This is a genomic window from Amycolatopsis sp. NPDC058340 (assembly GCF_042723975.1).
GTDB lineage: Bacteria > Actinomycetota > Actinomycetes > Mycobacteriales > Pseudonocardiaceae > Amycolatopsis.
This window is the reverse complement of sequence record NZ_JBHXIB010000001.1, coordinates 640,058-683,030: the sequence shown is the minus strand read 5'-3', so window position 1 is coordinate 683,030 and position 42,973 is coordinate 640,058. Positions and strand designations below refer to the sequence as shown.

46 protein-coding genes and 4 tRNA genes (1 of these 50 only partly in view) are annotated in these 42,973 nt (G+C 67.7%); 21 read left to right on the top strand and 29 right to left on the bottom strand.

Going from position 1 to position 42,973, the window contains the following annotated elements:
• The first annotated feature begins 179 nt into the window (after positions 1-179).
• Positions 180-620, top strand: coding sequence for an SRPBCC family protein (locus tag ACFWIW_RS03345; RefSeq protein WP_378366874.1), 441 nt, complete (start codon positions 180-182; stop codon positions 618-620).
• A gap of 404 nt (positions 621-1,024) precedes the next feature.
• Here the strand turns inward: ACFWIW_RS03345 and ACFWIW_RS03340 are convergent, their stop codons facing one another.
• From ACFWIW_RS03340 to ACFWIW_RS03315, 6 genes are all read right to left on the bottom strand, one after another.
• Positions 1,025-3,628 carry a CHAT domain-containing protein gene (locus tag ACFWIW_RS03340; protein ID WP_378366873.1) on the bottom strand — a complete coding sequence of 868 codons (2,604 nt, stop codon included), beginning with the start codon at positions 3,626-3,628 and terminating at the stop codon, positions 1,025-1,027.
• A gap of 42 nt (positions 3,629-3,670) precedes the next feature.
• Positions 3,671-4,150, bottom strand: a complete 480-nt coding sequence (locus tag ACFWIW_RS03335) for a hypothetical protein (RefSeq protein WP_007030725.1) — start codon at positions 4,148-4,150, stop codon at positions 3,671-3,673.
• Positions 4,147-4,752 (bottom strand): RNA polymerase sigma factor, encoded by a 606-nt coding sequence (locus tag ACFWIW_RS03330; RefSeq protein WP_101611873.1) that lies wholly within the window; start codon positions 4,750-4,752, stop codon positions 4,147-4,149. Before ACFWIW_RS03330 ends, ACFWIW_RS03335 begins: the two co-directional genes overlap by 4 nt.
• A 332-nt stretch (positions 4,753-5,084) precedes the next feature.
• A complete protein-coding gene (locus tag ACFWIW_RS03325; RefSeq protein WP_378366872.1) occupies positions 5,085-5,249 on the bottom strand; it encodes a hypothetical protein in 165 nt (54 codons plus the stop codon).
• Between the two features lie 125 nt (positions 5,250-5,374).
• On the bottom strand, positions 5,375-6,091 hold the full coding sequence (locus ACFWIW_RS03320) for an SGNH/GDSL hydrolase family protein (protein ID WP_378366871.1): 717 nt from the start codon (positions 6,089-6,091) through the stop codon (positions 5,375-5,377).
• An 85-nt stretch (positions 6,092-6,176) separates the two neighbouring features.
• Positions 6,177-6,809, bottom strand: a complete 633-nt coding sequence (locus tag ACFWIW_RS03315; RefSeq protein WP_378366870.1) for an NAD(P)-dependent oxidoreductase — start codon at positions 6,807-6,809, stop codon at positions 6,177-6,179.
• A 96-nt stretch (positions 6,810-6,905) separates the two neighbouring features.
• Here ACFWIW_RS03315 and ACFWIW_RS03310 point away from each other — a divergent pair, with 96 nt between their 5' ends.
• A complete protein-coding gene (locus ACFWIW_RS03310; protein WP_378366869.1) occupies positions 6,906-7,496 on the top strand; it encodes a TetR/AcrR family transcriptional regulator in 591 nt (196 codons plus the stop codon).
• A gap of 49 nt (positions 7,497-7,545) precedes the next feature.
• Here the strand turns inward: ACFWIW_RS03310 and ACFWIW_RS03305 are convergent, their stop codons facing one another.
• Positions 7,546-8,049: a GbsR/MarR family transcriptional regulator gene (locus ACFWIW_RS03305; RefSeq protein ID WP_378366868.1), complete on the bottom strand. Its 504-nt coding sequence runs from the start codon at positions 8,047-8,049 to the stop codon at positions 7,546-7,548.
• A gap of 94 nt (positions 8,050-8,143) precedes the next feature.
• Between ACFWIW_RS03305 and ACFWIW_RS03300 the strand changes: the two genes are divergently transcribed.
• Together ACFWIW_RS03300 and ACFWIW_RS03295 are read left to right on the top strand one after the other, a co-directional pair.
• A complete protein-coding gene (locus ACFWIW_RS03300) occupies positions 8,144-9,040 on the top strand; it encodes an ATP-binding cassette domain-containing protein (RefSeq protein ID WP_378366867.1) in 897 nt (298 codons plus the stop codon).
• Complete coding sequence (locus ACFWIW_RS03295; RefSeq protein ID WP_378366866.1) at positions 9,037-10,671, top strand: ABC transporter permease; 1,635 nt, start codon at positions 9,037-9,039, stop codon at positions 10,669-10,671. The genes ACFWIW_RS03300 and ACFWIW_RS03295 overlap by 4 nt, the downstream gene beginning before the upstream one ends.
• A 45-nt stretch (positions 10,672-10,716) precedes the next feature.
• Here the strand turns inward: ACFWIW_RS03295 and ACFWIW_RS03290 are convergent, their stop codons facing one another.
• The 6 genes from ACFWIW_RS03290 to ACFWIW_RS03265 all read right to left on the bottom strand — a co-directional run bounded on the left by ACFWIW_RS03290 (position 10,717) and on the right by ACFWIW_RS03265 (position 13,835).
• Complete coding sequence (locus ACFWIW_RS03290; RefSeq protein ID WP_378366865.1) at positions 10,717-11,097, bottom strand: hypothetical protein; 381 nt, start codon at positions 11,095-11,097, stop codon at positions 10,717-10,719.
• A 35-nt stretch (positions 11,098-11,132) separates the two neighbouring features.
• Positions 11,133-11,444, bottom strand: a complete 312-nt coding sequence (locus ACFWIW_RS03285; RefSeq protein WP_378366864.1) for a hypothetical protein — start codon at positions 11,442-11,444, stop codon at positions 11,133-11,135.
• A 53-nt stretch (positions 11,445-11,497) separates the two neighbouring features.
• Complete coding sequence (locus tag ACFWIW_RS03280; protein ID WP_378366863.1) at positions 11,498-12,055, bottom strand: TetR/AcrR family transcriptional regulator; 558 nt, start codon at positions 12,053-12,055, stop codon at positions 11,498-11,500.
• Positions 12,056-12,118: 63 nt separating this feature from the next.
• Positions 12,119-12,904: a metal-dependent hydrolase gene (locus ACFWIW_RS03275; RefSeq protein ID WP_240596117.1), complete on the bottom strand. Its 786-nt coding sequence runs from the start codon at positions 12,902-12,904 to the stop codon at positions 12,119-12,121.
• A 54-nt stretch (positions 12,905-12,958) separates the two neighbouring features.
• The gene (locus ACFWIW_RS03270) at positions 12,959-13,312 is read right to left on the bottom strand and encodes an STAS domain-containing protein (protein ID WP_016330770.1); all 354 of its coding nucleotides are present in this window, start codon (positions 13,310-13,312) and stop codon (positions 12,959-12,961) included.
• A 214-nt stretch (positions 13,313-13,526) separates the two neighbouring features.
• Positions 13,527-13,835 carry a WhiB family transcriptional regulator gene (locus ACFWIW_RS03265; protein ID WP_016330769.1) on the bottom strand — a complete coding sequence of 103 codons (309 nt, stop codon included), beginning with the start codon at positions 13,833-13,835 and terminating at the stop codon, positions 13,527-13,529.
• 136 nt (positions 13,836-13,971) lie between these two features.
• On the opposite strand from ACFWIW_RS03265, the gene ACFWIW_RS03260 reads away from it, so the two are divergent.
• The 3 genes from ACFWIW_RS03260 (at position 13,972) to ACFWIW_RS03250 (ending at position 15,661) form a co-directional block, all read left to right on the top strand.
• Positions 13,972-14,388, top strand: coding sequence for an anti-sigma factor (locus ACFWIW_RS03260; protein ID WP_016330768.1), 417 nt, complete (start codon positions 13,972-13,974; stop codon positions 14,386-14,388).
• A 50-nt stretch (positions 14,389-14,438) separates the two neighbouring features.
• Positions 14,439-15,158, top strand: coding sequence for a SigB/SigF/SigG family RNA polymerase sigma factor (locus tag ACFWIW_RS03255; RefSeq protein ID WP_240601542.1), 720 nt, complete (start codon positions 14,439-14,441; stop codon positions 15,156-15,158).
• A 77-nt stretch (positions 15,159-15,235) separates the two neighbouring features.
• Positions 15,236-15,661 (top strand): ATP-binding protein, encoded by a 426-nt coding sequence (locus tag ACFWIW_RS03250; RefSeq protein WP_378366862.1) that lies wholly within the window; start codon positions 15,236-15,238, stop codon positions 15,659-15,661.
• On the opposite strand, the gene ACFWIW_RS03245 is transcribed toward ACFWIW_RS03250, so the two are convergent.
• Positions 15,630-16,106 (bottom strand): MarR family transcriptional regulator, encoded by a 477-nt coding sequence (locus ACFWIW_RS03245; protein ID WP_378366861.1) that lies wholly within the window; start codon positions 16,104-16,106, stop codon positions 15,630-15,632. The genes ACFWIW_RS03250 and ACFWIW_RS03245 overlap by 32 nt on opposite strands.
• A 55-nt stretch (positions 16,107-16,161) precedes the next feature.
• Between ACFWIW_RS03245 and ACFWIW_RS03240 the strand changes: the two genes are divergently transcribed.
• Positions 16,162-16,797, top strand: coding sequence for a nitroreductase family protein (locus ACFWIW_RS03240; protein ID WP_378366860.1), 636 nt, complete (start codon positions 16,162-16,164; stop codon positions 16,795-16,797).
• Here the strand turns inward: ACFWIW_RS03240 and ACFWIW_RS03235 are convergent.
• Both ACFWIW_RS03235 and ACFWIW_RS03230 read right to left on the bottom strand, forming a co-directional pair.
• Positions 16,775-17,431, bottom strand: a complete 657-nt coding sequence (locus tag ACFWIW_RS03235; protein ID WP_378366859.1) for an alpha/beta hydrolase — start codon at positions 17,429-17,431, stop codon at positions 16,775-16,777. The two genes, ACFWIW_RS03240 and ACFWIW_RS03235, sit on opposite strands and share 23 nt — an antisense overlap.
• A gap of 28 nt (positions 17,432-17,459) precedes the next feature.
• A complete protein-coding gene (locus tag ACFWIW_RS03230) occupies positions 17,460-18,107 on the bottom strand; it encodes an HNH endonuclease family protein (RefSeq protein ID WP_369797390.1) in 648 nt (215 codons plus the stop codon).
• Between the two features lie 178 nt (positions 18,108-18,285).
• On the opposite strand from ACFWIW_RS03230, the gene ACFWIW_RS03225 reads away from it, so the two are divergent.
• Positions 18,286-19,278, top strand: coding sequence for a tetratricopeptide repeat protein (locus ACFWIW_RS03225; protein WP_378366858.1), 993 nt, complete (start codon positions 18,286-18,288; stop codon positions 19,276-19,278).
• Between the two features lie 160 nt (positions 19,279-19,438).
• Here the strand turns inward: ACFWIW_RS03225 and ACFWIW_RS03220 are convergent, their stop codons facing one another.
• Positions 19,439-20,332: an SWIM zinc finger domain-containing protein gene (locus tag ACFWIW_RS03220; protein ID WP_378366857.1), complete on the bottom strand. Its 894-nt coding sequence runs from the start codon at positions 20,330-20,332 to the stop codon at positions 19,439-19,441.
• A 4-nt stretch (positions 20,333-20,336) separates the two neighbouring features.
• Positions 20,337-21,005 (bottom strand): SDR family oxidoreductase, encoded by a 669-nt coding sequence (locus ACFWIW_RS03215; protein ID WP_378366856.1) that lies wholly within the window; start codon positions 21,003-21,005, stop codon positions 20,337-20,339.
• 46 nt (positions 21,006-21,051) lie between these two features.
• On the opposite strand from ACFWIW_RS03215, the gene ACFWIW_RS03210 reads away from it, so the two are divergent.
• The 9 genes from ACFWIW_RS03210 (at position 21,052) to ACFWIW_RS03170 (ending at position 30,905) form a co-directional block, all read left to right on the top strand.
• The gene (locus ACFWIW_RS03210; protein ID WP_378366855.1) at positions 21,052-21,615 is read left to right on the top strand and encodes a TetR family transcriptional regulator; all 564 of its coding nucleotides are present in this window, start codon (positions 21,052-21,054) and stop codon (positions 21,613-21,615) included.
• A 188-nt stretch (positions 21,616-21,803) separates the two neighbouring features.
• Positions 21,804-23,309: an ATP-binding protein gene (locus ACFWIW_RS03205; protein ID WP_378366854.1), complete on the top strand. Its 1,506-nt coding sequence runs from the start codon at positions 21,804-21,806 to the stop codon at positions 23,307-23,309.
• A complete protein-coding gene (locus ACFWIW_RS03200; protein WP_378366853.1) occupies positions 23,306-24,298 on the top strand; it encodes a PD-(D/E)XK motif protein in 993 nt (330 codons plus the stop codon). Before ACFWIW_RS03205 ends, ACFWIW_RS03200 begins: the two co-directional genes overlap by 4 nt.
• A 2-nt stretch (positions 24,299-24,300) precedes the next feature.
• Positions 24,301-27,186, top strand: a complete 2,886-nt coding sequence (locus ACFWIW_RS03195; RefSeq protein WP_378366852.1) for a Z1 domain-containing protein — start codon at positions 24,301-24,303, stop codon at positions 27,184-27,186.
• A gap of 68 nt (positions 27,187-27,254) precedes the next feature.
• Positions 27,255-28,556 (top strand): DNA cytosine methyltransferase, encoded by a 1,302-nt coding sequence (locus ACFWIW_RS03190; protein WP_378366851.1) that lies wholly within the window; start codon positions 27,255-27,257, stop codon positions 28,554-28,556.
• Positions 28,553-29,290, top strand: a complete 738-nt coding sequence (locus tag ACFWIW_RS03185) for a very short patch repair endonuclease (protein ID WP_378366850.1) — start codon at positions 28,553-28,555, stop codon at positions 29,288-29,290. The genes ACFWIW_RS03190 and ACFWIW_RS03185 overlap by 4 nt, the downstream gene beginning before the upstream one ends.
• Before the next feature lie 12 nt (positions 29,291-29,302).
• Positions 29,303-29,908: a hypothetical protein gene (locus ACFWIW_RS03180; RefSeq protein WP_378366849.1), complete on the top strand. Its 606-nt coding sequence runs from the start codon at positions 29,303-29,305 to the stop codon at positions 29,906-29,908.
• 710 nt (positions 29,909-30,618) lie between these two features.
• Positions 30,619-30,692: transfer RNA gene (locus tag ACFWIW_RS03175), tRNA-Arg, on the top strand.
• A gap of 124 nt (positions 30,693-30,816) precedes the next feature.
• Positions 30,817-30,905: transfer RNA gene (locus ACFWIW_RS03170), tRNA-Ser, on the top strand.
• Positions 30,906-31,595: 690 nt separating this feature from the next.
• Here ACFWIW_RS03170 and ACFWIW_RS03165 read toward each other — a convergent pair.
• The 8 genes from ACFWIW_RS03165 to ACFWIW_RS03130 form a co-directional block, all read right to left on the bottom strand.
• Positions 31,596-31,669 (bottom strand) — tRNA-Arg (locus ACFWIW_RS03165).
• Between the two features lie 42 nt (positions 31,670-31,711).
• Positions 31,712-31,801 (bottom strand) — tRNA-Ser (locus ACFWIW_RS03160).
• Between the two features lie 65 nt (positions 31,802-31,866).
• Positions 31,867-33,513 (bottom strand): phosphatidylglycerol lysyltransferase domain-containing protein, encoded by a 1,647-nt coding sequence (locus ACFWIW_RS03155; RefSeq protein WP_378366848.1) that lies wholly within the window; start codon positions 33,511-33,513, stop codon positions 31,867-31,869.
• A 30-nt stretch (positions 33,514-33,543) separates the two neighbouring features.
• Entirely contained in the window at positions 33,544-35,520 is a 1,977-nt protein-coding gene (locus ACFWIW_RS03150; protein WP_378366847.1) for an acetoacetate--CoA ligase, read from the bottom strand.
• Between the two features lie 19 nt (positions 35,521-35,539).
• Positions 35,540-36,301: an ESX secretion-associated protein EspG gene (locus tag ACFWIW_RS03145; protein WP_378366846.1), complete on the bottom strand. Its 762-nt coding sequence runs from the start codon at positions 36,299-36,301 to the stop codon at positions 35,540-35,542.
• Complete coding sequence (locus ACFWIW_RS03140) at positions 36,301-37,437, bottom strand: PPE domain-containing protein (protein ID WP_378366845.1); 1,137 nt, start codon at positions 37,435-37,437, stop codon at positions 36,301-36,303. The genes ACFWIW_RS03145 and ACFWIW_RS03140 overlap by 1 nt, the downstream gene beginning before the upstream one ends.
• The gene (locus tag ACFWIW_RS03135) at positions 37,437-37,916 is read right to left on the bottom strand and encodes a hypothetical protein (protein WP_378366844.1); all 480 of its coding nucleotides are present in this window, start codon (positions 37,914-37,916) and stop codon (positions 37,437-37,439) included. The genes ACFWIW_RS03140 and ACFWIW_RS03135 overlap by 1 nt, the downstream gene beginning before the upstream one ends.
• Positions 37,917-37,963: 47 nt before the next feature.
• Positions 37,964-38,596, bottom strand: a complete 633-nt coding sequence (locus ACFWIW_RS03130; protein WP_378366843.1) for a dienelactone hydrolase family protein — start codon at positions 38,594-38,596, stop codon at positions 37,964-37,966.
• A 97-nt stretch (positions 38,597-38,693) separates the two neighbouring features.
• On the opposite strand from ACFWIW_RS03130, the gene hisC reads away from it, so the two are divergent.
• A complete protein-coding gene (gene hisC / locus ACFWIW_RS03125) occupies positions 38,694-39,749 on the top strand; it encodes a histidinol-phosphate transaminase (RefSeq protein WP_378366842.1) in 1,056 nt (351 codons plus the stop codon).
• A gap of 49 nt (positions 39,750-39,798) precedes the next feature.
• Here hisC and ACFWIW_RS03120 read toward each other — a convergent pair whose 3' ends face one another.
• From ACFWIW_RS03120 to ACFWIW_RS03110, 3 genes are all read right to left on the bottom strand, one after another.
• Complete coding sequence (locus ACFWIW_RS03120) at positions 39,799-40,560, bottom strand: sulfite exporter TauE/SafE family protein (RefSeq protein WP_378366841.1); 762 nt, start codon at positions 40,558-40,560, stop codon at positions 39,799-39,801.
• Positions 40,561-40,641: 81 nt separating this feature from the next.
• Positions 40,642-40,992, bottom strand: a complete 351-nt coding sequence (locus ACFWIW_RS03115; protein WP_378366840.1) for a VOC family protein — start codon at positions 40,990-40,992, stop codon at positions 40,642-40,644.
• A gap of 1 nt (position 40,993) precedes the next feature.
• Complete coding sequence (locus ACFWIW_RS03110; protein ID WP_378366918.1) at positions 40,994-41,620, bottom strand: GNAT family N-acetyltransferase; 627 nt, start codon at positions 41,618-41,620, stop codon at positions 40,994-40,996.
• Positions 41,621-41,694: 74 nt separating this feature from the next.
• Between ACFWIW_RS03110 and ACFWIW_RS03105 the strand changes: the two genes are divergently transcribed.
• A complete protein-coding gene (locus ACFWIW_RS03105) occupies positions 41,695-42,387 on the top strand; it encodes a FadR/GntR family transcriptional regulator (RefSeq protein WP_378366839.1) in 693 nt (230 codons plus the stop codon).
• 77 nt (positions 42,388-42,464) lie between these two features.
• On the top strand, positions 42,465-42,973 hold the 5' portion of the coding sequence (locus ACFWIW_RS03100; protein ID WP_378366838.1) for a class I SAM-dependent methyltransferase. The gene runs 307 nt beyond the window's last position; only the first 509 of its 816 coding nucleotides appear in the window; it begins with the start codon at positions 42,465-42,467; its stop codon lies off the right edge, out of view.

The following is a 42,973-nucleotide window of genomic DNA, read 5'->3' as shown; positions in this document are numbered from 1 at the left end:
GGGGGGGCGTCCCCCCCCATCATTTTTACACCTGGGTCGGGGCGGGGGGGGGGGGCGGGGTTCCTACCCCATTTTCCCATTTTTTTTTGGTTGCGAAAGTGGCTTTCGCAACGTCGACGGGCGCGGCCCTGGCACTCTTGGCACTTATCCGTGGCGTTCGGAGCGGTTATCGTCGCCGCATGGGCAAGACGTACTCCTTCGAGGTCAACCGGACGAGCAGCGCCTCGCCCGCTTCGCTGTTCGCGCTGGAGGCCGACGGTTCCCGGTGGTCGGAATGGGCGAAGCCGGTGGTGTTCCACTCGCGCTGGGCGCGGGAACCGGACGCGGACGGCGTGGGCGCGGTACGGGCCGTCGGCCTGTGGCCGGTGTATCTCCACGAGGAGACACTGGAGTACGAACAGGACCGAAAGCACGTCTACGGCTTCGCAGGTCTCGCGCCGCTGAAGGACTATCGCGCCGAAGTCTCGTTCACGCCGAACGCTTCCGGCGGCACGGATCTGCGGTGGACCGGCCGGTTCACCGAGCCGCTGCCCGGCACCGGGGCCGCCGTCCGCACGGCACTGCGCGCCGTGATCTCGATCCTGGCCACCCGCCTGGTGAAACACGCCGAACGCGCCTGACCCCCCTCCCTCCGCTGGTCGGGCACCCCCGAAGTCCGTGAAGGCCTCCTTGAGGGACTCTGGGTCCCTCAAGGAGGCCTTCACGGACCGAACAGACTCGGCAACGCAGGCATCAAACGGACAATTCCACCCCGCGAGTGTCCTTTGTGGACGACCGGGAACTTCGGCTGCCGCCCCTCAGTCCCCCACCCGTCCCAGGGGGGCGACCCCGAGTCCAGTCTACCGGCGCTGGGCGACGGGAACGGGCGCTCGGCGGAGTTGTCCACAGAGGGCGTTGGTTGTGGACAACTCCTGTGGGTAGCCGAAGGACGCCACAGCCACATAGGGCGCGGTGAGGGACGCCTTCGCTGCGCGCGACGCGGCGAAGGACGCCACAGCCACATTGGACGCGGTGAAAGTCCCCTTCAGCCCGCGCCGAGGCAAAGGAAGGGGCGCCGCAGCGGATCGGCGGCGGTCGCTTCCGCGAGCGCCAGCGCGGGCGCGGTCCCCAGCGCCAGCCGCCGGTGCAGGTCTGCCATCGCCGCGGCGGCCGCCTTGTCGCCGACCCGCGCGATCGCGCCGATGACCGTCCGCGAGCCGCTGGCGAGCAGCGTCCCGGCGAAACCGAGCGCCTCCTCGCCTGGCCGGATATGACTCATCGCGAGTTCGCACGCGGCCAGCACCACCCGTTCCGGCGGCTTCGCGAGCCGGGCGGTTTCGTGCGCGTACAACGGACCGTCGACCAGCTCCAGCCTCGAGAACAACGCGTTCGCCGGTTCGTGCGCGCCGTGCGCGACCAGATGCGCCATTCCGGAACCGTCCAAAGCGGACAGGACGGCCTCGCTGGTCGCGTCCTTCCCGTCGACCAGCCTGGCCTGCGGGTACACGGCCCGCAGGTTCCGCACCTCACCCACCGAACCCGGCACCCCGGGCCCGCCGGCGAGCAGCACCGGGCCGGAGTTCCGCCGCCCGGACGCGGTCACCCATGCGGTCGCAGACGGCGCGATCGACACCGGATGTCCGTGTAGTGAAGGCAAAGCACCCCACGGCAACGCGTACAGCGAACCGATCGGCACGATGATCAGCTCACGGTTCTCCAGCGTCTTCGCCAGCGACGCGGAGATCAGCCGGTCCAGTTTGTCCGCCCGGCGCCGCGCGGAACCGGTGACGACCTCGACCAGCGGCGCGGGCAGGTTGTCCGGGGCCAGCGCGTCGAGATCCGCGTGCAATTGCCGCGCGGTCTCGACGATCTCCCCGAGCGGCCCCAGCTTCAGCAGCCGGAACCGGCCGCGGTCGACGACCACCGCGTACAAGGTGTCGCGATACCCCATCAGGCTGACCAGCACGCGGTCGCCGAGCCGCTCGACCACCTCTTCGGGTGCCGAGACCGGCCGCGGGCGCCCCCACTGGCTGGTGTACCACCCGAGCCGCGTCGCCTCCCGCTGCAAGCGGTCGTAGCGCTCCTCCAGCTTCCCGACCGGTTCACCGGACAGCCGCCGCGCCTGGATCGTCCCCTGCACGTGCCGCATTTCGTTGATGTGCCGGGCGAGCGCGGGATCTTCGATCACTGGGAGCGGTTCGTAGCGGTACACCTGCGCGCGCGTGCGTTCCAGCCACGCGAACAGGCTCTTCGCCCCGGCGCCGCTGCGCCTCGCCTTCTTGAGCACCAGGGTCAGTGCGAGTTTGCCCAGTTCTTCGCCGTGCGCCGCCGTCCCGCAGACGAGGTCGAGTCCGCCCATGCGGTCGCGGATCTGCCCGAGCTCCGCCAGCCCGGCCCGCGCCTGCGCGAGCGCCGAACGCGGCCGGTGGGACGCCACGGCGAGTTCGGCCCGGCACAACCGCAGCTGCATCCGATGGTCGATCGGCGTGGTCTGCCGCGGTTTCGGCACCTGAGCCAGTAGCGCTTGGGCGGCGGCCGTCTCCCCGCGACGGATCAGCAGCCGCACCGCGAACATCCGGGCCGCGCCCGCTTCGTCCCGCAGACCCAGCCCGGCCAGCCGGATGGCGAGATCGGCCAGCCGCTCCGGCAGTTTCGCGGACGGCTTCTTCTCCCGGTCCGCCAAGACCTTCACCGCGTCCGCGCGGAGCCGGGTCAACGCGGCGATCTCCGCCCAGCGGCCCTTGCCGCGCCGCAGGAAGCTCCGCCGCGCCGACGCCGCGAGCTTCTTCGCCAGCGGGTAGTCGCGTTCCAGGATCGCGGCACCGGCCCTGGCGACCTCCGCTTCCGCGACGAGGTGCACCGCGCCGTTGCGCCGGAATTCCGGGATGGCGTCGTCGAGATGCCGCGCCGCCTCTTCGGCGAGCCCGGCGGTGAGCAGCGCCTTCGCCTGATCGAGGCGGACGAGCGGCAGCGAACCGGAACCGTCGGTCACGAAGATCGCGGCGGCCTGCTCGTAGTGCCGGAGTGCTTCCGGGATGTCGCCGAGCAGCTGCGCGTGATCACCGAGGTTGTGCCGGATCTTCCCTTCCAGCCGCCGGTATCCGTGCTCGACGGCCAGCTCCAGCGCGCGGACGAGGTCCTGGTACGCGGCGTCCGGGTTGCTCATCTCCAGGTGCAGCCACGCGCGATTCACCAGTGACCGCGTCAGCACCATGCTGTGCTTGGCCCCTTCGGCGGCCAGCCCGGGCAGGAAGGCGTTGTTGAGCGCGAGCGCCTCCTCCAGCCTGCCGGCGCGCATCAGCACGACGGCTCGCTGGAGTCCGACGACGAAGCGCAGCTCGTGCCGCACGTCGCCACCGGGCAGCAACAGCCGGATGCGTTCCGCCTCGTCCAGCCGGGCGAGACCGTCCTCTTGGGACGCGATCTCCGCTTCGGCCGCCGCCAGGCTGATCAGGATCCGGACGCGGACCTCCAACCGGGCGACCAGATCCGCGTCCACCGGGCCGAGCAGTGTGAGCGCGCGCCGCAGCAGACGGATCGGCCTGCTGAGCCCGTGATCCGAGGCGGCGGCCCTCGCCTGGGCGAGGAGTTCGGCCGCCTCTTCGGCTACGGGATCGACGACAGGAGGAGACGGCGCGGGCACACGCACTATGGGAGCACACCCACGCCGCATAACGGAACAGCCGTCCGGTTACAGCACCACTGTCGGGGTCACGACCGTCCGGCGACAGGTCACGTCGCCGAGGTGGATCACGATCTGGGTGGTGCCCTGGGGGACGTTGTCCAGCACGAACCGGCCTCCCTCGTCGGCGGTGGTGGAACTCGTGCCGTGCTCGGCGACGCGAACCTCCACTCCGTACTCGCCGGCGGGCACGAGCCAGCCGTCGATCCGGTGTTTCTTGCCGATCTTGGTGAGGTTGATCATCACGGTCAGATCGCTGACGGTGAAGGTGATCGTGCCGGTGTCGCTGCCGCGAACACCCGCCGTGGCGTCCATCCGCTCCCAGCGGGCGACCTCCACGTCGAGGTTTTCGAGCGCGAGCGCGAACTGAACCCGCTGCACCAGGTCTCCCGGTGGCGGGTCCAGTTCGTCCATGAAGCGCCCGATATCGGCGAGCAAGGCCTCATCGCCCGGGGAGGTCATCTCCCCCGGCGTCCCGAGGTCGTTCATCGGCTTCCCCCTTCGTGGGCCAGCAGGTCGCGCATCGATTCGAGGCAACGGCCCCTGGTCGGGCCGACACTTCCGCGCGGCATACGGAGTGCTTCGGCGACCAGTTGGTATTCGGCCCGCCCGGCGAGCACGGTCAGCCGAAGGAGCTGCTGACAGCGGTGCGGCAGGCGGAGGAAGGCGCGCCAGACCCGGCGATCCCGGTCGGCGCGGACGGCTTCCTCTTCGGGGGCCGGATGGGTGCTCTCCATGCTTTCGGCCAGCTCGTCGGTCAGCGGGACGGGCTGAGCGCGGCGGCCGAAGGGATGCTGGGCCTCGCGCCTGGTGGTGGTGATCAACCACGCGGCGAGCGCCTTGGGATCACGGAGTTTGTCGAGCTGGCTGAACAGGGCGAGCCACACCGTTTGGACCACGTCCTCGGCGGTCAGGCGATCGAGCCCGTTCGCGCGCGCGACATGCCACACGAGCGGGGTCAGCTCGTGCACAAGTCTGTCCATCGCCTGGCGGTCACCGGCCCGCGCCGCGCGCATGCAGGCGGCATGCAGGTCGGCACCGGTCAGTCCTTCCCATGGCGGGTCTACCTCGGTCGTTTGCACGTCGGTCACCGTATCTGCCCCACTTCGGACGTGTCTTCGTGTCGGCGCTGGCAGTATCGCGGGCCCTTCGGGGAGAAGGAGCGTGCAAGAGGCTCTGGGATACATCAAGTCACTAACTTTTTTGTCGAGTTTTCGGTCGTCCCCCATCGGTGTGGGCGGAGGACAAAGGCACCGGCCGGCGCGAGTAGGTGTGGACTGCGCACCGGCCGGCCCTTTTTTCCCTCCCCCCGGGCCCGCTCCCCAACGGGCCCGCGTCCGGGCGTCCCCCTCCCCCGAAGGAGCACCCGGAGGTGATGCCCGGCGGCCCCCTCGGCCTCCGGACATCACCTGTCTGTGTTGGTTCAGTTCACCGGCGGGTCGGTGCTGTGCGGGTCCCAGTTGCCGTCGGGGCTGGTGCCGGGACGGGGCGGGACCGGCGCCGTGATCGGCTTCGGTGTCGTCTCTTCGAGGTCTTCGGTGGCCGTGGCCTCGTCGTCGACGGGCGCGGTGTTGGTCTCGGTCGTCATCGGGTGTCCCTCATTTCCTCGACTGCTCCATAGGACGCAACGAGGCTGCCACCAGATACACGCAGAGCCAGCTTTTTCATGGAAATTTCTTAATCTGTGGCAAGCGAGTGACCTGATCAGCGCTTTTAGCCGGAAAAGGTGTCGCTTAGTAGCCGGCGGCTCACGTCCGCGAGTTGTCCCGCCCAGCGCCGATAGCCCTCGGGGCCGGGGTGGAAACGGTCCTCGGCGAAGGTCGCGGGGTCCAGCATCGCGGCGGGCATCGGGACGTGGACGACGCCGGGCAGCAGCGCCAGCCGGGCGGCCGCGGCGTCGAGGACGGCCGACCGCGCGCCGAGGACGTCCCGCAGCGGACGCGGCAACGAGGGGAACCGGCCCATCGGCGGCACGCCGGCCAGCACCACCGGGACCCGCCCCACCCGACGACGCAGCGCGACGATCAGGTCGAGCAGGTCACGCCGGTAGCGCGTGGCCGAATGCAGTTCGATCGTGTCGTTGACGCCGAGCGCGATCACGACCAGGTCGGCGGGTTCGAGCAGCGGCAGCAGATCCTCGCGGACCACGCGGGCGTTGGCGCCGGTCCGGCCGAGTGCCTGCCAGGCGACCGCGCGGCCGTCCCGCGCGAGTTCCTCCGCGAGCCGTCCGGTCAGCGCCTCGGCGTGCGTCGCCGCGCCGACCCCGTCCACAGTGGACTCGCCGAGTACCGCGAGCCGCACCGGGTCGCCGTCGCCGGCCACCAGGCCGGTGACCGGTCCCGCGGCGCCGGGCAACCTTGGCGTCGTACGGCGCACCCGGACGGCTTGCGTGAGAAGGATGGGGGCGAGCACCACCGCACGGCTGATCACCTCGCGACCCTACTGCCGCGTTTCGTCCTCTGAACGCGATCGTTGCGCACGCAACAACCGCATCTAGAGGACGAAATGCGGGGAGTCAGCCGTGGGCGATCGAGACCGTCTGGCGGACGAGCGAGTCGTCCGCGGCCGCGCGGAGCAGGTAATCGGCGACGTCGGCGCGGTTGATGCTGTAGCTCCCGCGGACGTTGCCGTCGGTGCGGGCGGCGATCTCGCCGGTGTGCGGCCCGTTCAGCAGACGCGGCGGGCGCACGATCGTCCAGTCGAGATCGCTCGCGCGCACGATCCGCTCGGCGGCGATCATGTCCGTGAACGCGTGCCGGAGGATCCTGCCCAGGATCGGCTTGACGACGTTCCTGGTGAAGAAGGCGTCGCCGTCGACGAACGGGCCGCTGGCGCTCACCAGCAGCAGCCGCCGGACGCCCGCCGAGCCGAGCGCGGCGACGGCGGCATGTGCCCCGTCGGTGACGATGGTCGTCGGGTTGCGGTCGCGGGAGCCGAGGGCGGAGATCACCGCGTCGCGCCCGGACACCGCCTCGGTCAGCGCGCCGTGCTCGGACAGCTGCGCGACGACGACCTCCAGCAGTTCGCCCTCGACGGCCAGCCGGGACGGGTCGCGGACGACCGCCGTGACGTGGTGGCCCGCGGCCAGCGCCTGCTTGACGACTTCGGAGCCGACGCCGCCCGTGGCACCGAGAACAGTGAGCTTCATGGTCACGCCTTCCTGGGTTAGTGAACACTCACCCACTATGGTGAGTGTTCACTTACCACTTGTCGAGCGAACGCTGAGAAGCCCTCAGGAGCGAACATGGGAAGCCGCGAGGAGATCGTCGCCGCGGCGGCGAAGGTGATGCGCGAGCAGGGCTACGCGCATGCCACGACGAAGGCCATAGCGCGGGCGGCGGGCTACTCCGAGGCGTTGCTGTACAAGCACTTCAAGGACAAGACCGAGATATTCACGAGCGTGCTCACCGAGCGGCTGCCCGCGCTCGGGACGACCTTGGACGAGCTGATGAAGACGGCGGCGGACACCCCGCTCGCGGCGAACCTCGCCCGGCTGGCGCGGATCACGCTGTCGTTCTATCTGGAGAGCTTCCCGATCGCGGTGTCGCTGTTCTCTTCGCGGGAGCTGCTCGCGACCCACCGGGAACGGGTCATGAGCAGGGACCGCGGGCCGGACGTCCCGCTCGTACGCGTCGCCGAGTACCTGAGGGAGGAGGCCCGGCTCGGCAGGATCCGCGAGGACGCGGATCTCGACGCGTCGGCGTCGCTACTGCTCGGGGCGTGTTTCCAGTACGCGTTCCTGGCGTCCTTCGAGGACCGCGAACCCGGCCAGGACGAACTGGACCAGTGGGCGACGAGGCTGGCGGACACGCTGGTGGTCGCGCTGGCCTCGTGAGTGGCAAGGACGGTTCTAACCGTCCTGAACACTCACGAGGCCCGATGGGCTACTTGCCCTTTTCGTCCCGCATCTCGTGCCACTTCGCGTACATGTCGTTGAGCTCCTTGATCATGAAGCTCAGGAAGTCGCGCATCTCGGCGACGCGTTCGCCCGCCGGGGTGTCCGGCCCCAGCGCCGAAACGCCCTCGTCGGCCGCGTCGCGCCACATGGTGATCATGCGGTCGCGTTTCATGAAGGTGGCGTACCAGAGGTCGTCGAAGAGCCGGTAGTGGTCGCGGCGTGAGCCGGGCTCGCGTTCCTTGGCGACCAGTCCGATCTGTTCCAGGTACCGCACGGCCCCCGAGATCGCGGCGGGGCTCACCGAGAGCTGGTCGGCCAGCTCGGCCGCGGTGAGACGGCCGGCGTCGGTGGTCATCAACGCGGCGAACACCCTGGCGGGCATCCGCTGCATCCCGATCTGGGAAAGCGTGAGGCCCAGGTGCTCCACGTAACGGCGGACGGCGTCCTCGTCTCTCTGGGTGCTCGAAGCACTCTCAGGCGTCGTCGTCATGAGCACATCCTCTCTTACCTCCCCCAGAGTGATCACACCATCCATACGTTTTCTTAACTTCACAACTTCGTGAAATCACTGTACCTTCAGCTTCATGGAAAACGCCATCTCCATCTCCGGTCTCCACAAATCCTTCGGCCGGACCAAGGCTTTGGACGGCCTTGACCTGCGGGTACCCGTTGGGGAGGTGCACGGCTTCCTCGGCCCGAACGGCGCGGGGAAGTCGACCACCGTCCGGGTCCTGCTCGGTCTGCTCCACGCGGACTCGGGCGACGTCCGCCTGCTCGGCGGCGACCCCTGGAAGGACGCGGCGAGCCTGCACCGGCGCCTCGCCTACGTCCCCGGCGACGTGAACCTCTGGCCCAACCTCTCCGGCGGCGAGGTGATCGATCTGCTGGGGCGGCTGCGGGGCGGGCTCGACCAGCGCCGCCGCAAGGACCTCGTCGAACGGTTCGACCTCGACCCCAAGAAGAAGGGGCGCACCTACTCCAAGGGCAACCGGCAGAAGGTCGCGATCGTGGCCGCGCTGGCCTCGCGCGTGGACCTGCTGATCCTCGACGAGCCGACCTCCGGCCTCGACCCGCTGATGGAGGCCACCTTCCAGTACGCGATCCAGGAGGAGCGCGAGCAGGGCCGCACGGTGCTGCTGTCGAGCCACATCCTGGCCGAGGTCGAGGCGCTCTGCGACAAGGTCAGCATCATCCGCAACGGGCACACCGTCGAGACCGGCACGCTCGCCGAGCTCCGGCACCTCACCAGGACGTCGATCTCGGCCGAGCTCGCCGGCCCGCCGAACGGGCTGACGAAGCTGGAGAACATCCACGACCTCAAGGTCGAGGGCAACCGGGTCCGCTTCGACGTCGAAACCCGCTCCCTCGACGACGCCCTGCGTCAGCTCACCCAGGTCGGCGTCCGCAGCCTGACCAGCCAGCCGCCGACGCTGGAGGAGCTGTTCCTCCGTCACTACACCACCGAAGCGAGCGCGAAATGACCGCGACGCTCGACCGTCCCCTCGTCGCCGGACCGGCGCACGGGCTGGTCGGCACCTGGCACCTGACCAGGCTGGCGCTGCGGCGGGACCGGATCGTCCTGCCGATCTGGATCGTCCTGCTCGGGATCATGCCCTCGACGTCGTCGGGCACGTTCGAAACGTTGTACCCGACGGCCGCCGAACGGGCCGGGCTCACCGCGGGCATGGGCGCGAACCCGTCGCTTTCGCTGATCTACGGCCCGGCCTTCGACCTCTCGACCGCGGGCGGGTTCACCGCGTGGCGGCTCGGCGGTTTCCTCGCACTGGTCATCGCGCTGATGGCGGTCTTCACCGTCACCCGGCACACCAGGGCCGAGGAGGACTCCGGCCGCGCGGAGCTGCTGGCCTCCGCGGTGGTCGGCCGGTACGCCCTGCTGACCTCGGGTGTGCTGGTGTCCGCCGGGGCGAGTGTCCTCATCGGAGGAGTCGAGACCGGGCTGATGATCGGCGCGAAGCTGCCCGCCGCGGGCTCGCTCGCGTTCGGCGCCGCCACCGCGGTGACCGGGCTGGTCTTCACGGCGGTCGCGGCGGTCGCCGTCCAGGTGGCCGAGTATTCGAGGACGGCCAACGGGATCGGCGCCACCGCCGTCGGGGTCGCGTTCCTGTTGCGCGCGGTCGGCGACTCGACCTCGGACGCGACCTGGGTCTCGTGGCTGTCTCCGCTCGGTTGGGCGCAGCAGGTGCGGCCGTTCGCCGACGAGCGGTGGCGGGTCTTCCTGCTGCCGCTGGCCGCGACGGTGGCCGTCGGCGCGATCGGCTACGCCCTCCTTCCGCGCCGCGACGTCGGCACCGGCATCGTCCCGCCGCGTCCCGGGCCCGCCGAAGCGGCGGCGTCCCTGCGCAGCCCGTTCGCGCTGGCGTGGCGGCTGCACCGGGGGCCGTTGATCGGCTGGCTGATCGGCACGGCGGTCTGTGCCGCGGTGTTCGGCTCGGTGGCGAGCGGGATCGGCGACGTCGTGGGGGAAAGCCGGCAGGCGAAGGAGATCTTCACCCGGCTGGGTGGCACGGACGCGCTGATCGACGCCTTCATGGCGGCGATGGCCGGCTTGTTCGCCATGATCATCGCGCTCTACGGGGTGCAGGCCGCGCTGCGGCTGCGCGCCGAGGAGACGGCGGTGCGGGTCGAGCCGCTGCTCGCGACGAGTGTGGGCAGGCTGCGGCTGCTGGGGAGCCATCTGGTGTTCGCGTTCGGCGGCACGGCGCTGATGATGGTCGTCAGCGGTGTCCTTTTGGGACTGTCGAACGGGATGCGCGCCGGCGGTGTCGGCGACGCGATCGGGGACATGGTGCTCGCTTCGCTGGCACAGCTTCCGGCGGTATGGGTGATCACCGGTCTCGCCGTGACACTTTTCGGCCTGGCGCCGAAGTTCACGACTGCGGCGTGGGCGATCGCGGGGCTGGCGTTGCTGCTCAGCCTGTTCGGCCCGGTGCTGAACCTGCCGCAGGTGATCGTGGACGCCTCACCGTTCTCGCACGTTCCGAAACTGCCCGCCGCGGAGTTCACCGCGACACCGCTGGTCTGGCTGACCGGGGTCGCCGTGGTCGCGCTCGTGGCCGGGCTCATGGGCTGGCGGCGTCGCGACGTCGGCTAGCCACAGGGGAAAACCGTGAAGGCCGCCCGACGGGGAGGGCGGCCTTCACGGTACTTGCCGTACTTCGCCGCCGGACGTCACGACCAGTTTCGCGACCGGCACGCCGCCTCCGCACGCCTCGCCCGCCGGATAGGCGATCACCGGGGTCACGTCGAGGACGTGGGGTTTTCCGTCGTCGAGGGTCACCGTGGTCCGGACCGGCGTGGTCGGGAGGCCCCGGGTCGGGACGAAGACGTGCTCGCCGCCGGGCGCGGATTCGGTCACGCAGGCACCGGCCCAGCACAACTCCAGCGACACACGGGTGACTTCGGGCGGGACGTCGAGGGAGATCCCCTCCGACAGGGCGATGGCGGGGCAGGCCTTCTCACCGGGACCGCACGCGGCCAAAGCGGTGAGCAGGAGCAGGAAAACGGGTAGTCGCCGCATACCGGGCAGACGAGGCGTAGGCCGCCCTGGTTGCATCAGTCGCTTCGGAATCCCGTGGTCGTCGACGGCGGCAGCACCGTCGACGTGGGTGAAGGCGTCACGGTCCTGGTCACCGTGCGCGGCGCCGGCGTGCGGGTGCGCGTGACGACGAGCGGCTCCGGGGCGCTCCCCGGCACGGTCACCGTGACCGGCCCGACCGAACGGGAGGTCGAGGCCGGGGACGGGGTCGTGCCGACTTCGTAGACGCGATGCTGCGGCTCGCGGCTTGCCACCAAGAGGGCGGCGACGAGCAACCCGGTCGCGAGGCCCGCGATGGCCGCGACCGCGACGGAACCCTGGCTCGACATCCGGCACCCCCTCGCCATGCGAAGCGCAGGTACGGGGACTACTCGCGTTGATCTTACGTTTTGTTACGCAACGTGCGCAAACCGTCGACAATGATCCGCACGAGATGCCGTTCTTCGAGTGAATACCGTTCGGCGGCGAGACAACCGGCGATCAGGGCGCGCAGGTCGTCGCCGTCGATGTCCTCGCGAACGGCGCCCGCGGTCTGCGCCCGCGTCAGCAGCGCCTGCGTCGCCGAGCGGAACTCGTCGCCCGCGCTCGCCTTGAAACCCAGTCCGGTCGTTTCGGCGAGCGCGTCGCAGAGGGCCCGGTTGCGGGAAGCCTGCTGGACGACGCGTTTGAAGAAGTCGAAGAACGCTTCACCGGGGTCTTCGGCGGTCAGGAGCTCGCGGGCTTCGCGCGCGAACTGTTCGAGACGTTCCACGACGACGGCCTGGAACAGCGCTTCCTTGCTGGGGAAATGCCGGTAGACGGTGCCCGCGCCGACCCCGGCGATACGGGCGATCTCGTCGAGGGGGACGGCGAGGCCGTCGACGGCGAAGGCCTCCTCGGCGGCCGCGAGCACCTTCGCGCGGTTGCGGCGCGCGTCGGCGCGCAGCACGGGCTTGTCCACTGTTCCCCCTCCTCAACCGGGTCCGGCGTTCCGATTCAACGCCGACGGCGACGAGGGCATTCCTCAGTGCACCGCGGTCTGCGTCCCGTCCGGCGTGAGCAGCCCCTGGACCGTGGTGAACAGGTACTCCCAGACACCCGGGATCAGCACCACCGCGGCGATCGCGAACACCGGGAAGATCAGCCGGTTCTCCACCTTCTTGCCGGTGCGGAACCGCAGCGGTTTCGGCGGCCGGATCTCGTACCAGGTCTCGCCCGCGATCGGGATCGGGAACAGGAACGGGCAGCCGGATTCGGTCAGCGCGTCCCCGAGACAGTGCACGAAACACCCGGCCGCGACGGCGATGCCGAGCCAGCCGGAGATCTCCGCGAGCTGCGCCGCCTTGTCCGGCGGCGCGGTCCACACCCACCAGCCGACGGCGGCACCGCTGACCGGCAGGAGCCAGTCGCCGAGCGCGCCTTCCGCGAGCAGCAGGCCGAGGACGACCACGCCGAACACGGCCCAAGGCCCGCCCTCGGCGGTACCCCAGGAGGTCAGGAAACCGAGTCCGACGGCGAACAGGACGGTGTGCGAGAGATGGCGGTGCTTACCGGTGACCTTCTCGTCCCGGGGCCCCTTGGTCAGCGCGTAGAGAGCCGCCGAAACCCGGCGAAGCAGCCATGAGATCGCGCCGGTGAACCAGCCGAGCAACTTCGACGCGCGAGCGCCCGGATGGTCGAGGTCGGGAAGGAGGGCGAAACCCGCCGTGGTGGCGGCGAACACGACCGCTTGGTGCACCGTGCCCGCTCCGACGGCGGGCGCGAGCGCGAGGCCCGCGCACCACCCCGTCAGGGCATGCGTCCGCCCCATCATCTTGCTGCCCCCAGGTGTCGCGGATCACGAGCCCACGACCGTAGCGGGGGATCAGGCGGGGGGCTCCTCCGACACGCTGAGGTGCTCGGCGACGCCGGTGAGCTCGATCACGCGGCTCACCTGCGGGCTGGGCACCAGTTCGAGCTCGACCGCCTTCTCGGCGGCCTGGCGCTGCGCCTGGAGCACCACGTTCAGCGCCGAGGAGTCGAAGAAGGTCACGCCGGTCAGGTCGGCGACCACCCGGCCCGACGGTTTGTCCGTGATCAGGGCCCCGAGGGTCTCCTGAAGCTGCGGGCTCGTCAGCAGGTCTAGCTCACCGGTGACCACCACACGCGGTTCAGACGCGTCGGCGTCCAGCGTGATGCTGAAACCGGGCGGCGTGGTGTTCTGGTCCGCTGCGGGCATGCACATTCTCCTCATCAGGTGAGAACCGACGCTCAGCGCCGGAACGCGCCTGTGGTCTCAAGCGACGGCCGCGCCCAGTCCGGACACGGACGCACGCTCTTCTTCGGCGGGTAGGCGTGGCTGTCCCCGCAACGACAGTCCCAACCCTAACCCAGTACGGACGGGGCGCCACGATCGCCGTCGTGCGCGTCGCCGACCGGTGCCCGAGGCGCGCTCAATGCGCCGTCAGGGCCTTGCGCCCGGCGCGGCGTTCACGGAGGAACAGCTCGCGGCGCTCGATCTCGCCAAGACCACCCCAGATGCCGTACGGCTCCTGCACCGCGAGCGCGTGCTTACGGCACTGCGCCAGCACGGGGCAGGTGTGGCAGATCGCCTTGGCCCGCGATTCGCGCCGCTCACGGGCGGAACCGCGTTCGTTGTCCGTGTGGAAGAACAAGCTGCTGTCCGCGCCTCGGCACGACCCACGGAGCTGCCAGTCCCACTCTTCCGCCACCACGTTCGGCAGCCGGCTCACGTCAGCCATGTCGGTCCCCGCCTTCCAAGGAGATCGTTTGTCGCCGGTTACATGCCCGCCCCCTGCACGGCTCAAACGTGGGTTTGGTTTGCTCACACCCAGGGCATCTGACGGATCGGCAGCGCAGCTCGAGAGAGGAACACACGTGGTGGACAACACCCCGCCCGGCGGGGAGGGCGCTCAACTCATCGAGGTACGCACGGCCGCGGTACCGCACGTGGTACCGACCCTCCGGACGATCGTCGCGGATATCGCGATGCGCCAGGACTTCGATCTGGACGCCGTCGAAGATCTCCGGATGGCGGTCGACGAGGCCTGCTCGATGCTGCTCCCCTCGGCCGCCGACGGCCATCTGACCTGCGTTTTCTCGTGGAAGGACGGGCGGATCGAGGTGACCGTCTCGGTGCTTTCGGACTCCCCGGAACCCGACGACGAGACCGGTCTGTCCTGGCAGTTGCTCACCGCGCTCGCGACGTCCGCGCGGCGGAGTGTCACCCCGGCCGACGGCGGCTACCTGTCCAGGGTGGAACTCATCCGGGAGAGCGAGGCGGCCCGGCCGTGACCGAACCCGTCGAGCAAGACGGCGCGAACGTCCCGGTCCTGTTCGAGCGCATGTGCGCGCTGCCCCCGAACGCCCCCGAGCGCGAGGCGCTGCGGGACGAGCTGGTGCGCGCGCATCTCGAACTCGCGCGCAATCTGGCGCGCAAGTTCCGCAACCGGGACGAGTCGATGGAGGATCTGGTCCAGATCGCGACGATCGGGCTGATCCACGCCGTCGACCGATTCGACCCCGGCCAGGGCAGCGACTTCCTGGCCTTCGCGGTCCCCACCATCTCCGGCGAGCTGCGGCACCACTTCCGCGACAACAGCTGGTCGGTCCGGGTGCCGCGGCGGCTCAAGGAGCTGAACGCGAACATCTCGGCCGCGCGCGAGGAGCTGACCGTCCGGCTCTCCCGCGCGCCGAAGCCCAGTGAGATCGCCACGCATCTCGGCGTCCCGATCGACGAGGTCTACGAAGGCCTCCGTGCCGGCCAGGGCCGGTACGGGGCCTCGCTGGACAACCTGCTGGAGAACTCGGCGCACACCCGCTTCGGCGAGGCGGACGCCAATCTGAGCCAGGCGGAGCTGCGTGAGGCGCTGCGGCCGATGCTGGAACGGCTGCCCGATCGCGAGCGCAAGATCGTCGCGCTGCGGTTCGGGTCCGGGATGAGCCAGTCGGATATCGCGCGCCGTGTCGGCGTTTCCCAGATGCAGGTGTCAAGACTGCTGGCCGCCACGCTCAAGAAACTGCGTGAAGGATTGACCGAGACGGAACTCACGGACGGAGCCTGATTCGACCTCGGCCCTTGTGGGTATCAGGGAGTCGAACAGCGGATCTGGGAGTCTCTCGTGAGGGGAGGTGCGGAACCATGACGATGTCCAAGACGCGATCGGAGGGCTCGTTGCCGGTGGTCTCCCTGCCCCTGCCGGTCGATGTGACGGCCCCGGCCGTCGCGCGACAGGCCGTGCGGGCGACTCTCGGGAGCCTCGGCCTCGACGGACCGGCGGTCGACGACGTCCTCCTGGCCACCTCCGAGCTGGTCACGAACGCCTTCGAGCACGGCGAGAGGCCCGACAGGCTCGAGGTCGAGTACTCCGGCGGAAGGCTCACCCTGCGGGTCTTCGACTCCGGGACGAACCGGCCGAAGCTGAAGGAGCCGTCGCCGATGGCGGCGCGCAGCCGCGGTCTTCAGCTGGTGCACGCGTTGTCCGACGACTGGGGACACGAGCTCTGCTCGGGCGGGAAGTACGTCTGGGCCGTGTTCAGTCTTGCCCGAGCCGACGCTTCAGCTTGACCGCGGCGTCCGTTTCGGCGATGCGCTCCCGGAGCGGTTTCCGCTCCAAGGCTTCGACCGCGGCGACGAGCACCTCCCTGAGCGGGTACGGCAGTTCGGCTTCCAGCTGCGCGGCCGCGGCGCTGGTCGCCGCCCATTCCGCTTCGAGCGTCGGCATCAGGCGGAGCGTCTTCTCGGTCAGCGAGACGATCCTCTGCCGGGCGTCGGTCCCCGGCCGGAGCGAGACGAGGTCCTGACGCGCCATCTGCGCGATGGTCTGGCTGGCCGCGGAATGGGTGACGCCGACCTCGGCGGCGAGGTCGCGGATGGGCAGCGGCCCGTGCTCGACGATCGCGCGGACGAACGGCGTGAACCGCGGGCGGTAGTCCCCCAGCCCGATGTCCTCGAAGAACGCGGACACGTCCGCCTCGGTCACGTCGAGGACGTGCCTGAGCAATGTGCCCATTCCTCGTTCGCGCGGCGGCCTCCCCACCAGCGGATCATAACGACATAATCCTCGGATGACGCCCGAAGAGCTGCTGACGACCACCCGGACCGTCCGCAAACGACTGGACCTGACCCGGCCGGTGCCTCTCGAACTGGTCAAACACGCCCTGCAGGTCGCGCTGCAGGCGCCGAGCGGGTCGAACACACAGCGCTGGCACTGGCTCGTGATCACCGATCCCGGGCAGCGGGCCGAGCTCGGGAAGCTCTACCAGCGGGCGTGCCGCGAATACCTGGATTCCCCTCGGGCGGCGGGGAAGCTGTTCGCGGACGACCCGGAGCGGTCGAAGGTGCAGAAGCGCGTCGGCTCCAGCGTCGAGTACCTTGCCGACAAGATGGGCGAAGTGCCCGTGCACGTCATCCCGTGCCTGGAGACGAACAGCGCGGAACTGCCGGCCGGGAACCAGGCCGGACTGTGGGGGAACCTGCTGCCGGCGGTGTGGAGCTACATGCTCGCGGCGCGGGCGGTCACGCTCGGCACGGCGTGGACGACGCTGCACCTCGCGTACGAGAAGGAGGCCGCGGAGATCCTCGGCCTGCCGGAGAACGTGCACCAGGCGGCGCTCATCCCGACGGCGTTCTACACCGGTGACACCTTCAAGCCCGCCGCGCGTCAGCCGCTCGAAGAGGTCATGCGGCTGGATCGCTGGTGAGATAGGACTCCAGCCGGTCCGCCAGTTCCTTGGGGTGGCTCAAGGGCACTGAGTGGGAGCCGTCGATCTCGTCGGGCGCGAAACCGAGCCTGTCCTGGACGACCCGGCGTTGGAACTCAGGCGTGAAGAAGCGGTCTTCGCGCGCGATGAGCACCTTCGTCGGGACGTCCGGCCACTTGTCCAGCGGCCAAGGCTGCCCCCATTCGGCGCTGACCTGGTTCCGGGCGTGCGAACCCGCCTCCGCGACGATGTCCGCGGGGACGCCGTTGTAGAACTGCTCCTCCTCGCTGAGGCTTTCGTCGGACTTGAAACCCGTGTTGCCCCACCAATCCCCCGGCGACTCGCCCGGCTTCGGGATCATCGGCGTCAGCATCACGAGCAGCCGCGGCGAAAGCTTCTCGGCCACCAGCGGCGCGGTGAAGCCGCCGTAGGAATGGCCGAGCACGACCAGGTCCCCGCGGTCGCCGATCGCGTTCACGACGGCGTCGACGTGCTCGCCGAAGCCCGCCTTCTCGTCGTCGATCGGCAGGTTCACCGCGACGACGTCGTGCCCGCGGCCGGCCAGCTCCGCCTCGAGGAGGTGGAAGTCCCAGGCGCTGCCGCCACCGCCGTGGATCAATACGAAGGTCGCCATGGCCCCAGCCAACCCGAAGCCGGGGAGATCAGCAACGACCGAGCATGTCGCTGAGCGCGCTCTTCTCCGCGGTGGTGATCGTGAGACCGTAGTAATGCTTCACGGTGATCCAGTCGGTGGCGTAGGTGCACCAGAACGAGACGAGCGGCGGCTTCCACTGGTCCGGCGCCTTGTCGCTCTTCTCCTGGTTGACGTTGTCGGTGACGGCGAACAGCTGCGGCCGGGTCAGGTCGTTCGCGAACTGGCGCCGCTTCTCGTCCGTCCACGACTTCGCGCCGCTGACCCAGCTTTGGGCGAGCGGCACCATGTGGTCGATGTCGACGTCGGTCGGCTTCGTCCAGGTCTCGCCGTCGTAGATACTCGTCCAGCTGCCGGAGGTCGGGGCGCAGTCGGAACCGGTCTTGACGTCCTTGCCGTCGCGTTTGAGCACGAACTCGCGGGTGTTGCAGTTGTTCCCCTGGTTGTCCCAGTGCGGGTACTTCTTGCGGTCGTAGCCGTCCATCGAACCGCGCGGTGCGACGGTGAGCTCGTCCAGCTGCTTGCGCGCGTCGGCCGCGCTCGCGGGGTTCGCGGGCTTCGGCTGCAGCGCGTCGCCCTTGCCGCTCACGAACCAGAACACCGCGAGCACGACGGCGGCGAGGGTGATCAGCAGGAGCAACCGCTGAGCCGTGGTCATCTGGCTGGTACGCGTGGCCACCGCGCGGTTTCCTCTCGACGGGGGATGGGGAGCGCCAAGTATCGCCGCGCGACGCGGGGAAACCGGGCGCGACACGACGATGACACCCGGTAGTTGTTGTCACATCGGGGCCCTGAGCAGCGACTACCCCAGGGACGCTGCCGGAAGGAGCGGGCTCGTGGGCGCCGAAAAACGTAAGTGGAACACCCGGATCGACGACTATCTGAATCGGAAGGCCGCGGAACGCGGACACGTGATCGCCATGGCACGTATGGGATCCACCGCGTTGGAGCGCGGTGATCTCGACGAGGCCGAGACGTGGTTCCGCAAGGCCGCCGAGGGCGGGGACAGGGTCGCGATGGGCAACCTGGCGCATCTCCTGAACGAGCGCGGCGTACCGGAACAGGCCGAACGCTGGTATCGCGAAGCCGCGACCGCCGGTGATTCGCATGCCATGTCCCATCTGGGAAATCTCTGTGCGCGCCGAGGGGATTCCAGCGCCGCGGAGGACTGGTGGCGCCGGGCCGCCGCGGAGGGCCGCGTCGAAGCGATGGCGGAACTCGCGCGGTCGAGGCACCGCGGCGGCGATCTCGAAGAGGCCGAGTACTGGGCGGCCGAGGCCGCCGAAGCGGGCAACGTCGAAGGCATGATCACGCTCGGCGCCGTGCTGTGCGACACCGGCCGGACGTCCGAAGCGGATCCCTGGTGGCGCAAGGCGAGCGAAGAGGCCGACGCGGCGTCGCTGATCAAACTCGGCCACCAGGCCCAGCAACGAGGCGACCTCGCGCGCGCCGAAAGCTGCTTTCACGCGGCCGCGGCCGCCGGTGCCCCCGACGCCGCCGTCCGGCTGGGACTGGTGCTGCACCGCCGCGGCGAACTCGACGCCGCCGAACGCTGGTATCTCAAGGCCGCCAAACGGGGCGACGCCGCCGCGATGACGAATCTGGGCGTGCTGGCCAACGACCGGAACGATCCCGGCGAGGCCACCGCCTGGTACCGGAAGGCCGCGGAGCTCGGCAGTGTTCCCGCGTACACCAACCTCGGCAGGCTGGCCGCCGACCACGGCAACTTCCAGGAGGCCGAACACTGGTTCCGCGCGGCCGCCGACACCGGCGACCAGGCGGGGCTGAAGGATCTGGAGGAGCTGTACCGCAACCGCCAGCGGTATTAGGCCGTGTCCTGCAAGGCTTGTTCGCGGTCTTCGCGCCCAGGTGCTCCCTGACGGCACGGGCGGGCTCGGCCGAGTACGACCCGGTACGAGGCCGACCCGCCCGCACCGCAAGGAACCACCTGGATCACGAAGCCCGTCGAACAGCCTTACAGGACACGGCCTAGGCCTTCCAGTTCCGCATCGCCGCGAACCCCTCGCGCAGCCGCTGGAGCTTGCGGCTGCGGTACGGGTCCTCGCCGTCGTCGAGCCGCCACCTCTCCTCGACGCCGGCGCGGAACACCGCGAGCCCCTCGAAACCGAGGCCCGCGGTGAAGTCCGCGATGTTCACGTCGACCCGGCCGGAACCGTCGAGATCCAGCCGTAGCAACCACTCCGCGAGCTCCTTGGGCTCCGGTGGCGAGTCCGCGCAGGCCTCCGCGTACAACGCGAGCGCGCCCTGCACCTCGGAGCCGAGCGCGCCGAAGGAGTCCTCGACGAAGTCCAGCGCCTCGACCACCAGCTCGATGACACGGCACAGCAGCGGCCCGTCCATCAGTTCCCTGGCGGTGGTGAGCACCTCGCGCACCTTCTCGGTGTACGCGACCGTGCCCTGGAAACCGACGAAACCGCGCAACCGCAACGTTCCCTCGACGTGCCGGCGCAACGCGTCGAGGTCGCCGCGGCCGGCCCTGAGCGAGAGTTTGCGGAACAGGACCGGGTCCTCGTTCGCGTGCCCGACGAGCAGCTCGATCAGCTCGTCGCGGTCCAGCGTCTCGACGTAGCCGCGGATGTCGGCCGCGCCGCCGTCCGCCACCCCTTCGAGCACCAGCAGCCCGACGGCCACGCAATGCTTGCAGAAGAAGCCGTCCGCCGCGTGCGGGCAGGAGCACTCGCCGACCAGCTCGCCGTCGACGTTGCGCAACCGGACCGTGTACCGGTCGGTGCCGCTGACCACCGCCGTCACGCCGCCCGCGACGTCGTCCAGCGTCTCGACCGACTCCAGGTACTTGGCGCCGCGCGCGAACGAGACGTCACCGGCCTGCCTGCGGAGTTCGTCCTCGCTGAACCACGTCACCGGCCTATTCTGCGCCTCGCGCCGGAGGACCGAGGAACAACCCACCGCTCGCGTCGAGGACCTGCCCCGTCACCCACCGGGCGTCGTCGGAGACGAGGAACGCGACGACGTCCGCGATGTCCTCCGCCGTACCGAGCCTCCGGTGCGCGGTGAGGGTTTTAACGGCTGCCTCCAGCTCCGGAGTGAAGATCCGGCCGTTGTCCGCGGTCCTGGTGGCGCCCGGCGCGACGACGTTGACCGTGATGCCGCGCGGTCCGAGCTGGTGGGCGAGGGTGCGGCTCATCGTCTCGAGCGCGCCCTTGGTCATCGCGAAGGACGTTTGTGCCGGGTTGGCCATCCTGGTGGCGACCGACGAGATGTTGACGATGCGGCCGCCGTCGTTCAGCGGTGCCCGCTGGATGAGGAAGTACGGCGCCTTGACGTTCACCGCCATCAGGTGGTCGAAGCCTTCGGGCGTGTCGGTCTCGATCGGCCCTCCCGGTGCGGCTGCCGCGTTGTTGATCAGGATGTCCAGGCTGTCGATGCCCTCCAGGGCTTTGTCGACTCCCTCCATCGTCGACAAGTCGGCCTGTCCGCTTGAGCGCTCGATCGTTCGTATGCCGTCGGTTTGGAGCCTGCGCGCGATCGCTGCCCCGATCCCCCGCGACGCCCCGGTCACCAATGCCGTCTTCATGCTCACCCCAGATGTGAGTCACTAACACTTTGATAGTGTCTACCACGTGAGCCTCCGAGACCGCCAGCGCGCCGAAACCCGCCTCCAGGTGCAGACGCACGCCATCCGCCTCTTCACCGACGTCGGCTACGACGCGACCACCGTCGCCGACGTCGCTGCGGCCGCCGGCGTCTCGGCGATGACCGTCTACCGGCACTTCCCGACGAAGGAGGACCTGGTCCTCTACGACGAATACGACCCCGTGACCGCTTCGGCCGTCGCTGCCGCGCCTCCCGGCCCTTTGCCTGCGCGGATCGGGCACGCGCTCTCGGAGACGGCCGCTCACGGGTCTTCGTCGGAGAAGGCGTTCCTGCTGGCGCGGCTGCGGCTGATGATCTCGGTGCCGGCGCTGCGGGCGCGGCATCTGGACAGCCAGTACGCGACGGCCGATGCGATCGTGGGCGCTCTCGACTGTTCACCCGAGGAGGAGTTTCGGGTGCGAGCTACGGCTATGGCGTGTCTTGGAGCGGCGCATGTGGCGCTGATCCGGTGGGCGGAGACGGACGGGGAGGCGGATCTGGCGGGGTTGATCCGGGAGGCGCTGACCAGCGTCTTCGGGGACAGCGACTAATCCCCGAACACGTCGCGGGGACGCCTTCCATCCGCGCTGAATGGCCCTTACATGAGAACTCTGTTTGGTAACGTACTGTAACGCGCGGCTCGCTCCGGTATATCCAATAGCGTGGCCTGCTCACCGACGGCCATGCGCGGCGATGCCTCAGTTCGGGTCGCCGAAACGATCGGGGTGGGGAGCGGACTATGGTCGAGTGGAGCCAAGACGTACCGACCGACGGGAGTATCGAACTCCCGCCGGATCCGAGCACGTTGGACGCCATCGGGCGAAACCATTCGATGGAGACGGCCCTGGCGGACCTGGTCGATAACTCTATCGACGCCGGCGCGACTCATGTGCTCATCCAAATCGTCAAAACAGGTGGACGACCGCGTTCCCTCTACATCGTCGACAATGGCCGCGGTATGACGCCGACGATGATCGACACCGCGATGACTGTCGGCCGTCGGCGCGAGTACCAGGGGAGCGATCTCGGCCACTTCGGACTCGGTTTGAAAGCCGCGTCGTTCAGTCAGGCCAGGAGCCTCACTGTGATGTCGAAGTCGACCGGCCATGACGCTGTCGGACGCCGCTGGCGTCTGGACGACGGTCCACAGCGCGGCTTCGCCTGCGACGTCGTCCCGGGACCGTTCGCCGAGGCGGAGTTCAGCAGGAACTGGCGGATCCCCCTCGACGGAGCCGGCACCGTGATCCGATGGGACGACGTCGCGTCGTTCGGCGCCACGCGTGATCCCAAGAACGTCGAGAAGATCCTCAACCACATGATCACCGCCGCCTGCCAACACCTGGGCATGGTGTTCCATAGGTTCTTGGAAAGCAACAAGATCAGCGTCGACTTCGAGGTCCGCGACATCGACGGCGGGTTCGTAGGACCACCAATCCCGGTCACGCCACTCGACCCTTTCGGGTATTCGAGGTCCGCACGCCCAGACTTCCCCAAGACGCTGATCGCCGAGGCGGATGGCCTACGTCTGAAGTTCCGCTGCCACCTCTGGCCGGGGCGGTCGAGTAGTGCGCAGTTCATGCTCACCGGCAACCCGACCGATCACCAGGGGTTGTATTTCTATCGGCGGGAGCGACTCCTGCAGGCGGGAGGCTGGGTCGGCGTACATGTCCCACACAAAAGACTCTCGTTCGCCCGGGTCGAGGTCGAGATCGACGACGAGGCGATCAGCCTATTCCAGTTCAACCCAGAAAAGTCACGGGTCCTGGTCGGTGCCGAGTTCGCCCGATTGGCATCGATGGCACAGTCGGCCGACGGGACGACCCTCAGCCAATACTTCGAGATCGCCGAAGACACCTTCAAGACAGCGAATAAACGGAACCCCAAGCGAACCTCCATGATCCACCCCGGCTCCGGCCTACCGCCGCGGGTCCGTGCCACCATCGAAAAAGAAATACCCCAGGTGACTGGCGAGAAGCCGATCGATATCAGGTGGGATGTCTTCCCCGACGACTCGTTTTTCCGTGTCGATCGGGACGAGCACACCTTGTGGCTCAACAAGCGCTATCGGAAGATGCTGCTCGGTGACAAGCACGGTGGACTCAACGATTTGCCGTTGGTGAAGTCACTCCTCTATCTACTCATTGGCAACGTTTTCGAAGGCGACTACCTCGGCCCGAGGGATAAGGACAATCTTGACCTTTGGCAGACCATCCTGACCACCGCCGTCCAGGCGGAGCGTCAATGACGACGAGTGGGGCCGCGGACAAGCGGCACGCGTCGGCGGAAACGTTCGACCGCTATCTCGCCAGCCGAGCGCCATACGACCTACCGGTCAAAGGCTCACCGGATGCCTTCATCTTCATCGTCCCGTCGAAGCCCGAGATCGGCCTACGGGTGAAGGTCGACCTTGACATGGAAGCTCCCGACACAGGGCTCCACAACATCGTCGCCCGGATAGCGGTCCACGACCGTACTCCGTTCTTCGAGGTGGCGATCACCAGCTCGGCCCTGTTCCGTGACGCCTACCCCGTCTTGTGCTCCATGGCTGACCGTATCCAGATCAACGGGCTTTCACCGAGTGAGGCGTTGTGGGCCACGCTCGACAAGATGTCCACCCTGCTGTTGGCCCCGGACTCGTTGTCACGCGAACGCGAAGTGGGGCTGTTCGGGGAGTTACTCGTCCTAGGAGGCGTCATAGGCTCCCTTGGCACCGCGAAGGCGGTCGAAGCCTGGCGAGGAGGTACCGAGGAACACGACTTCGGACTCCCCGCGCAAGACGTCGAGGTCAAGACGACCACAGGCGAGCGACGACGGCATTGGATCGAGTCGTTGACCCAGCTGGAGCGGACGGGAGAGCGCCCGTTATGGCTGGTCTCGCACCAGCTGACCACCGCAGGCGCCGGTAATGGCCGGACTTTGTCGGACCTCGTCGATACGATCCGATCCGAGATCGGATCAGGGCTTGCCCGGAACGACTTCGAGCGAACACTGACGGACGCTGGCTGGCATGACGATCACCGGGAACGGCTCGAAACCCGGTGGACCAGACGTTCGGCGAGTCAGGCTTACCCGGTGATCGAGGGTTTCCCCCGACTCACCGAAAGCGGCCTACGGAACAGTGGGATCCAGCTCACGGCGATCCCCGAGGTCCGCTACCGGGTGGATCTGACCGGTCTCGCGCCTGAAACCGACATCCCAGACATCATCAAAACGGCCATCGGGTTCGAAGGATGAACATGACCAATCCACTTGTCGAGGCCTACGCGAACGCACTGAGGGCCATGGAGGGCAGCGCACCCAAAGGCCTACTCCGTCGCGCCCAGGTCGAGGCCGAAGACATCGTTCCCGAACCCGACGTCTCCGAAGCGCGACTCCGCGAGCATCTCGACACCTCGGATCAGGATGACCGGCTCCGAGTCTCACTGACCCTCAACATGGGCAGGTGGGGGAACGCTCCGATCGAGGGCAACCCGTGGACCGTCGGGACCCGCCCCAATTCAGCGGAACGCCGAAAGCTCGTGATCGAGTTGTTGAAGCTCGAACCGGGGACAGCCGACGCTTTCGCGACCCACTTCCCACTTGTCAAGGGCGACGGGACCACCGTCATCGCCGGCCCCTGGGAACCCTGGTACAGCATGGAAGTCCAGCGCGACAGGGACTTCTACTGGGGCCACTACGTCGAGTACCTACGCACAAGGCGCAACTGGGGCGCCCAGGCGATCACCACCCTGGACACGGCGACCACACACATCGTCGAACGGCTGATCAATCCATCTCGGGCGACGGCCGGTCAGACGAAGGGATTGGTCGTCGGGTACGTGCAGAGTGGGAAGACCGCCAACTTCACCGGAGTGATCGCGAAGGCCATCGACGCGGGCTATCGACTGATCATCGTGATGACCGGCACGACCAACCTGCTACGCGAGCAGACCCAGCGACGCCTTGACATGGAGCTGGTCGGTCGCGAAAACATCCTTCGGGGTGTTGACGAATCCGACCCCAGCGCCGCACAGACCATCGACTATCTCGATGATGACGACGACTGGAACAACGACAGGTTCGTCCGTCACGGCGTGCGACCGTCAGAGGTCGGCAAACCCGACATCCACCGCATGACCACCCAGCGCCGCGACTACCGCCGTCTTCAGCAAGGCCTGCCCGCGCTGGAATTCGAGCGCCGGGACCGGACGAAGCAGCTCTGGCACCCCGAGAACTTGTTCACCAGTGATGCCAGGCTGATCATCGTCAAAAAGAACACATCAGTACTGAACAACCTCGTCAAGGACCTCAAGAATAACGCGGACAAGCTCGACGATATCCCTACATTGATCATCGATGATGAATCAGATCAGGCGTCGGTTAACACCACAGATCCACGAAAGTGGAAGGAGGAACAAAAGGAGCGCACCGCGATCAATCGGCACCTGTCGAACCTGCTGCGGATCCTACCGCGGGCCCAGTATGTCGGGTATACGGCAACACCGTTCGCGAACGTCTTCGTCGACCCTTCAGACGACGAAGACATCTTCCCCAAAGACTATCTAATCTCCTTGGAACGCCCCGAGGGATACATGGGGGCCGATGATTTCCACGATCTCGATCTCGCGATTCCCGACTCCGAGAAGACTTTCGCCAACTCCAAGGAGAAGGCCCATGTCAGACTCGTCGGCAAGCAGGTGGACGAGGACGACGAAGCGGAGGAGAACGACCTCCAGATCGCATTGGACTCGTTCGTACTGGCCGGTGCCATCAAGTTATACCGCGAAGCGCACGGCGCCAAGCCGTTCAAACACCACACGATGCTCGTACACGAGGCGATGCGCAAAGCCGCACACAAGTCCAGGTCGGAGTCCATCCAGGACCTGTGGCACGTCAGTGGCTACCTGAGTGGCACCGCCTCAGACAGGCTTCGACAGCTCTTCCTCGACAACTTCGCTCCAGTCACCGCCGCGCTCGATCTCGGCTACGCGATGCCATCCTCGTTCGACGATCTCCTCCCACACCTGGGCGTGGCCGCACGTCGGATCGCACCGAACGGCAACCCGGTCCTGGTCATCAACAGCGACACGGACATCGTGCAGGAGAATCTCGACTTCGACAAACGCCCGGTGTGGCGGATTCTCGTGGGCGGGAACTCCCTGGCGCGGGGATTCACGGTCGAAGGACTGACAGTGACCTATTACTCCCGCAACGTGGGGCACTCCGAAGCCCTGATGCAGATGGGTCGATGGTTCGGCTTCCGCCCGGGATACCGCGACCTGGTCCGACTCTTCGTAACCCGCGAAGTCCGCGACGCGTTCGAGGCGGCTTGCAGGGACGAGGAAGAGTTCCGTCGCGAACTCCGACAGTACGCGACCATGGTTGACGGTCGCCCGCTTATCACGCCGAAGGACATCCAGCCGCAGGTGATGAGGCACGGCGGACTACGGCCGACCGCGCCCAACAAGATGTATAACGCGAGGTTGGTCGAGCGGAGGACCCGCACGAAGGAGCCCAGCTCCGGCTATCCCAACCTCGACGACCAGCTCGCCCTAAGCCACAACATCGATGCCTGCCGTCCGCTACTCGAAGCGGCCGACCGCCGAACCTCGTTGAAAGCCGGCCGCGCCTTCGAAGCCTTGGTTGGCACCGTGACGCACAAGGAAATGGTCAACGTCCTTAGAGAACTGAAGTGGGCGAAAGAAGACACTTTCACCGCCGACCTCGCGTGGATCGCGAGTCTGCCGGAGGACGTCGTAGACCAGTGGTGCGTCGTTTTGCCACAACAAAAAGCGGGCAAGCGGATCAATATCGGCGGTATCGGCGAGTTCACTGTCCACGGTCGTAAAGTCGAGAAGGAGAACCGTATCCGAGGAAACTCCGAAAGCGCACACCGCGGGGCCCTCGAAGGGCTTGAGGACAAGACACCGACGTCGGGCTGCGCCATCCTGTATCCGGTGATGGACAAGGATCAAGCAGACGTCAAGATCAACGAGGACGGGTATCCGGTGGGAGTCGTGATGGCACTCATGCTCCAACTCCCAGACGCCGCCGTGCCCGGTGATCGCAAACCGCTCGTCTACAAGGTCCAAGTCCCCGGGAAGCCTTACTATGCGATCGTCGACGAGCCGAAGAAACGCTGATCCACCAGGCGAGAACGTGCCGCGTGCCTGCGCGAGCGACCCAGGTGGACACGGTAGGATCTCCCGCCATGGCCGATGACCAAGAACCGACAGGGCGTACGTCTGTCGAGCTGTTCGCAGGCGGCGGAGGTCTGGCCATGGCCGTCCACCGCGCGGGGTTCCGGCCGCTTTTGCTGAACGAGTCCGTCAAGCACGCGTGCGACACGCTCGAAGCCAACGGGGCCGTCCCAAGAGGAGAAGACGAGAGGGTCCCAGAGCCGGGTGAACCCTGGCCATTGGTCCGCGGCGATGTCCGTGACCTCAAGATGGGGTACCTACAGGGCGAAGTCGATCTCCTCGCGGGTGGCCCGCCTTGCCAGCCGTTCAGCCTCGGCGGTGTCGCCAAAGGTGACGAAGACAAGCGGAACATGTTCCCAGAAATGTTTCGCGCTATTCGCGAAATTCAGCCAAAAGCCGTCATTTGCGAAAATGTGCGCGGACTACTGAGACCCTCGTTCAAGCCATATTTTGATTACATCCTGCGCGAGTTGGAGTTCCCCTTCGAAGAGCGGGACCCTGCAGCCAATTGGCTGCAGCACGATGCTATCCTCCGCGCGAAGGCGCAACAAACTTCGACAGGTTCCCTTGAGCGATACCGCGTCTTCAAGTTCGAAGTGAACGCCGCCGACTACGGCGTCCCTCAGATCCGAAACCGCGTCATAATCCTCGCCTTCCGGGGCGATCTCGACATCGACGAATCGGTACTGCGAGATGCCGTTAAGAAGACGCATTCCGAAGAAGCCCTCCTCTACTCCCTGAGCACCGGGGCGTATTGGGAACGTCATGCGAAAGTTCCCAAACATGTGCGCGACAACGTCACGAAGGGCATTCAGGGCGCGCTCTCGTTCAAGGACGACACACTCAAGCCGTGGCGTACCCTACGCGACGCGATCGCGGGTTTCGATGGTGAACGCGAACCCCTGCCTCAGATCAAGTGGGACAAGCTCGATCGAGTCCAATACGACGGCATGCCCATGGACCACATCGGTTGGCCAGACGCACGAATCTATCCGGGCCATACTCCCAATGTCCTCGACCGACCCGCGAAGACCGTCAAGGCGGGCGTGCACGGAGTCCCCGGCGGCGAGTCGGTCATGCTGACCGACTCGCGCATCAGTGGACCCAAGTCACCTTCCGGACAACGCTACCGACACAGGTATATGACCGTGCGGGAAACAGCCAGGGTTATGACTTTTCCTGACGAGTGGAAGCTGAGCGGACCTCGGGGTGAGCAGATGCGACAACTAGGCAACGCGGTTCCCGTGTTACTCGGCGAGGTTTTCGCCAAGGCGGTCGCGAAGGTCTTGGACGAGGTCGAGAATCGGACGTGAACACCGCACCCGCGCGGGCATGGAAGCCAAAGCCAGGACGACCGAAGGCGCTTGTCGAGGCCGAACAGGACAAGGCGGCCGGGGGTTCCCACCGACGAGCGGTGTTCGTGACCGCCACTCACTCCGTCCGCGGGTCCGTGGTGTTGAAGTGTGGGCAGAAGACCATCCGCGCCTACCTGCGATGGCGATCCGGAGGTCGTTCCACGACCAGGTCCCTCGGACCGGTCAGCCGCACGACCAGGCTGGAGAATCTCACGCAAGGCTGGGAACTCGCGAGATCCCAGGGCTTGACGCATGACGAGGAGGCGCCTCCCGGGTCATGGGCTTCGTCTCCGGCGGTTCGGGCTTCCATGCGGGGCAATCGCGGACGTGACACCCGCCCGGAGCGTCAGCTGCGCACACAGCTCCACGCACGTGGTCTGCGCTATCGCGTGTCCATTCGTCCACTACCTGATCTGCGACGTACGGCCGACATAGTTTTCCCTAAAGCGAAAATCGCGATCTTCGTAGATGGATGTTATTGGCATGGATGCCCCCAGCACCATCGTCAGGCCAAGACCAACTCTCAATTCTGGAAGACGAAAATCGCCGACAACAAGCGGCGAGATGCCGAAACAAACCACATACTCGAAAATAACGGATGGACCGCACTCCGCTTCTGGGAACACGAGGATCCGACGCAAGTGACAGATCAGATTTTCATGGCGTTAAATGAACACAAGAACCAACGCTAGCCGGAGGTCGTCTTGCCTAGGCCCGAGATACCCGTACCCAAGGACATCCGCGACTCCGTTGTTCGGGAGATCTACCATCAAGTAGAGCAAGTGGACTGGGAGGACCTCTCAGACCGGGATAAATCGGCACACTACGCACGATGGGTGGCCGACGCGAAGATCGGCGATGTACTGGCGGACTACTACACCGCTGACGGCATGCGGGTGTGGCTCAAGGATACGCCACTCAAGGAGTATGCGCGAGCTATCGAAGATTTCGGCCCATTCGCGAAGTACACGCAGAAGCGACTCACTCCCCCCTCCGAATTCGTCCCATCGATACTCGGGAATAAATGGGAGGTAGTTCCCGGGAGTCTACATGAGAAGCCTATGCATTGCACGTTCACCGACGGCTCCCAGGAGCGATATGTTTGCTGGGGGAAGCCTCGCAGCTTCAGCATTCTTCTCTGGGCAGCCGTCAACAATGCGGTAAACGCGCAGACCCGCCCTCTGATAGTCGTATTCCTAAGGGACGGGAAAGCCGTTGACGAAGATCAGAAGAGCCTGCACGAGAAGATCGCCGCGCATTGCTCGATCGATCTGGCATACGTACACCGCCACCTCGAAGAGAAGCAGTAGGCGGCCTGGAGCTGGGACGACATCGGATCGTCTACTTCATCCGCATGTGCGGATCAGATGCTTGCGATCGGACGAGAGGTCAGCCAACGCCCGGCCAAACATGGCATTGCCCACAAGTTGACGGTGATCGGCCAGCCTCGACTTGATACCACCACCGTGCCTAAAATGGCCTTCAGCAGGGCCCAGACCGAACTTCCGGTCCGTGCTCAGTCGGGGCCGATCCAAAAAATGATTGCGCCAGGGCGACCCTTGCGTCACAGTCAGAGCACTCGACCAATAACAGGAGCAGTCATGACGAACGTGCACCAGCGAAAAGCGTGGCGCCGGCATCCGGCCATCGTGTCCGCTACGGCCTGTCCGTCGCTCCTTGGTCGACGACCGTCATCCTGGCCTGGTCAGTGGCTTCTGACCCGCGAAGGCTCCCCATCATGACGCCATAGCGCGTGTTGTCAGGGAGCCGTCCATCGGGAGACCGATCCGGGCGGCTTCTCTTTTTGGGTATGCCCGAATTCAGTTCCTTATCGGCGAGCTTAGGAAGCGGAACGGCCTCCAAAACCGTTTCCAGGGGGTTCGATTCCCTCCGTCGGTGCTCGACGCTGACCATTCAGCGCGAACCTGGATAGCCAAAACTTTTCCCAAAAGCTCGTCCCCGTCGCCGAGAGAGGCGGCCAGGGCGAGCGCCGGTGGAGGCGTGCACACGTCTTCACCTCACCCCTGTAGCTCAGGTGGACAGAGCGCCGCACTACGAATGCGGAGGTCCCAGGTTCGAGTCCTGGCAGGGGTACTGGTCGGTGTATCCGAGGGGGATACGCCGATCGACGGATTCGAGGGGCATGGCGACCCCACCTGATTTGGCAGCAGGAGTCACCGCGTTCGACTCGCGGGCTTCCGACCAGGCAGTACGTCAGGGAGGATTGGCCGAGTCCGGTAAGGCAACCGTCCCGAAAACGGCGGTCGGCGAGAGAGCGGCACGCGGGTTCGAATCCCGCATCCTCCGCAAGCCCCTGTGGTCCAACGGATACGACTCCAGCGTCCGAAGCCGGGGATGCGGGTTCGACTCCTGCTGGGGCACGATGACCCGCGCTTGGCCCACTTCACGACGGTCGTGCCACGGCTTGCAAAGCCCGTTGGATACCGGGTTCGGCTCCCGGGTGGGTCTCTTGTTCTCCGCCTGGCCCATAGGTGGAGTTCCCCCATGAGTGGTTTCACACTGCGACGAGGGAACTCGCCGACGCGTGTCGGCATGCCTCGGAAATCACTCACACCGTGAGCCGGGCCCGATACGACGGCTTGCCCGGTCGAGGCCCAGGCCCGCGAGCACACCGCGGCCGCAGGAGCTGCGGCGGTCGAGAACGTTGTTCAGGCTGATCGAATGTGCGGCTCGAGTGCTTCCTGCCACAGACCGGCCCGAGTACACCGAGCTGTTCCACGCCGAGCTGGACGATCTCGCCAAGTCCGGCATGGCCGACGGGCACGGGTCGGTTACACGTTAAGGGTTCTGGTGCGGGGCGCCTTGGCTGAGGCACAGATGATCTCCGACGACACCCGCATGACCAATGCGCTCCGGCTCAGCCGCGTTAGTTCTCGTCGGGGGCATCGTGGCCGCCGCCGTGCTAACACTCCACACAGGACAGACAAAAAGGCCCTCCCGCGAACGGGAGGGCCTTAGTGCTGTCTCAACCAGACGTGCGCCCGAAGGGATTCGAACCCCTGACCTTCTGATCCGTAGTCAGATGCTCTATCCAGCTGAGCTACGGGCGCTTGTTCAGTTGTCAATCTAGCACCTGCCGGAACAGGCACCAGCGGAGGCTCCGGGATTTGAACCCGGGAGGGGGGGTTACCCCCAACCGCATTAGCAGTGCGGCGCCATAGACCAGACTAGGCGAAGCCTCCCAGGCCCAACGACCACTGCTCAAATAGGTTACACACCCTCCCACCCCCCTCGGAAGGCACCCCCCTTAGACGCGTTGCAACGCTCTGAGCAGGCCGGATGGGCGTCCGCCGAGGCCTTCGGCTTCGAAGACGGCGACGCCGACTCGGGGGAGGTCGCGGGCCGCTGGGTAGGCGAGGTAGCGCGGGACCCAGCGCGGCTGGAACTTCGCGTTGAAGCGGTAGAGGGTCTCGATCTGGATCCAGCGTGAGAAGAATCGCAGCGTCCGGGCGGATAGGCGGGCGACGGGGCCGGCGCCGATGCGCTGGCCTTGTTCCAGCACCGCGCGGAAGGCGGCGAAGTTCAGGGAGACGTGCTGGGCGGGGGTCGTCAGCAGAAGCTCGGAGATCATCAGTTCGTTGACACCGTTGTCGGCGGTCCGGTCGCGGCGCATGACGTCCAGCGACAGGCCCTTCTCGCCCCACGGCACGAACTGGAGGACACCGCGCACCCGGCCGTCGTGTTCGGCGGTCACCAGGACCGAGCCCGGATCGCCCATGCGGCCGAGGGCCATCGAGAAGCCGCGTTCGGTGTCCGTGCCGCGCCAGGTGGCGGCGAGGGTGCGGAGTTCCTCCAACTCAACCAAAGGCAGGTCTTCGGCTTTTCGGATGCGCGCGGTGTAGCCGGCGCGCTTCGTGCGTGAGACGGCTTGGCGGACTCCGCGCATGACGCGGCCTTCGAGGGTGAAGGTGTCGGTGTCGACGACGGCTTCATCGCCGATCTCCAGCACTTCGAACCCGAAGCGGGCCCAGACGGTCGCGCCGAGTTCCGAGCAGCCCATGGTCGCCGGGGTCCAGGCGTACCGGCGGCAGACGTCCAGGTACTCCTCGATCGCGCCGGGCCACGCTTCCGGGTCACCGAGCGGGTCCGCCGAGCACAGCGCGACCCCGGCGATCACCCGATAGGTCACCGCGGCCTTCCCCGACTTCGAGAAGACCACGAACTTGTCCCGGCGTAGCGCGAAGTACCCGAGCGAGTCCCGCTCCCCCAGCAGCCCCCTGAGCCGCTCGACCTCCTCGTCGGTCAGCTCCGGCGCGGGTTCGGCCGAGCGGAGCAGGAAGTACGCCGCCAGCAGCACCGCGCCGATCCCGAACAGCAGGCCGACCGCGGCCGACAGGTCTTCCAGCCACAGCGCGGGGAACGTCACCGGGCCGCTCACGCCGACCAGGGCCAGCGTCGACTGCGCCAGGCGGTCACCGACACTCGACGAGCCGAGCGCGACCGACAGCAGCACGAAGTTGATCGCGACCCCGGCCACCGTCAGTTGCAGGAAGATCCGGATGGCGCGCCACCGGCCGGTCACCGGATCGGGTAGCGCGATGAAGTGCCGTCGCGTCGCGATCAGGGCGATCAGCAGCGCGAGCGACACGAGCCCCGCGCCGAGGGTGTGCCGCAGCCCGAGATGCGACACTGTCAGCAGCGCGGCGGTGGCGACCGCCAGTTGCCAGGCCCGGCGTTTCCGTCGTTTGAGACCGGTGGCGAGCAGCATCAGCAGCACGCCGGTCACCAGCGCGACCGTGGCCGCGCCGACCGTGGCCTCGTGCGGCAGTTCCAGCCAGGCGGCGACGCGTCCGCGCAGCGTGCGCCCGGCCGGGACCAGCACCGAGATCAGTGCCAGCAGCCCGGCCAGCCGCGTCACCCAGGTGATCACCGCCACCGAAGTGGCGCCCGCCACCCGCCAAGCACCTGCCAAAACCCGCCCCTGTCAGCTCCTTGCCAGCTCCACGAACGGTACAAGGGCGTCGGGGTTCAGCAGGGCATCCCGGCTGACGGCGCGGTCAGGTGAAACCCCCGAAAGGATCTTCTTGACCGGAACCTCGCATTTCTTGCCGTTGAGCGTGCGGGGCACCTCGCTCACCTGGACGAACCGGTCGGGCACGTGCCGCGGCGAGAGGGCTCCGCGCAGCTCCTTGCGCAGGGCGGGTTCGACCTCGTCGAGCGACGCGCCTTCGGCCAGCACGAGGAAACACAGCAGCTGGCCGTCCTCGTTGCCCGCCGCCGAAGTGTCGATCACCAGCGAGTCCGCGACCTGGTCGAACGACTCGACGACCCGGTAGAACTCGGCCGTGCCCATCCGGACGCCGCCGCGGTTGAGCGTCGAGTCGCTGCGTCCGTAGATGACGGCGGAACCACGGCCGGTGATCCGGATCCAGTCGCCGTGCCGCCAGATCCCGGGGTACATCTCGAAGTACGCCTCGCGCAGCCGCGAGCCGTCCGGGTCGTTCCAGAAGAACACCGGCATCGACGGCATCGGCTCGGTGATCACCAGTTCGCCGACCGTCTCCACCACCGGTTTCCCGTCCTCGTCGAAGGCGGCGACGGCGGCGCCGAGCGCGCGGACCGAGAGTTCGCCCAGCCAGACCGGAACGTCCGGGGCCGCCGCGACGAACGCCGCGCACAGATCCGTGCCGCCGGACACCGAGCAGATCTGGACGCGTTTGCCCACCTCGTCGACGATCCACCGGAAGCCCTCGACGCTCAGCGGCGCGCCGGTGGATCCCAAGGCGCGCAACGCCGTCAGGTCGAACCGTTCGGCCGGTTTGATCCCGGCCTTCAGGCAGCTCTGGATGAAGGGCGCCGACGTGCCGAAGTAGGTGACGCGATGCTGCTCGGCCAGATGCCACAGCACGTTGAGGTCCGGGCTGCCGGGGCTGCCGTCGAAGAGCACGATCGTGGTGCCGGTCAGCAGGCCGGAGATGAGGAAGTTCCACATCATCCAGCCGGTGGTGGTGAACCAGAAGAACCGATCGCCCGGGCCCAGATCGCTTTGCAGGGCAAGGGCTTTGAGGTGTTCGAGGGTGATCCCGCCGTGTCCGTGGACGATGCCCTTCGGCAAGCCGGTGGTCCCAGAGGAGTACAGGACCCACAGCGGATGGGCGAAGTCGACGGGCTCGAAGGCCAGCTCCGCGCCGTCGTTGTCGGCGAGCAGCTCGTCCCAGTCGAGGGTGCCGTCGAGGCGGCCGCCCGCGTAGTCGACGAGCACGGTCGCTTCGAGCGTGGAGATCTCGTCGCGCAACGAGTTCACCGTCGAGCGGCTGTCGAACCACCGTCCATTGTAGACGTAGCCGTTGACCGCGATCAGCACCTTCGGCTCGATCTGCGCGAAGCGGTCGGTGATCGCGCGGACACCGAAGTCCGGCGAGCACGACGACCAGACGGCGCCGAGGCTGGCGGTGGCGAGGAAGGCGATCAGCGTCTGCGGGCAGTTCGGCGCGAGCGCGACGACCCTGTCCCCTTTGGACACTCCGAGCTTGCGCAGCCCCTCCCGCGCGGAGGCGACGGCGGAGCGCAACGCGCCGTACGTCAGCTGCGACGACAGGCCGTCTTCGCGGTGGAAGATCACGGCGATCTCGTCGTCGGCCTTCGCGGCGCCCGAGACGCCGGGCAGGAGCGAGTGCTCGGCGTAGTTCAGCGTGCCGCCCGCGAACCACTGGGCGTTCGGCATCTCGCCGGTGAGCACCTCACCGGGCTGGTCGTGCCAGCGCACGCTGAGGAACTCGGCGACGGCGGACCAGAATTCCGGTCCGCGCCGCACGGAGAACTCCCACAACGCGTTGTAGTCGTCGACCTCCACGCCGCGTTCGGTGCGCAGCCACTGGCGGAACGCGTCGATCTTGGTGTCGGGCAGGCGGCTCGGCTCAGGGCGCCAGAGCACTTCTGGGGCGTCGGCGGTGTGCGTCACCCCGCGATGTTAACCCTCGTTAACCTGCTTGGCGAGCCCCCGTGAACAGCTCGTACGCCATCGACTTCAGCCGTGACGCGTCGAGCGGGGTGACCGTCAGCCACCCTCGGTCGCGCCGGAGCCCGTAGCGGCCGTCGGGGGTGTCCACCCAGGTCAACGTACCTTCTCCGCGCACCCAGCGGCCTTCCCAAGACTTCCTGACCGCGCCGAGCCGCCCGCTGCCGATCCGCTGCGTCGCGATCCGCACCATGACGATGACCTCGGGTTCCCGCAGCCCGGCGTCGCGCAGGACGTCGGAGAACGCCGGCTGCCCGCCGCGTTCCCCCGCCTCGCAAGCGGCCGTGTAGTCGTCGACGCGCAGGTTGACCGAGAGGCCCCGCCCCTGCTCGCACGGCGGCAACGCCTGCAGCAGGGTCGCGGCGACGAGCGGCTCCCGCAGCGCCGCCAACTCGACGTCGGTGCCCGAAACGCCGATCACGACCGCGCCGCGATCGGACACGCAGCCGACCGCCCGGTACGCCGGATCGCCGTCGAGCCGCAGGTCGAGCGTGAGTTCGCTGTTCGCGACGGTGTGCAGCAGCCCGACCAGCCCGGGCGCGGGGGCGTCCACGGTGCCGAGGCCGCGTTCCGACAGCGTCGCATTCGCCGTGGCCACCAGCTCCGCGCGGAACTCCGGTGTCCGCCCGACATGCGGGACCGCCAGCACGGCGGGCAGCTCGTCGAGTCCGTGCGCCGACCAGAGCAGGAACAGCTCGCCGACGTGCAGCCGGATCCAGTCCATCAGCGACCGCTCCTCGGGTCCTCGCCGATGACCGGCGGGGTGACGTGCCCGCTCAGGCCCCATACGTCGGAATCCTCGACGAGGTAGTCCGGCGCCTTGTGGTCCTCTTCGCCCTGCCGTCCTTGCGTGGGCGCCATCCCCATCGGCATACCGCCGAAGCCGCCCATGCCCGCGGCCGCGGCCCTCGTCCCGGCCGGCTGGCCGGGCTGTCCCGACGGCCCGAAGCCACCGGCCGCGGCGCCGGACCGGCCTCCTTGCCCGAGCTGCTCCTGGGTTCCGCCGACGGTGCCGGGCGGCGGTGGCACGTAGGCGCCACTCCCCGCGCCCGGCGCGCGCGGCGCCTCGACCGGCTCCCGTACCTGGATCGGCGCCGCGTCGTCGACGCCACTGCTTCGCGTCGAGTCGTCCGGCGGCGGGACCGGCTCCGGCTTCGGATCGGGTTTCGGGTCCGGCTTCGGTTCTTCGGGTGTCTCAAGGATCTTCGGCTGCTTGCCGTACGAAGTGAAGCTGGGAACGTTTTCGTAGACCTCGCCGGAGCTGAACTGCATCCGCTTCATGACGTCGGCGGCCTGGCGGTGCAGATCCTGCGAGCTCTCGTCGGTGGGTTCGGCGACGATCCGCCCGGCTTCGGCGAATCCGGATTCCGACGGTGCCGAGGTCGACATGGCCTGCGTCGAATCGGAGACCGGGATCGGGCGGCGCTTCGGCGGCTCGGGCAGTTTGGGCCGCGGCAAGTAGCCCGGCGGCTCGGGCATCGTGCGGCGCGCGGTGTCGGCGATGTCCGCCTGTCGGCGCACACAGTTCGCGACGTTCTCCGCCCGCCAGCCCGTCTCGCCCGCCCAGTCGACGAGCTTGACCGCGGCATCACGCGCCCTGTCCGCGCCCTCGCCCGTCCAGCCGTCGGCGGTGGCCGCGAGAGCCGCCCTGAGTTCGGTGCCGACTCGGTCGAGGAAGGCGCTGATCTTCGTCCACTGCGCGGCGACGGCCTCGGCGCTCGCGAGGTCCAGCTCGTTGTGGACCATCGCGTAGAGCTCCCGATGCGAGTAGCTCATCCAGTCGATGTCGGCGGTGAGGTTTTCCGGGCCCGGCTGCGGTTCGGGCTCCCGCGGCGGCCACGGCATGGGCAGGATCCGCATCAGAGCTCGTCCTTCCGCTCGTGGCCGACGATGTCCTCCATGTCGAACCGGCGGGCGACCCGTTCGAGCTGCTCCTGGCCCTCCTCGTCCGCGGCGACGTACAACTTCCGCGCCGCCATCACGGTGAGCTGGAAGTCCTTGAGGACCTTCGCGAAGTCCTTGAGAACGGGCACGGCCGCCTCGGTCCCCTTGTTCGCGGCGCCCTGGAAGCGCTCGCTCATGGTGTGACCGACGAAGTTGTCGCCCAGCTTCAACGGCGCGTTGAACTCCGTCGAGTCCTTGATCAGCGCGTTGAGCTCCTGACGCGCCTTGAGCAGGGCGTCGACGAGCTTCTTGGCGGCGTCTTCGGAGACCTTGACGGTCCCCTTCTTGGCATCGGTCTTGGAGTCCCGGATCTGACCCGCCACCGGGGCCAGCGCCGGAGCCGAAGCTCCGAACGAGGCTTGTGGCGTCACGGGCACCTTGGGTGACTGTGCCATTCGACCCTCCCCTGTCACATCTTGAGGGGAATGCTAGCGCGAATGGGTCAGCGCAGGTGGGCGTCGAACCAATTCAACGTGCGCTGCCAGGCCTCCGCGGCGGCGTCCGGGTCGGCGTCGAAGCGGTGATTGGCGCCGGGGTAGTGGACGACGTTCGTCGCGACGTTCGCCGTCGCCGCCGCGTCACGCAGCTGCTCGACCGCGGCGCCTCCGGCCGCGTCGCCCGCGTCGCCGTACATGCCGAGCCACGGGCTGGTGAGCCGTCCGGCGATCTCGACGAGGACCGGCAGCCCGGTGACCCCCTGCCCGCCGACGCTGACCGCCGCGCCCAGCCTGCGGTTCGACGCCACGACCAGCGCGGCCGTCCCGCCGAGGTCGAAACCGACGACACCGACGAGATCCGCCTGGACACCGCGGTCCGCGAGCCAGGAGAGCGTCGCGTCGGTGGCTTCGAGCAGGTCCTGCTGTGTGAGGTTGTCGCGGTCGAGATGCGGGGTGACGGTGAGCCAGCCTTCGCCGGCGAGACCGGCCAGAAGCAGGCCCAAACCCTCTTCGACCTCTTCGGCCTCCTCGTGCAGCACCACGAGCCCGCCGCGGACGACACCATCCGGTTCGGCGAAGGTCAGGCGCAGCGTGTGGCCGTCGGCGTGCTGGTGTTCCACGGTGGTCGTCAGGGTCATTCCTCCATCAGACCACTCTTAGGTAAATATTCGGAGCTTGCGCCGACGCGGGAGGATACGGTGTCGGAGCCGTCCCCCAGACGTAGGAGCGCCGAAGATGTCACCTGTTTCGCCGCGTGCGGATCTCGAATCGTTGCCGAAGTACGTCCCTGGCCGGACAATCCAGGGCGCGATCAAGCTGGCGAGCAACGAGGTTCCCGGTGGCCCGCTGCCGAGTGTGGCGCAGGCCATAGCCGAGACGGCGCAGGGCATCAACCGGTACCCGGACATCACGGCTTCCGCGCTCGTCGAGCGGCTGGCCCGCGAACTGAACGAGTCCACCGACCGGATCGCCATCGGCTGCGGTTCGGTTTCCCTTTGCCAGCAGATGATCCAGGCCCTGTGCGGCCCGGGCGACGAGGTCGTCTTCCCGTGGCGCTCCTTCGAGGCGTACCCGATCGTCACGCAGGTGGCGAACGCCGTGAGCGTGAAGGTGCCGCTCACAGTCGAGCATGGGTTGGATTTAAAGGCGATGCTGGCCGCGATCACGCCGAAGACCCGGCTGGTCTTCGTGTGCAACCCCAACAACCCGACCGGGACGGTCGTGCGGCGCGCGGAACTCGAGCGCTTCATCGACGCCGTGCCCTCGGGCGTGCTCGTCGTACTCGACGAGGCGTACAAGGAGTTCGTGACCGACGCCGAGGTGCCGGACGGCGTCGAACTCGCGCGCGGCAGGGACAACGTCGCGGTGCTTCGGACGTTCTCGAAGGCGTACGGCCTCGCCGGCCTTCGCGTGGGTTACGCGGTGGCGCCGGAAGCGGTCACCGTCGCGCTGAAGCAGGTCTACGTCGCGTTCTCGGTGAACATGATCGCCCAGGCGGCGGCCATCGCCTCCCTCGACGCGGCCGACGAACTGCTGGAACGCTGCAAGGAGATCGTCTCGGAACGAACCCGCGTCCGGGACGCGTTGGTGGCCAAGGGGTACGAGGTGCCGGAAACGCAGGCGAACTTCGTCTGGCTGCCGCTGGGCGAGCGGACGACCGAGTTCGCGGAGCACGCCCTGGAGCGCAAGCTGATCGTGCGTCCCTTCGCGGGCGAAGGCGCGCGAGTGACCATCGGGACACCCGAGGAGAACGACCTCTTCCTCGAAGCGGCCGGCGACTTCCCCCGCTGACAAGGCTTCGCGGCGGCCCGCGCTTCGTGAACGGAGTGCGGGCCGTTTCCTATTTCAGCAGCAGTTGCACCATCGCGGCGAGGCCGATCACGACGATCACGCCGCGAAGCACCTTCGGCGAAAGCTTGCGGCCGATCTTGGCGCCGATCTGGCCGCCGATCGTCGACCCGACCGCGAGCAGCGCGACCACCGGCCAGCTGACCGGCGCGATGAAGGCGTAGATCGCGCCCGCGACGATGTTCACGACCGCGGACAGGGCGTTCTTGACGCCGTTGAGCCGCTGCAGCGACTCCGACATCAGCATCCCCATCACGGCCATCATCATCACGCCCTGCGCGGCCGTGAAGTATCCGCCGTAGATGCCGATCAGGAAGATCAGGAACAACAGGAGCGGCCCGATCTTGTGGACCTTCCCGTTCTCCTCGCGGCGCTTCGCGACCCAGGCGGCCACTCGCGGCTGGACGATCACGAGCACCACCGCGAGCCCGACGAGCGCGGGCACGACGGTCTCGAAAGCGTCCTTCGGCAGCGAAAGCAGCAGGATCGTCCCGCAGATCGCGCCGAAGAACGACGCCACGGCGAGCTTGCCGACCTGGGGCCAGTAGCCCTTGAGCTCCTCCCGGTAGCCGATCGCCCCGCTCACGGTGCCGGGGGCGAGGCCGATCGCGTTGGACGTCGTCGCCGTCAGCGGCGAGTAGCCGAGCGCGACCAGGACCGGGAACGTCACCAGCGTGCCCGATCCGACGACCGTGTTGATGGTGCCCGCCCAGAGCCCCGCGACGAAGATCACGACCGCGTGCCACCACGTCATAAAGCACTCACGTCCGCACCCTAAGCACCGTTACCTCCTTTCGCGCCGCGGATGTGTCTAGTCGAACATTCAACGAGCCCGTTATGTCTCGTTCGGCCGGAAGACGCAGAACTCGTTGCCTTCCGGGTCCGCGAGGACGTCCCAGTCGATTTCACCGTCCCCGGCCCGGACGAGCCGCGCCCCGGCGGCGAGCAGCTCGGCCGTCGAGCCGAAGACGTCGATGTGCATCCGGTTCTTCACGGTCTTCTTCTCGGGCACCGGGTTGACCCAGATGAGCGGGCCGCGACCGGCCGGATCCTCGATCGCGACCGGCCACTCCGCCGGCCTCTCGTCCCGGTGACGGCGGACGTAGCCCATCGCGGCGCACCACCAGTCCGCGAGGGCCTGGTGATCGTTCGCGTCGAGACAGATGTCCTTGAACACCGCCGCCATTTCAGTTCTCCTCCGGTAGATGCGCCGGGGTGATCTCCGCGGCGACCGTCCAGCCGAGCGCCAGGTACAACGCGCGCCCCTCCTCCGTCGCGACCAGGACCGCTCGCTCCGCCCCGGCGGCGACCGCCACCTCGTCGAGCCTGCGCATGACGAACCGGCCCAGCCCCCGCCGCTGATGCTCGGGCTCCGTCACGACCTGATCGATCACCGCCGTGCCACCGGCTATCGCGACCCGGCCGGTGGCCGCGCGCGAACCGTCGGGCGCGCGCACCACGACGTCGGTGACGACGCCGTCGCCGACCAGCTCCGCCCGGTACGGCTCGGGCGCGGCCATGACGGGCCGTAACGCGATCGGGGCGCTCATCAGGTACTCCGGCGGGCCGACCTCCCACTCCGGCGGCACCGTCTTCGCCACTTCCTCACGCGGACCGCTCACCTTCAACCACGTTCCGGGCTCGGTCAGCGAACGCGCCCGGCTCGCGACCGAGCCGGTGCCCGCCAGCACGTATCGCACGCGATGCCCCGGGCGCCCGACGTCGAGCCGGTAACCGTCCGGCTCGGCGACGGGGATCCCGACGCCGCGGGAGAGCGCCCAGCCGTGCACCCATGCCTTGATCAGCCCTGCCACCCCAGTCATCGTCAGAGGATGACATCCCGCACCGACAATTCCGGGCGTCCCGCCGGGCCTGCGAGGATGGGGCCGTGGACGGCGACGAGCGCGAACAGGTGTGGAGTGCGACCGTCGATCATCTGCGCACGATGATCGACTCGGGCAGGCTCCCCGCCGGGTCGAGACTGCCCGCCGAACGGGCGCTCTGCGAGCAGCTCGGGATCAGCCGCGGTTCGCTGCGGCAGGCGTTGCGGGTGCTGGACTCCATCGGTTACGTGCAGGTGCGGCCGGGTTCGGGCACCTACGTCCGCGAGAACCTCGCCGAACAGCCGCTGCGTGGTTGGTTCTCCGAACACGAGCAGCTGGTCGAGAAGCTCTTCGACCTGCGGACCACCGTCGAGCCGACGCTCGCCGAGCGGCTCGCGCTCGACCACACGCCGCGGGTGCTCGCCCGGCTGGAAAGCACCGTCGACGAGATGGACCAGGCCGCCGCCGACGGCGACATGCTGCGCGTGATCGCGGCCGACGCCGAATTCCACCGGGTGATCGCGGGCAACGCCGGCAACGACGACGTCACCGATCTGCTGCGTTCGGTGCTCTCGCTGGTCGGCGAGGAGCGGCGGGCGGCGTTGCGGCTTCCGGGGCAGATCCGCAAGGCCGTCGACGAACATCGCGCGATCCTCGAAGCGATCCGCCGGTCCGACGCGGCGGCCGCGCGGGAGATCACCTTGCGGCATCTGCTCGACGCCAAGACCTACGTCCACGACTACACGACCGGGGATTGACGCTTTCTTGATGGCGCGATCGCCCACGCACGAGTATTGTTTTCAGAAGTTTGTGAAACTTCTGACGGGGGTGTGCGGTGGAGAAGGTCCGGTTCACCGAAGAGAAGGCGACGATGCTCGCCACGCTGTACGGCCGGGCGCTCGACGCCCGCGGCGAGCGGCCGATCCTCGGCGACAAGGCCGCGGACGAGGCCGTCAAGCAGATCGACTACGACTTCGCCTCGCTCGGCGTGAACGCCGATATGGGGCTGACCGTCGCGCTGCGGGCCAAGCCGATGGACGACTGGGCCGCGTCATTCCTCCGGGAGCACCCGGACGCGACGGTGGTCCAGCTCGGCTGCGGGATGGACAGCCGCGTGTACCGCGTCGCCCCGCCGCCCACGGTGCGGTGGTTCGACGTCGACTACCCCGAGGTCGTCGATCTGCGCGCCCGGATCTACCCCGAACGGGAGGGATACCGGACCATCGGCTCGTCGGTGACGGATTTCGGCTGGATCGACGAGATCCCGTCGGACAAACCCGGTCTGGTGATCGCGGAAGGGCTGACGATGTACCTGCGGCCGTCCGAAGGCGAGGAATTGCTGCG

Excerpts from the sequence above, each read along its gene's own strand:
- ACFWIW_RS03115 (WP_378366840.1), bottom strand. The coding sequence starts at position 40,992 with ATGGCGGCGGTGTTCAAGGACATCTGTCTCGACGCGAACGATCACCAG.
- ACFWIW_RS03275 (WP_240596117.1), bottom strand. The coding sequence starts at position 12,904 with ATGGGGCGGACGCATGCCCTGACGGGGTGGTGCGCGGGCCTCGCGCTC.
- ACFWIW_RS03235 (WP_378366859.1), bottom strand. The coding sequence starts at position 17,431 with ATGGCGACCTTCGTATTGATCCACGGCGGTGGCGGCAGCGCCTGGGAC.
- ACFWIW_RS03205 (WP_378366854.1), top strand. The coding sequence starts at position 21,804 with ATGGTCGAGTGGAGCCAAGACGTACCGACCGACGGGAGTATCGAACTC.
- ACFWIW_RS03240 (WP_378366860.1), top strand. The coding sequence starts at position 16,162 with ATGACGCCCGAAGAGCTGCTGACGACCACCCGGACCGTCCGCAAACGA.
- ACFWIW_RS03300 (WP_378366867.1), top strand. The coding sequence starts at position 8,144 with ATGGAAAACGCCATCTCCATCTCCGGTCTCCACAAATCCTTCGGCCGG.
- ACFWIW_RS03255 (WP_240601542.1), top strand. The coding sequence starts at position 14,439 with ATGTGCGCGCTGCCCCCGAACGCCCCCGAGCGCGAGGCGCTGCGGGAC.
- ACFWIW_RS03265 (WP_016330769.1), bottom strand. The coding sequence starts at position 13,835 with ATGGCTGACGTGAGCCGGCTGCCGAACGTGGTGGCGGAAGAGTGGGAC.
- ACFWIW_RS03290 (WP_378366865.1), bottom strand. The coding sequence starts at position 11,097 with ATGCGGCGACTACCCGTTTTCCTGCTCCTGCTCACCGCTTTGGCCGCG.
- ACFWIW_RS03135 (WP_378366844.1), bottom strand. The coding sequence starts at position 37,916 with ATGGCACAGTCACCCAAGGTGCCCGTGACGCCACAAGCCTCGTTCGGA.
- ACFWIW_RS03200 (WP_378366853.1), top strand. The coding sequence starts at position 23,306 with ATGACGACGAGTGGGGCCGCGGACAAGCGGCACGCGTCGGCGGAAACG.
- ACFWIW_RS03230 (WP_369797390.1), bottom strand. The coding sequence starts at position 18,107 with ATGACCACGGCTCAGCGGTTGCTCCTGCTGATCACCCTCGCCGCCGTC.
- ACFWIW_RS03215 (WP_378366856.1), bottom strand. The coding sequence starts at position 21,005 with ATGAAGACGGCATTGGTGACCGGGGCGTCGCGGGGGATCGGGGCAGCG.
- ACFWIW_RS03120 (WP_378366841.1), bottom strand. The coding sequence starts at position 40,560 with ATGACGTGGTGGCACGCGGTCGTGATCTTCGTCGCGGGGCTCTGGGCG.
- ACFWIW_RS03345 (WP_378366874.1), top strand. The coding sequence starts at position 180 with ATGGGCAAGACGTACTCCTTCGAGGTCAACCGGACGAGCAGCGCCTCG.
- ACFWIW_RS03315 (WP_378366870.1), bottom strand. The coding sequence starts at position 6,809 with ATGAAGCTCACTGTTCTCGGTGCCACGGGCGGCGTCGGCTCCGAAGTC.
- ACFWIW_RS03295 (WP_378366866.1), top strand. The coding sequence starts at position 9,037 with ATGACCGCGACGCTCGACCGTCCCCTCGTCGCCGGACCGGCGCACGGG.
- ACFWIW_RS03130 (WP_378366843.1), bottom strand. The coding sequence starts at position 38,596 with ATGACCCTGACGACCACCGTGGAACACCAGCACGCCGACGGCCACACG.
- ACFWIW_RS03145 (WP_378366846.1), bottom strand. The coding sequence starts at position 36,301 with ATGGACTGGATCCGGCTGCACGTCGGCGAGCTGTTCCTGCTCTGGTCG.
- ACFWIW_RS03325 (WP_378366872.1), bottom strand. The coding sequence starts at position 5,249 with ATGACGACCGAGACCAACACCGCGCCCGTCGACGACGAGGCCACGGCC.
- ACFWIW_RS03250 (WP_378366862.1), top strand. The coding sequence starts at position 15,236 with ATGACGATGTCCAAGACGCGATCGGAGGGCTCGTTGCCGGTGGTCTCC.
- ACFWIW_RS03245 (WP_378366861.1), bottom strand. The coding sequence starts at position 16,106 with ATGGGCACATTGCTCAGGCACGTCCTCGACGTGACCGAGGCGGACGTG.
- ACFWIW_RS03140 (WP_378366845.1), bottom strand. The coding sequence starts at position 37,437 with ATGCGGATCCTGCCCATGCCGTGGCCGCCGCGGGAGCCCGAACCGCAG.
- ACFWIW_RS03305 (WP_378366868.1), bottom strand. The coding sequence starts at position 8,049 with ATGACGACGACGCCTGAGAGTGCTTCGAGCACCCAGAGAGACGAGGAC.
- ACFWIW_RS03285 (WP_378366864.1), bottom strand. The coding sequence starts at position 11,444 with ATGTCGAGCCAGGGTTCCGTCGCGGTCGCGGCCATCGCGGGCCTCGCG.
- ACFWIW_RS03335 (WP_007030725.1), bottom strand. The coding sequence starts at position 4,150 with ATGAACGACCTCGGGACGCCGGGGGAGATGACCTCCCCGGGCGATGAG.
- ACFWIW_RS03310 (WP_378366869.1), top strand. The coding sequence starts at position 6,906 with ATGGGAAGCCGCGAGGAGATCGTCGCCGCGGCGGCGAAGGTGATGCGC.
- ACFWIW_RS03190 (WP_378366851.1), top strand. The coding sequence starts at position 27,255 with ATGGCCGATGACCAAGAACCGACAGGGCGTACGTCTGTCGAGCTGTTC.
- ACFWIW_RS03195 (WP_378366852.1), top strand. The coding sequence starts at position 24,301 with ATGACCAATCCACTTGTCGAGGCCTACGCGAACGCACTGAGGGCCATG.
- hisC (WP_378366842.1), top strand. The coding sequence starts at position 38,694 with ATGTCACCTGTTTCGCCGCGTGCGGATCTCGAATCGTTGCCGAAGTAC.
- ACFWIW_RS03270 (WP_016330770.1), bottom strand. The coding sequence starts at position 13,312 with ATGCCCGCAGCGGACCAGAACACCACGCCGCCCGGTTTCAGCATCACG.